Genomic DNA, 42694 nt, shown 5'->3' on the forward strand with positions numbered 1-42694 from the left:
CGCAGGGCGCGGGCACGCTGGGCCTGTTCAAGCGCGGCCATGTGGCGGGTGAGTGGAACTACAACCGCCAGCACTACCGCCGCAGCGGCAGCCGCGATGACTTCCAGCTGGACAGCGCGTATTACCGCCACGACCTCGGCCAGGAGCACTACCTGCAGATCGGCCTGATGGACCGGCGCAACCTGTCCAGCACCCAGGGCGGCACCTTTGCATTCGGCATGCTGCCGCTGGATCGCTTCCGTGGTGTGCGTGCCGGCACCACCTACGCTTACGTGGACGCCGACGGTGCGATGCAGGCCTCGCCGCTCACCGTGCTGCTGGCACGCGATGCGCGCGTGGATGCCTTCGAGGGCGAGCGGCTGCTGCAGACCTTCTATCTGCAGGCCGGCGTCAATCAGCTGGATACCCGCAGTTTCCCGATGGGCAGCTACAGCGTCACCCTGCGCATCTACGAAGACGGCGTGCTGGTACGCAGCGAGGATGCACCGTTCGACAAGGGCGGTGACTGGACCGATACGCGCCTGCAGTGGTTCGTGCAGGGCGGGCAGCGCGACGAGCGCCGCAGCCGCATCGGTGACGGCGAGCACGCGCTGCAGGCAGGTGTCCGCTTTCCTCTGGCGCGCGACCTGGCGCTGACCGCAGGCGTAGCCGACATCGCCGGTTTCAGCTACGGCGAACTGCGCCTGGACGTGCGCCGCCAGTTCGCGACCCAGGATCTGCGCGGCGCCTTCAGCGTGCTGCGTGGCAGTGATGGCAGCAGTGGCCAGCAGCATCAACTGTCGTATCGCCGGCGTGCCTCGTGGAATCTGTACCAGCAACGCATGCGCGGCAATGCCTGCCGTTTCCAGGATGACAGCCGGGACCGCCTGGGCTGCAGCGACTCGCTCAGTGGTTCGATGTCGCTGCCGTTGGCCGGCGGCAGTGCCTACGTGGGCTATACGCGCCGCCAGACCTGGCGCCCGGCGCAGGCGTTGCCTGGCTTTGACGAGGATCCCCTGGAGGGCCTGCTGCCGTGGCTGCCGCCGGACCCGCTGCGCCCGCGCCGCGAAGCCCAGCGCAGCCGCACCTGGCAGGCCAGCTACAGCCGTACCGACCGCTGGGGCGAGTTCAGTGTGTCCAGCCGCGCCGGCGTATGGCAGCAGCACAACGACGGCAACACCAACACGCCCTCCAGCCGCGACAGGGGCGTGTTCCTCAGCTTCGCCCTGAGCCGCCTGCAGAACGGCGAGCGCGGCAGCTCGCAGCGGCGCTACGCCGTGGATGCGCGCCAGCCCGAACACCAGCGCCCGGACGTGACCTACAGCGTGGCGCAGAGCCTGCGGCAGGAGGTGGATGCCACCTACCGCGAAGCCAATGCCGAACTGCGCGCCACCAACAACGAACGCTACAGCGCGACCGTGGGCGGCCAGCTGCAGAACCCCTGGGGCCAGACCGGCGTCACTGTCGGCGGCTATCGGCAGCCGGGCCGCAGCGAGTTCTCCTACAGCGCCAATCATGCCTCCAGCTTTGCGCTGAGCCGTCGCGGTCTCTACTGGGGCGGCGGGGCCACCGCCGATGCCGGCCTGGCCGTGCAGGTGGACGACACCGACGATTTCGACCTGCGTGGCGTGGCTGCCGAACTGCAGGTGGGGGGCTCGCGCCGCCAGCGCCTGAACCTGGGCGAGCGCCGGCTGATGCCGCTGCAGGCCTACCAGTCGCACCGTGCCGACCTGCAGGACGCGAGCACCGTGGATGGCATCGCCTCGGTGCGGGTGAGCGGCGTGTCCGGCATGCGCCCGTTGTTCCTGTCGCCGGGTCGGCTTGTTCGCATGCCGGTGCCGATCGAGGTGACCTACACCTTCGTCGGCAGTGCGCGGGATGTTGCCGGACTGCCACTGGGCGGCGCGCGCATCCTCAACGCACCGGTCGTCGGCACCAGCGCCAACGGCGGCTTCGTGGCCGACTTTCCGCGCAGGGAAAAGACCCTCTACCTGCTGCAGGACGATCGCCTGTTGCAGTGCCCGCTGCAGGTGCGCGAACGCCGCAGCGTGGTGCTGCTGGTGGGCGCAGTGCAGTGCGAGCCGCTTGCGGTGGCGCAGCTGCCGGCGGAGATCCGCCAGCAGGCACGGGTGACTCGGCTGCTGCAGGAACAGGCCTTGATCGCGGTTGTGCCGCAGACCGCTGCTACAGGAGAAACGCCATGAAGCGGCGTGTGGTGTTTGCTTGGATGGTGGTGAGTGCGTTGGCTGTGGTGGTGCCGAGAGTGTGGGGGCAACAGCCGCCGCAGACCGATCCGCCGCGTGGCGTGTTCACACAGGATGTGACGATGAGCTGGGATCGATCCTCGGTTCCGGCCGACATCGAGTTGTGGGCGCCACGCACGCTGCTGGCCTACGACACGGATCTGAGCAAGCGCTATGGCGAACTGTACATGGTGTGTGCGTCGGCGACGGATACATCGACGGGTCGGTGCCCGGTGGAGGACATGCTGGTTGAGTTGAATGCAGAGACCTCCGTAGCTACCAAGCTCATTGAAGAAAGAAGCGGTTTGGCAACCAATGTGGATGTCACAGCAGCCATCTACCGGGCTGACGCTTCTGTTACCTGCGAAATCGGCTACTGGCACGGCAAGCGCTACGGTATCTACTCATCGGTAGCGCAGCGGTGCAACAGGGTGGTCGCGGCTGGAACTGGCGTGGGGCTGAGGATCAAGGCTGATGACTTACTGAGTCTCACCGCGGGTCATTGGAAGGGAGTTGTCGAACTCCGCCTGCGTCGCCCGCCCGCAGAACATCTCGCCACCTACGTCTTCAACTTCGATTTCACGGTCACAGATTACGACGCGGTCTCGATCTACCTGCCGGCCTTTGAGTATGGCAACGCCCACGTCAATCTGGATCTGCGCTACGACCCGATCGCCAATATGATCGGTGGGCGCAAGGACGTCGATATGTGCCTGTACGACGGTGTCGGCTCCAGCAGCGAGTACCTGGGCGTCACCGTGCGCGACGCCAGCCCACGTCCGCCCGGCGGTAATGGCTTCTCGGTCTGGCATCCGGACACCACCGGTGACGAGAGCGAGCGCGTGGACTTCGACGTGCTGCTCGACTACGCCGGAAGCAAGCGGCGCATGCGCAATGGCGTGGAAGAGCAACTGCACGGCGTCGACAGTACCGCACTGCGCCTGGTCAAGCTGCCCAAGCTCGACCAGCCGGTGTACTGCGTGCCCACGCCGCTGACCCTGCTCACGCCGCAGTTCCCTTCCAGCAGCAAGCGCCAGGGCGTCTATACCGGCGAGCTGAAGGTCGAACTGCGCGTGCCCACGGCCCGCCCCTGATCTCCTCCACGGAACCTCCCATGAAAAAGATCGCTCTCTCCCTGCTGCCATTGGTCCTGCTGGTTGCACTGCCGGCCCAGGCCAACCTGACCATCCATCCCATGCGCACGTCGATTGAAGGCAAGCGCAGCGCGCAGATACGCGTGTATTCACAGTCCACCCAGCCGCAATACGTGCAGGCCGCGCTGCGGCGTATCGACAACCCGGCCAGTGAGAACGAGCGCGAAGTTGAGGTGGAGCCGCACGAGGCTGCCATCACCATCACCCCGGGCAAGTTCGCGCTGTCGGGCGGGGGCAATCGCCTGATCCGCCTGATCCCGCTGCAGAGCGTGGAAAAGGAAACCGCCTATCGCATCTATTTCGAAGGTGTACGCGGGCCGGAAGAGATCGAACGCGAAGGCGAGGGTGGATCACAGGCCAACGTGGGCGTCAGCCTGGTCTGGGGTGCCCTGGTGAACGTGTTGCCCGCCGATGGCGAGGTGGCGCTGCGCCTGCAGGGCAACACCTTGCACAACACCGGCACGCTGCGCGTGGGCATCACCAGTGTGGCCGAGTGCAGCAGTGCCGGTGCCTGCACCGCCCACGACGTCTCGCACAGCCTGTACCCGGATGCCGCGCTGGAACTCCCGTTCCAACCCAAGCCCGGCAACACCCTGCAGCTGCGCTATCGCCTCACCCGCGACGGCTACCGCGAGCACGTGCAGACAGTGGCCGCGTCGGCGGGCTGAGTCCATTCCCATCCTTTGACCTGCGCATCCGCGCGGACCGATTTTTCCCTGTGTTGTTAAGGAGCTTCAATGAACCGTATCTATCGACGTATCTGGAATGCCGCCCGGCAGTGTTGGGTGGTGGCCAGTGAGCTGAGCTCGCCGCGCGGCAAGCCCGCGCAGACGCGGGTGCTGATGTCTGCACTTCTGCTGACGACGGCGGATGGCGCCTTTGCGGCCAATGAAACGGATGACCTGGAGTTGGCTTCGGAATCCAGTACCGGAACATTGCGGGTTCAGAAGGAGTTAATCCCCCTGCTGTCCTTCACGGCGCCGAATTCTGTTGCGTCGGCTATTGCACCGCGTGGCAGGTACGATCAGCTGGCGATCGTGATGAGCGGAAACTACGCCGATGCGATCGTCAGTGGCGCCGACGTTTTGGCGCTCGGCTCGCGCGCAAGCATCAGTGGTACCGAGTCTACGGGGTTGGGCAACTATGCAAAGACCACTGGCGGATACGCTACGGCAGTCGGCCACAACGCCAGAGCGTACGGCGGCCATGGCACGGCGTTGGGAACCGCTTCGTACGCCAACGGCAAGGGTGCAACCGCGCTTGGTCATGATGCGCAGGCAACCTCAGGCAATGCGATTGCGATCGGTAGCGGTGCGCGTGCAGCGTATACGGATTCTGTTGCTATCGGCGCTAACTCCGTAGCCTACGAATCCAGAACGGTTTCGGTGGGCAATAGCGGGCAAAGACGTCGCATCACCAATGTTGATGCGGGACAATCTGGTAACGATGCGGTGAATCTCAACCAATTGAACAACACAAACCGCAATGTTGCGACAGCGGAAGGTGTGGCCAATACCGCGAGGAGTACTGCAAATGCCGCGCAGTCCACTGCAAACACAGCACGCGATACAGCAAATGCGGTGCGTGATACTGCCAACAGCGCCAAGAGCATCGCCGACGCTGTGAACAAGCGTCTCAGCGACACGACGGTAAAGATAGGCGCCTACTCGTCCGCAGACAAGGCGGATGGTGTGGCTGTTGGTGCTTACGCCGCTGCCGGGCTGGGCGGCGTTGCGGTGGGGCGCAGTGCCAATTCATTGGGGGATCGCTCGGTGGCCGTGGGTAACGGCGCGACGGCCAAGGAGGTTTACACGTCGGCGCTGGGCAACATGGCCAGTGCGACCGGAATCGGGGCTTCCGCACTGGGGTACAACACATCTGCCGAAGGAACGTTCTCCACATCGATTGGTTATGGTGCCAGAACCCGGGAGCGAGGGGCCGTGGCACTGGGGTATCGTGCTGAAGCCGTGCATGAGGGATCTGTTGCGCTGGGCAATGAGTCCCAGACGACTGGGAGCTACCAGGTATCTATCGGCAGCGCGACACAGAAGCGAAAGCTGGTGAACATGTCCGACGGACTGGTCGCGCAGGGAAGCTCGGAGGCTGTAACCGGCAATCAGCTTTACGCAACCAACGCAACTGCGACAGGCGCCAAGATAGCTGCGGATGCAGCAGTTGCACAGGTCAAGGCCTCGTCCTATCTGCTGGTCAACGGCACAACCGGCAGCGATACCAACAAGGCCAAGGCTACCGGCACCGGTGCATTGGCCAATGGCATCTATACCGAGGCCAGCGGGACGGCTGCAACCGCGATGGGCCGCACGGCCAAAGCATTGGCGGAAGGGGCCATCGCCATCGGTGATCGCGCCGGCGTCGAATCTGTTACCTCCAAGCACAGCATCGCCATCGGAACCATGGCAAAGACCGGACCGCAGGAAGATCTGCTGGCCATTGGTCGCAATGCCAATGCCTCCGGCGGGGTCGGGGCGATGGCCCTGGGTTATGGCAGCACCGCCAGCCATCTGCGCTCGGTTGCGCTTGGCTCGGGTTCCACGACCAGCGCCCAGGACCAGGTGTCGGTAGGCAACGCCAGCATCAAGCGGAAGATCGTCAATGTAGCCAATGGCAGCCTAACCGCGACCAGCAATGAAGCTGTGACAGGTGCGCAGCTCTTCGCAACAGATCAGGCTGCGCGTGGCGCGGAATCTACAGCGAAAGAGGCTAGTGACAAGGCGGTTCAGGCACTTGCGAAAGCCGCGACGTTGGAGGGCCTGGTCAGCGAATCTGCTCCGACGGGCAATGTTCGATTGGGGGGGGCGAATTCCGGCTCTATTGTGGACGTGCGCAACAGCACTGGTAGCAAGCGTCGGATCAGTGGCCTGGCAGATGGCGAATTGATCGCTGGCGGAGCGGACGCCGTAAACGGCGGCCAGCTATTTGCTACCGATGAGCGCGCGAAGGCCGCGCATGACGTTGCCAGTGATGCTGCTTCCAGGGTTGCGGAAGTGGAGGCGCAGGCCAAGTACACGCACGTGGGAGGCGGTGGTCCCGCTGTGAGCGCGCAAGCTGGCCTAGTGGGAGTCGCATTGGGCGATGGCGCTGAGGCGTCGCTCCTCAGTGAGGGCGGTGTGGCATTGGGTAGTTTTGCGAAGGCGTCGGGAAAGAATTCCGTTGCATTGGGGCGTGCGGCCGACGTAGACGTGGATGCAGAGAGGGGTTTCGCTCTGGGCGTCTTTTCCCTTGTCGAGGAGTATGAGGGTGTGGCGCTTGGAGCTGGCAGCGTTGTCAGGAAGGGTGCGATGGAGGCGGTTGCGGTAGGCGCAGGCTCTATCGCTGAAGAGTCAAACACCGTGTCCTTTGGCTCTACTGCGATCAATCGCCGACTTGTTAATGTCGCCCGCGGCGCTGCCGACCACAACGCCACCACCGTCGGCCAGTTGAACGACGTCCTCGCTACCCTCGGCGGCGACGCAAAGCTTGATGCCAATGGCGGCGTGATTGCGCCTACCTACGCAGTGCAGAACACCCGCCAGCGTACAGTGGGCGATGCCCTGACTGTTCTGGACAACGCGATAGTCCGCAGCACTTCCCGCATGGATGGCGTGGAAGGCGAGCTTCGCTCAATCTTCCAGGAGCGGCTTGGCGTTCAGTCCAATGGCATCAATACCATTGCGCTGGCCGGTCTCAATGGTGCCTTGCTCACCAATCTGGCGGATGGCCGGATCGCAGCGGGCAGTCGCGACGCTGTCACGGGTAATCAGCTGTTCGCTGCGGAGCAGAAGATCGAGCAAAATCGTAGTGAGCTGGATGCGCTGCAGCGAGATAGGGGCTCTGAACAGTTGCGTGCGTTCGCCGGATCGCATGTAGGGAACCCGATCGATTTCGGCGGCGCTCGCCTGACCGGCGTGGCCGATGCGCGGCTCTCGGTAGATAGCTCAGATGTGGTGCGTGGCAGCCAGCTCTACGATATGAATATACGGGTGAAATCCGTTGAGGATTTGCATCGCGATATTGCGTTCGGCTGGGTGCCCGAGGATTGGAGAGATCCCGCTGTTGCGGGTCCTGCAGGTGTGGCCATTGGCAGAGGCGCGACGGCATCAGTTCAGTCTGAAGGAGGTGTCGCCATTGGTTCTTGGGCCTCGGCCGACGGGAATAATTCGGTCGCGTTGGGGCGGGCTGCTCATGTCCATAGGATGCCTACGGTGGATTCTCTCTTGGAGTGTTCTCGTCTGTAATGGAAACAGGTGGCGTAGCCCTTGGCGTAAATAGTTCGGTAGAAAAGGGGGCGGAGTATGCTGTGGCCTTGGGCCAAGGCTCAATCGCAATTGAGCAGCGCACGGTATCAATTGGAAGCACTGGCCTGGCGAGAAGGATTACCAACGTTGCCCAAGGTACTGCCAACCACAACGCCACCACTATAGGCCAGCTCCGCAGCGCGTTGGTCGCGATCGGCAGCGAGGTAGATGCCAATGGCAACATCGTCGGCCCGCAGTTCAATGTGCAAGGCGGCACGCAGTCCACGGTCAACGATGCCCTGACCTCGCTCGACGGCGCAGTCATCAACACGACCTCCCGTGTGGCCAACGTCGAAGGCCAGCTCCGTTCCATCTTCCAGGACACAGCCACCGCCCGTGCCGACGGCTTCAACCAGCTCACCCTCGCCGGTGCGCAGGGCATGGTCATCTCCAACGTGGCCAACGGCCTGATCGCCGCAGGCAGCCGAGAGGCGGTCAACGGCGGCCAGCTGCACGCGGTGCAGCAGCAGCTCAACGGCCGCATCGACGGGCTGGAACAGCGCGCAGACGGCCAGGGCCCGGCGCCGCAGTCGCGTGCCATGGCGCTGGCATCCAGCGAGCAGGAGGCCGCGGCACCCACGCCGCCCGCCACGCAGGACGACAAGGTCGTCGCCGATACCGGCAGCGCACCAAAGTCCTCGCCCGCGCCGCAGCCCAAGGCTGAAGCGCCGGAATCGCCGAAACCGCAGGTCGACACCGCCGAGCTGGAGAAGATGCTGGCCCGCGCCAACGACTACAGCGATGGCATCGCCCGCGAAGTGGATGCGCGCCTGAACAAGATGGACAAGCGTTTCAACCGCATGGCGGCGATGAGCAGCGCGCAGACCGCGATGGCAATGAACACCGCCGGCCTGGCCACCTACAACCGCCTCGGTGCGGGCGTGGGCTATGCCGAAGGCGAATCGGCGATGGCGGTCGGTTACCAGCGCGTGTTGAACGACAAGGGTTCGGCCACCTTCAGCCTCAATGGTGCTTTCACCAACAGTGGTGAGCGCAGCGTGGGCGTGGGTGTGGGCATCGGCTGGTAAGCCATGGAGCCCCGGCGTGGTGCGCGTAGCGAGCCCTGCCGCGCCGGGGCGCTTGCCGAGGAGAAGGCGATGTACGGATGGGTACGCCAGTTCATCAACTATCGCAGTTTCTACCTGTGGCGCGCACGCTATCGGTACTACACGCGCAATGTGGACGGCTGGATGCTGTCCAGCGCGCTGTGCCTGGCGTGCATGGCGATGGTGCTGTGGTACTACTGGCGGGTGGCGAGCGTGCCGCCCCCACGCGTGCATCCCGAAGCGGCGGCGCTGCGCGTGGAAAACATCACCCATGAGGCCATCCGCCGCATCGTGAGTGTGCGGCACGGTGGCAGCGTGCCTGGCGAGATGTTCAACACGCCCGAAGAGGTCCGCGCCGGCACACTGCGCACACTGCAGGTGCGGCAGCTGCTGGACAGTGCGGAGGCGTGGCAACTGAAGGCCCACCTGCTGGCTGACATGGCCGACTACATCACCGCCACCGGAAGCTGCTTCCCCTACGAGTGCTGGCGGGTGACCCATCGCCTGGAGCTGCTGCGTGCGGCGCAGGCGGAAAATGCAACGATCAACGAGGCGCTGGCGTCGGTGCTGGCCGAGCCGTTGGACAGGATGCCGAACCTCGATGGCGGTGAGCGCACGCGCGTGCAGAGCGCTTGGTCCGATACGTTCGGCGATGCCTACAACCAGACCTGGTTGCTGGGGGATCTGCAGGCCATGCACGCACGGATGATGCTGGAGTACCCACAACGCGCGGGCGCGCCGTGGCTGGCGCGCCTGCTGACCGGAGATGCGGAAGAGCCGCACCTGTACCCCCTGTAGCACCGAGCCGTACCCAGCTGTCTTTCGGTCAGGTACCCGGATACCCGAAGCAACGTGCGGACCGACGGTCCGCACCTACCACACGCTGTCGGCCGCTACCGCTATCCTTGACCGCCGATGTAGGCGGTGATCTCGGCCTCGGCCAGCACCTGCCGCAGCTGTGCCACGGAGGCTCGCCGCATCGGCTTTTCGTCCACCGGTGACAGCGGTGCCTGGCGCAGGGCGTCATAGGGCAGCACCGCCAGGTCGAAGGTCAGCTCTTCGGCACTGAACACCCAGACCGGCACATCGAGGCTGCGCTCGCGGCCCATGCGCAGCCGGCGCGTGCGCGATTCGGCGGGAATGCCGTGCTCGTCCAGGAAGCGGTGCACGGCCTCCGGGTCGTCGCTGTGCAGGTGCAGCTGCACGGGGCTGTTGGCGTCGGCGGTGCCCTCCAGCACCGGGCCGGCCAGGCGCGGGGCGAAGCCGTGCAGGAACTCGAGGGCGCGCATCGCGGCTTCGCGGCGGCGCTGCAGTTCGTTGCCATGCTGCGGCCCTGAGAACAGCCGCTGGTACTCGCGCAGGGCGTCCTCGATCTCGGTGTTACGGGGCAGGGAGGCATCGTCGTGGATGCCGAGGCGGCTGGCAGCCTTCAATTTGGCCTGGTGGTAGTCGCGGATGCCGCCTTCGGCCATCAGGCGGGCGGCTTCGTGGGCGAGGCGGTGACGCCGCTCGCGGGTCTGGCTGGCAGCATGCTGGCGCGCGCGATGCATGCGATGACTCCTGTTGCGACCTGGCTACAGACTAGCGCACGGATGTGACATCTGCGTGGGTATTTCGCTGAGGTGCCAACCAAGGTTGGCACCCACCAACGCTCTGGTAGGTGCCGACCTTGGTCGGCATCCACCCGGACCTTTCCTCAGAAGATATCGAACGCGGCGGCGTCGGCCTGCGGCGTATTGAGGTTCAGGTCGTAGTCGGTCAGGCGGTCCATGTCTTCCACCTTCACCCACTCTGTGGCGCCGTTGAGGGTGGCCTGGACCATGCCGCTGGGCGGGTCGTTCTGCGCGATCGGGGTGTCCTTCAGCGCAGTGCGCATGTAGTCGATCCAGATCGGCAGGGCGGCCTTGCCCCCGTATTCGCGGTAGCCCAGCGAGCGGAAGTCGTCGCGGCCGACCCACACGGTGGTCACGTACGGGCCACCGAAGCCGGAGAACCAGGCGTCGCGGTGGTCGTTGGTGGAGCCGGTCTTGCCGCCCACGTCCTCACGGCCGAGCACCTTGGCCTGGACGCCGGTACCGCGCTGGACCACGTCGCGCATCATCGACACCAGCTGGTAGGCGGTGCGGGCGTCGATCGCGCGTGGGGCGGTGCGGGCATCGGGGTTGGCCGCTACGGCAGCGGTTTCGGTCTTGGCTTCGGCCTTGGCTGCCGCAGCGGGGTCCACCTTCGGCGCCGGGGCGCCAAAGTTGAAGCCATCCACCACCTGGTTGACCGGCTGGTCGCTGCTGCCGGCGCACTCGCGGCAGGCCAGCGCCGGGTTTTCCTTGAACACCAGGTTGCCATCGCGGTCGTTGACCTGGTCGATCAGCCAGGTGTCCACGCGCGAGCCGCCATTGGCGAACACGGCGTAGCCACGGGCCACCGACAGCGGAGTGAGCGAGGCGGTGCCCAGCGACATCGACAGGTTCGGCGGCAGTTCCGATTCGGCGAAACCAAATTCGCTGATGTACTTGCGCGCGTAGTCCACGCCCATGCCGTCAAGCAGGCGGACCGAGACCAGGTTGCGCGACTGCACCAGTGCTTCGCGCAGGCGCATCGGGCCACGGAAGCCGCCGCCGTCGTTCTGCGGGGCCCAGGTCTTGCCGCGGCGGTCGCGGAACACGACCGGGGCGTCGAGCACGATCGAGGCCGGGTTGTAGCCCTTGTCGAAGGCGGCCGCGTAGACGAACGGCTTGAAGCTCGAGCCTGGCTGGCGACGGGCCTGGGTGGCACGGTTGAACTTGTTGCCGGAGAAGCTGAAGCCACCGACCAGCGCCTTCAACGCGCCGTTGTGGGCATCCAGCGAGACCAGCGCGGACTGGCCGCGCGGCAGCTGGTCCAGCAGCCACTCACCATCCTTGGCGCCGACGCGCACGCGCACGATGTCGCCGCGCTGCACCAGCTTGCCCGGGGTCTTGTTGGTCCACTTGGCGGCGCCGGCCGGCAGCACGATCTCGCTGCGGTTGGCCAGTACCACGGTGGCGCTGCCGTCGGCGCCGGTGTTGGCAACGATGGCCGGCAGCAGGCCGGACTGGCCGAACATGCCGCGCAGGTGCTCGGCGAGGGCGGCGGCATCTTCGCCGGCCCCCACCTGGACCTGCTTCTCCACGCCGTGCCAGCCGTGGCGGTGGTCGTACAGCAGCAGGCCATCGCGGACGGCCAGGTTGGCGGCAGTCTGCAGGGTCGAGTCGATGGTGGTGGTGACGTGGTAACCCTTGTTGACCACATCGCCGCCAAAGCGGGCGATCATTTCCTGGCGCACCAGTTCGGCCACGTAGGGGGCATCGACCTGTACCGGCGGCTCATGCGCGCTGGCATGCATCGGCACCGCCTTGGCGGCGTCGGCCTCGGCCTGGGTGACGAACTTCAGGTCGGCCATGCGCTGCAGCACGTAGTTGTCGCGGCGCTGGCGGGCACGTTCAGGGTTGGAGATCGGGTTGCCGGAAGAGGGGAACTTGGGGATGCCGGCCAGCGAGGCCATCTCGTCCAGGTTCAGTTCGCCCAGCTTCTTGCCGTAATAGAACTCGGCGGCGGCGGCCACGCCGTAGGCGCGGTTGCCGAAGAAACTCTTGTTCAGGTACAGCTCGAAGATCTCGTCCTTGCTCAGCTCGGACTCGATCTTCCGCGCCAGCAGGATCTCGGCCAGCTTGCGGGTATAGCTGTACTCGGAGCTGAGGAAGAACTGGCGGGCCACCTGCTGGGTGATGGTCGAACCACCCGGCACGCGCTTGTCGTTGGTGGTGGCCAGCAGCCACACCGCGCGGCCGATGCCCATGTAGTCCACGCCGCCATGCTCGTAGAAGCGGGCATCCTCGGTGGCCAGGAACGCCTGCTTCAGGCGCTCGGGCACGTCCTTCATGGTGACCGGGGTCCGGCGGGTCTCGCCGAACACCGCCATCAGCTTGCCGTCGGCGGCATAGACGTACATGGGCTCCTGCATCTCCACGTCGCGCAGGGTCTGCACGTCGGGAAGCTTGGAGGATACGGCGTAGTACAGACCGCCCACGGCGGCCGCGCCGATCAGCGCCAGGACCAGGACAATCAGGAAGATCCAGCGCAGCCAGCGGCGGAGTCGAGTCATCGGGTTCAGATTCCGATTGCGAATTTCGTGGTCGCAGAGTATAGATTACGCAAGGTGGCGGCTGGGGTCGGCACTGGGGAGCGCAAGGGGAACTGCCAGGGGCTGCAATGTGAATCCGTGAGGGACTTCACAGCAGGGCCGTTGCCATTTGCTAAGAATACGTTATTAATGCTCGGACGCAGGTCTTGTGTCCAAGTGCCCGTCGGCAGGGGAGAAACCGTGGGGCTCATCCCAAAAAGTCAGTCGCCGCTTGTAGGCGTCGACATCAGTTCGACTGCGGTAAAGCTTTTGCAGCTGTCCCGCAGCGGCAATCGTTTCCGTGTGGAACACTATGCTGTGGAACCACTTCCGCCGAATGCGGTGGTGGAGAAGAACATCGTGGAGGTGGAAGCGGTCGGTGAGGCCATCCGCCGGGCGATGAACCGTTCAGGCAGCAAGGCCAAGCTGGCCGCTGCCGCCGTCGCCGGGTCGGCGGTGATCACCAAGGTGATCCCGATGCCGGCCGAGCTCGACGAAAACGACATGGAAGCCCAGATCGAGCTGGAAGCGGTCAACTACATTCCGTATCCGATCGAGGAAGTGAACCTGGACTTCGAGGTGATCGGGGCGATCCCGAACAACCCCGAGATGGTGCAGGTGCTGCTGGCCGCGTCGCGTTCGGAGAACGTGGAGCTGCGCCAGTCGGCGCTGGAGCTCGGTGGCCTGCAGGCCAAGGTGATGGACGTGGAGGCCTTCGCGGTCGAGAACGCCTACGCCCTGGTCGCCAGCGAGCTGCCGGTGTCCATCGACGGTGTTGTCGCACTGGTCGACATCGGCGCGACCATGACCACCCTCAATGTCCTGCGCGGCGGCCGTAGCCTCTACAGCCGCGAACAGGTGTTCGGTGGCAAGCAGCTGACCGACGAGATCATGCGCCGCTACGGCCTGAGCTACGAGGAAGCCGGCCTGGCCAAGCGCCAGGGCGGGTTGCCGGAAAGCTACGAGATGGAAGTGCTGGAGCCGTTCAAGGAAGCCACGGTGCAGCAGATCAGCCGCCTGCTGCAGTTCTTCTACGCAGGCAGTGAGTTCAACCGCGTCGATCACATCGTGCTGGCCGGCGGCTGTGCCGTGCTGGGTGGCCTGCCGGAGATGGTCGAAGAACAGCTGGGCGTGCCGACCGTGGTCGCCAACCCGCTGGCACAGATGACCCTGGGCCCGAAGGTGAACGCGCATGCGCTGGCCCAGGATGCCCCCGCGCTGATGATCGCCACCGGTCTGGCGCTGAGGAGCTTCGACTGATGGCACGCATCAATCTATTGCCCTGGCGCGCCGAGCGGCGCAAGCAACGCCAGCGTGAGTTCTACGCAATGCTGGGCATGGCCGCGATCGGTGGCCTGCTGCTGTCGCTGCTGATCTGGTTCTACTACGACCGCCAGGTGAGCGGCCAGATGGATCGCAATGCCTATCTGTCGGCCGAGATCGAGAAGGTCAAGGAACAGAACAAGGAGATCGACCGCCTCGATGCGCAGAAGGAACGCCTGCTGGCACGCAAGAAGGTGATCGAGGAACTGCAGGCCAAGCGCTCGCAGATGGTCCATCTGTTCGATGCGCTGGTGCGTACGATTCCCGACGGCGTGGTGCTGACCGCGCTGAAGCAGGAAGGCGACGTGCTGACCCTGGAAGGCCGTACCCAGTCCAACGCCCGTGTCTCGGCCTACATGCGCAACCTGGACACCTCCGGCTGGATGACCAATCCGGAGCTGTCGATCATCGAGGCGCGCGAGCCTGAGAAGGACAAGGACGGCAAGACCGGTCCGGTTACCGACATCAAGGCACTGCCGTACGTGTTCGTGGTCAAGGTGAAGCTGCCGGCACAGAGCGAAGAGGTTGCGGCGACGCCGGGCCTGAACGCGGATGGCACGGTTGCTTCGGCACCGTCGCCTACGGTGGCCCCGCTTGCCGCAGGTCCGGACGCCGCCACGCCTGCCGCCCCGGCTGCGGCTCCGGCCGCGAATGCGCCGGCACCGGCCCCGGCGGCACCTGCCGCAGCGCCGACGGCTGCACCGGCCGCTGCACCGGCCAAGCCGAACCAGCCGGCAGCGCCGGCTGCCAAGCCGGCGCCGAAGCCTGAGGGAAGCCGCCTGGCGCAGCCGCCGCAGGCCTTCATCGCGCCGCTGCAGGGGGACCGCGCATGAGCCAGAAGATCGATCTGAAGAACCTCGATTTCAACGACATCGGCAACTGGCCGCAGAAGGCCAAGATCGTCTTCTGCACGGTGCTGGCGCTGGTGATCATGTTCCTGGCGTGGATGCTGCTGATCAGCGGCAAGCGCGAGGAACTCGCTGGCCTGGAATCGAAGGAAGTCGAGCTGCGTTCCGAGTTCACCAAGCAGCAGGAACGCGCGGTGAACCTGGCCCCGCTGAAGCAGCAGCTGGCGCAGATGGAGCAGGTGCTGCAGCAGATGCTGCGGCAACTGCCGAGCAAGACGGAAATGCCCGACCTGATCATCGACATCTCGCAGACCGCGTTGTCCAGCGGCCTGGCCAACGAGCTGTTCGAGCCCGAGCAGGAGCAGGTCAAGGAGTTCTACGCCGAGAAGCCGATCAAGCTGCGGATGGTGGGCAGCTACCACCAGTTCGGCGCGTTCGTCAGCGGCGTGGCATCGTTGCCGCGGGTGGTGATCCTGACCATGCACGACATCAACCTCAAGCCCAAGGACAAGTCCAAGGGCAACGTCCGTAGCGGTGCGCTGGAGTTGTCCGGCACGGTCAAGACCTATCGCTACCTGGACGAGACCGAAGTGCAGGCGCAGCAGGCTGCTGCCGATGCCGAGGCGAAGAAGAAGGGCAAGGGGGGCAAGAAGTGATGCGCACGTACATCGCACGCGGTGCAATGGCGTTGGCGGTCCTGTTGCTGGCCGCCTGCGGCCGCGGCGTGACCAGCACGCCCGGCGACGCCCCCAACCTGGAAAAGTGGGTGGAAGGCGAGCGGGCACGGCCGGCGCAGCCGCTGGAGCCGCTGCCGGTGATGCAGCAGTTCGAGACCTTCGAGTATTCGGCGCAGGGCATGCGTGACCCGTTCACCGATGCCTGGACCAATCCGCAGCAGGGGAATGGCGGATTGCGTCCGGATCCGAACCGGCGCAAGGAGCCGCTGGAAGGCTTCCCGCTGGACGCACTGGACATGGTCGGCACCATCGGCACGGGTGCAGGCGTCGTCGCGCTGGTGATGGGGCCGGACAAGGTGACCTACCGGGTGCGCCCGGGCGGATACCTGGGACAGAGCGACGGGCGGATCACGGCGGTCTTCGAAGACCGCGTGGAGCTGATCGAACTGGTGCCGGATGGTGCGGGCGGCTGGCTGGAACGGCCGGCAACGCTCTCGCTTGAAGATCAATGATCGTTTACTGGGGATAGCACGATGACCTTTCACCAAGCCAAGGGGCTGCGTCCCATCCGGCGCTCTACCTTGAACCGTGTCAGCGCGTTGGGAGTCGCGCTGATGCTGGCCTGCGCTCCGGCGCTGGCTGCCACGCCGGCGGAAAAGCCGGCAGGCGCCACCGTGGCTGCGGCCGTCGCACCGACAGGCCTGTCGGTGGCGAAGATCGATTTCAAGCGCGGAGATGATGGCGCCGGTCGCCTGATCGTCCAGTTCGACGGGCAGGGTGCGGTGCCGGACCTGCGCACGCAGGGCAACAGCGTGGTGGTCGATGTCGGCAACGCCCGGCTGCCGGCCAACCTGCAGAGGCCGATGAACGTCACCGACTTCGCAACGCCGGTGCAGCGCATCGACGCCAAGCCCTCCGGCGCGGGTACCCAGCTGGTCCTGAGCACCGGTGGTGCGGTGGATTCGCTGGCCTACCAGAGCGGCAACGAATACGTGGTCGAGATCAGCCCGCGTCAGGCGCCGGCGGCAGTGGGTGCGGTCACTGCGGGCAGCGTTGCGCAGGCCGCCAAGGCCGTGGGCCAGCGCGGTTTCACCGGCAAGCCGGTGACCTTCAACTTCCAGGACGTGCCGGTGCGCACTGTGCTGCAGTTGATCGCCGAAGAATCCAACCTCAACGTGGTGGCGTCCGATTCGGTGCAGGGCAATGTGACCCTGCGCCTGGTCAACGTGCCGTGGGACCAGGCGCTGGACATCGTGCTGCGGGCCAAGGGCCTGGACAAGCGTCGCGACGGCAGCGTGATCTGGGTTGCGCCGCAGGCCGAGCTGGCCAAGTTCGAGCAGGAGAAGGAAGACGCGCGCATCGCCATCGAGAACCGCGAAGACCTGGTTACCGATTACGTGCAGATCAACTACCACAGCGCCACGCAGATCTTCAAGGCGCTGACCGAGGCCAAGGGTATCGGCGGTGGTGGCGGCAGCGGCAGCAGCGGTGGTTCGGCGTCGCAGGAAGACAGTGGCTTCCTGTCCTCGCGTGGCCGCATCGTGGCCGACGAGCGCACCAACACGCTGATGATCAGCGACATCCCGAAGAAGATCGCGCGCATGCGTGAACTGATCGGCGTGATCGACCGGCCGGTTGACCAGGTGCTGATCGAAAGCCGTATCGTCATCGCCACCGATACGTTCGCCCGCGAGCTGGGTGCCAAGTTTGGCATCAGCGGCAGCCGCGACAACGTGTACTTCAGTGGTGACCTGGAATCCAACCGCAAGACCCGCCAGTCGCAGGCGGATACTTCGGCCGCCAATGCCAAGGCCTATCGCGATTGGGAAGCGGGCGGCAGCGTTGGACCGGCACCGGTGCCGCTGCTTCCGGCCATCACCCGTGGCCTGAACTTCAACCTGCCGGCCGCTTCGACCGCCACCCCGGGCTCGTTGGCGCTGTCGATCCTCAATGCCGGCTACCTGCTGGACGTCGAGCTGTCGGCGATGCAGGAAGAGGCCCGTGGCGAAGTGATCTCCAACCCGCGCGTGGTGACCACCAACCAGCGCGAGGCACTGATCAAGCAGGGCAAGGAAATCGGCTACGTCACCATCAGTGGTGGCGGTACCGGCGGCGTTGCCACGCCCAACGTCCAGTTCAAGGAAGTGGTGCTGGAACTGAAGGTGACCCCGACCATCACCAACGACAACCGCGTGTTCCTCAACATGCAGCTGAAGAAGGATGAAGTGGAGCGCCTGATCCAGCTGCAGGGCTATGGCACCGTGCCGGAAATCAACCGCCGTGAAGTCAATACCGCGGTGCTGGTGGACGATGGCCAGACCGTCGTGATCGGTGGCGTGTACGAGTTCACCGACCGCAGCAGCGTGAGCAAGGTTCCGTTCCTGGGCGACGTGCCGTTCCTGGGCAACCTGTTCAAGAAGCGTGGCCGCAGCAAGGACAAGGCCGAACTGCTGGTGTTCGTCACGCCGAAGGTGCTGCGCGTGGCCAAGCAGAACTGAGCCGGTACCACCTGTTGCAGGAAGAAGGGCCGCCTTGTGCGGCCCTTCTTCGTTGAGGCCGGTCATGCGGTGCGCGAAGGGCTGTTCAGCCGTTCTTGATGTCAATCGCAGGGCACCCTGCGATGATGTCGGGAACCCGTGCCGTCCTGCGCCGGTCAAAGGCCCCCATGAACCTGCCTCCGCCGATGCCCGAAACCGTCCCGCCGCCGCCCGCGCCGGCCAGCTCCCGCCTGCACGCCGCCTTCAGCCAGCTGCGCGATGCGCTGTCCGCCGAAATCGTCGGCCAGTCTGCGCTGGTCGAGCGCCTGCTCATCGCGCTGCTGGCCGACGGCCACCTGCTGGTGGAGGGTGCGCCGGGACTGGCCAAGACCACGGCGATCCGCGCGCTGGCAGCACGTCTGGAAGCGGACTTCGCCCGCGTGCAGTTCACCCCGGACCTGCTGCCGGCCGACCTCACCGGCACCGAGATCTGGCGCCCGCAGGAAGGTCGATTCGAGTTCGTGCCCGGCCCGATCTTCCACCCGATCCTGCTGGCCGATGAAATCAACCGTGCGCCGGCCAAGGTGCAGTCGGCGCTGCTGGAGGCGATGGGCGAACGCCAGGTCACCGTCGGCCGTCATACGTACGCGCTGCCGTCGTTGTTCCTGGTGATGGCCACGCAGAACCCGATCGAGCAGGAAGGCACCTTCCCGCTGCCGGAAGCACAGCTGGATCGCTTCCTGATGCATGTGCGCATCGGCTACCCGGACCAGGCCGCCGAATCGGAAATCCTGCGGCTGGCCCGCGAGCGTGCCCGTGGCGCATTGGGCGAAGCTGCGCCGGCGCCGGAGAAGCTGCCGATGCAGGATGTGTTCGCGGCCCGTCGCGAAGTGCTGGACCTGCACATGGCGCCCGCGCTGGAACGCTACCTGATCGAACTGGTGCTGGCTTCGCGCGATCCGTCGCGCTACGACGCCGGCCTCGGCCGCCGCATCGCGTGGGGCGCAAGCCCGCGAGGTTCCATCGCGCTGGAACGCTGTGCACGTGCGCGCGCCTGGTTGGCCGGTCGCGATTTCGTCACGCCCGATGACGTGCGCGCGGTCGCCGCTGACGTGCTGCGCCATCGCGTGCTGCCCAGTTACGAAGCCACCGCCGAAGGCTGGGATGGCGAGCGGCTGGTGCAGGAGCTGCTGGCCCGGGTGCCGGCACCCTGAGCCTGCGCATGACCGATCCATCCCCGGAACCTGCATCCATGGCCAGCGAGGGCGACGGGCTGCGCCCGCAGTTGGCCGAACTGGTCGCACTGCGTCGCCTGGCACAGCGCCCGCCGCCGCCACGCCGCGGCCGTGCCGGCAATGCCGGGCAGGCGCCGTCCCCGCTGCGCGGGCGTGGCATGGAGTACGCCGAATCACGCGAGTACGTGGCCGGTGATGATGCAAGGCATATCGACTGGCGGGTGACCGCGCGTACCGGCCGTGCCCACACCAAGCTGTTCCAGGCTGAGCGCGAGCGGGTCAGCCTGATCGTGGCCGACACCTCGCCGGCGCTGTATTTCGGCACCCGGGTGCGCTTCAAGTCGGTACAGGCCGCACGCGCGGGCGCCGTTGCTGCCTGGTCGGCGCAGCGTCGAGGCGACCGCGTGGGCGCCCTGCGTGGCAGCGACCGCGAGCCACCGGTCGCACCGGCGGGCGGGCCGCGCGGTGTGCTGCGCGTACTCGATGCACTCACCCGCTGGTATGCGCAGCCGCCGGCCGATGATCTTGGTCTCGAGCGTGCGCTGGACCACGCCAGTCGCGTGCTGCGCCCCGGGGCGCGCATGCTGGTGCTGGCCGATCCGCAGCAGGCGGCGCGGATTGCGCCGGTACGCTGGAGCGCGCTGGCCCAGCACCATGACCTCAGCCTGATTCTGCTGGTCGATCCATTGGAACTGCAGCCGCCGTCGGCCGCGCTGCAGTTCCAGACCGCGCAGCAGCGCGTTGGACTCGACCTGCGCCGCAGCGACGTGCAGGCGCATTGGCAGGCACATTTCGTCGAACCGCTGCAGGAACTGCGGCGCCAGCTCGGCGCACGCCGCGTTGACGTGCAGGTGCTGTCCAGCGATGCGCCCAGCGATGCGTGGCTGGCCCCGTCGCCGACCGAGGTGCCGGCATGAGCGCCAACCTCCCGCTGCGCGACGTGCAGCTGCCGCCGGCCCCGTCGTGGTGGCCACCGGCACCAGGCTATCTGATGATCGGTGCGGCGTTGCTACTGCTGCTGTTGGTCGTCGTATTCGTGTGGTGGCAGCGTCGCCGCCGTCGGCAGCGCTGGTTGCAGCAGTTCGACAGAGAGCTGGCGGCCTGCACGGACGCCTCGACGGAACTGGCGGCGATCGCCGGCCTGCTGCGTCGTGCCGCGCGCCAGGCACGTCCGGGCAGTGAATCGTTGCGCGACGACGCATGGTGGCAGCGCGTGGACCCGCAGGGCACGTTGTCCGGTGCACGGCGCAGCCTGCTGGCCGAGGGCGCCTATCGGCCACGCGTGGATGCCAGCGAAGTGGCCGCGGTGCGCAGCTGGTCCCGCGCGCGCTATCTGGCGATGCTGCTGGAGCGTCGGCGATGAATCTGCTGGCGAGTTACTGGCCGTGGCCGGACCTGCAGCTGGCATGGCCGCTGGCGCTGCTGGCATTGCCGTTGCCGCTGCTGATGTACGCGTGGAAGCGTCGCGCTGATCCCGGCGCTGCGCTGCGCGTGCCGTATGCCGCCAGCGAACTGGAAGCACTGACCGGTGGTGGCCGCGTCGACGTGTCCTGGCTGCGTACGCTGCTGTTGTGGTTGGGCTGGTGCGCGCTGTGCGTTGCGCTTGCCCGTCCACAGCAACTCGGTGAGGCCATCACCCCACCGCAGCAGGGCCGGCAGATGATGCTGGCAATGGACGTGTCCGGCAGCATGGGTGAGGGCGACATGGTGCTGGGCGGGCAGGCCGTGGACCGCCTCACCGCAGCCAAGGCGGTGCTGGCCGACTTCCTCGACCGCCGCGCCGGTGATCGCATCGGCCTGCTGATCTTCGGCGACCGTGCTTATACGTTGACGCCCCTTACAGCCGACCTGGCCAGTGTGCGCGACCAGCTGCGCGACAGCGTGGTCGGCCTGGCCGGTCGCGAAACCGCCATCGGTGATGCCATCGGCCTGGCGGTGAAGCGCCTGCGCAGCCAGCCCGAAGGCCAGCGCGTGCTGATCCTGCTGACCGACGGTGTCAGCAATGCCGGCGTACTGGAGCCCCTGCGCGCGGCCGAAGTTGCCCGCGCCGAGGGTGTACGCATCCACACCGTCGCGTTTGGCGGCGACGGCAGCATGCGCGTGTTCGGCATCTCCATTTCCGCCGACCAGGATCCGGTCGACGAGGCCACATTGAAGAAGATCGCGGGCATGACCGGCGGCCAGTTCTTCCGCGCACGCGATACGGCACAGCTGGCCGGCATCTATGCCGAACTGGACCGGCTGGAGCCGATCGCCGCGAAGGGACCCAGCCTGCGCCCGCGTGAGGAACGCTATGCCTGGCCGTTGGGGCTGGCGTTGTTGCTGGGCGCGTTGGCATGGGTGTGGCCGGAGCGTCGCCGATGATCGCGTTCGCTTCGAATCTTCCCGACTGGAACGCGCTGCATTTCCTGCGCCCGGAATGGCTGTGGGCCCTGCTGGCGCTGCCGGTGATCCTCGCGCTGGCGCTGTACCGGCAGCGGCGCAGCGATGCGTGGCGGCAGGCGGTGGATCCACACCTGCTGCCGCACCTGCTGGCGGCAGGCACGCGTCGCCGTACGCGCCTGCCGTGGGCGCTGCTGCTGGGCTGGACGCTGGCATCGCTGGCGATGGCCGGACCAAGCTGGCGGCAGCAGGCGCAGCCGATGTTCCAGGCCAGCGCACCGCTGCTGGTCGTCCTGGATCTGTCCAGCCGGATCACCGCCACCGACCTGCCGCCGTCGCGGCTGCTGCAGGCGCGGGCCAAGCTGGGCGAGCTGCTGCGCGCGCGCAAGGGCGGCCAGGTCGGCCTGGTCGTGTATGCCGATGACGCCTACACGGTGGCGCCGTTGACCGATGACGGCAGCAATGTCGCGCTGTATCTGGATGCCTTGTCACCCGAGGTGATGCCGCGCGATGGACAGCGTGCCGATCGCGCTATCGACTGGGCGGCGCAACTGATGCGGCAGGTCGCGGCGCTGCAGGGACAGGTCCTGCTGGTCACCGACCAGGCCGACAGTGAGGCCGCGCTGGCCGCGGCCCAGGCACGCAGCCTTGGCCTGCAGGTTTCGGTGCTGGGGCTGGGTACGCCGGCGGGTGCGGCCTATCGCGATGGCAATGGGCAGATCCGCCAGGCAGCGCTGGATGAGGGCAGCCTGCGCGCCGTGGCCACCGCAGGTGGCGGGCGCTATGCACGCATCGCTGCCGACGACAGCGACCTGCGTGCGCTGGGGGTACTGGATGCGCGCCAGGGCACGGCGGCGCAGCGGCCGGGCGAAGGCAAGCAGTGGCGCGATGAAGGCTTCTGGCTGCTGCCGCCGCTGATGCTGCTGGCACTGTTGGCCTTCCGCCGCCGCGCGGTGCTGGCCGCGGTGCTGGCCGTTGGCCTGCTGCCCTGGATGGGTGACGTGCAGGCGCAGGCGCCCGCAGCGCCCGCACCGCCGCCCGCGCAGGGCACCCTGTGGAAGCGTGCTGACCAGCTGCAGCACCAGCGCCTGGCCGAAGGTGTGCAGGCCTACCGCAACGGCGACTTCGCCGGTGCACGCAAGCAGTTCGAAGGCATCGACAGCGATGCCGGCTGGTACAACCTGGCCAACGCACTGGCACGCCAGGGCAACTACGATGAGGCCATCGCCGCTTACGACCGCGCGCTGGCGCTGCATCCGGGCATGGCCGACGCAGTGGCCAACCGCGCTGTGGTCGATGCCGCGCGCAAGCGCACGCAGTCGGGAGGCCAGGGACAGGGCCAGGATCAGCAGAAGCCACGGCAGAGCGGCCCGCAGAAACAGCAGAACGATTCGCAGGGCAAGCAGAATCCGCCGGGCCAGCAACCGCAGCAGGGGCAGAAAGACCCCGGCCAGGGCCAGCCACAATCGGGGCAGCAGGGCCAGCCTCAGCCCGGCGAGCGCGGCCACGATGGCCAGCAGGCACCACCGCAGGTGGAAGATGCCAAGGCGCAGGCGCAGGCCGACGAGCAGCAGCGCCAGCGCATGCAGCAGGCGATGCAGCAGGCACGTGAAGGCAAGGGCGAACAGGATGGCAAGCCCGTGCCAGGCAGCGAAGGCACCACCCCGCGCCGACGCGAGGAGCAACAGGCCGTGGAGGCGTGGATGCGACGCGTACCTGATGATCCGGGCGCGCTGCTGCGAGCCAAGTTCCAGCTGGAAAACGAACGCAGGAAGAGGGAAGGGCGATGACGCGGGTGATCAACATGCACGGGTTCTGGCCCCGGCAGGTACTGGCAGCGCTGCTGCTGTGGCTGCCGCTGCTGGCCTGGGCGCAGCCGCGCGCCTGGCTGGACCGCGATCGCATTGCAATGGGCGACACGGTCACCCTCAATGTCGAGAGTGATCAGGGCGCGCCAGACTTCACGCCACTGCGTACCGACTTCGATCTGAGCGCGCAGACCAGCAGCCGCCAGGTGGAGTGGAGCAACGGCAGCATGCAGCAGCGCAACCTGTACGGCGTGGCGCTGACGCCGCGACGCAGTGGTGCACTGGTGGTTCCAGGCCTGCAGGTGGGCAGTGTGCGTACCGCGCCGCTGACCCTGCAGGTGGACGCGGCCGCTGTGGCGGGTCCGGACAGCACTGCGATGGCCTTCATCGAGACGGTTGTCGATGACGAAACGCCATACGTGCAGCAGAGCGTGGGCGTGGTGGTGCGGTTGTACTTTGCTTCGCAGCTGGCGTCGGGTGAACTGGTACTGGATACCCCGGCGGGCGCGTCATTGCAGCGCGTGGGCGATGACCGCACCGATGTGCGCCAGGTCAACGGGCGCCGCTACAACGTGGTCGAACGCCGCTTCCTGCTGATCCCCGAGCGCAGCGGCGCATTGCGGTTGGCCGGTGCGCGCTTCAGCGGGCGCAGTGCCGGTGGCTTCTTCGACGACTTCTTTGGCGGGGGCGACGGCCGCATGAATGCCACCGGTGCCGACCGCACGTTGCAGGTGCAGGCACAGCCGGCGCAGGCGCCGCAGCCGTGGCTGCCGCTGCAGAGCCTGCAGTTGCGCTATACCAGTGCGCCGACCAGCGCCCGCACCGGTGAGGCCGCCAACGTGGTGGTTGAAGCGGTTGCCGAAGGCGCGACGCGCGCGCAGTTCACTGATCTGCCGGTGCCGGATGTCGGCGCCAATGCGCAGGTGTTCGCCGAGCCGGCACAGTACGAAGAGACCTTCAACGGCAGCACCCCACGCCTGAAGATCACCCGCCGCTATTCAATCGTGCCGCGCCAGCCAGGTTCGCTGGTGGTGCCCGGCCCGCGCCTGCCCTGGTGGGATGTGCGCAGCGGCAAGGCCCAGGAGGCGAAGCTGCCGGACCTGACGCTGACGGTTGCGACGGGCAATGGTGGCGGCAATGCCTCACCGGCACCGTTGCCGCCGATCGACACCGACGCCACGCTGCCCGGCACCGATGGCCAGGACAGCCGCATCGCGGCCACCGACCCGCGCGCCAGCGGCATGGCCGAGCGCCCATGGCCCTGGATGGGCGCTGCGATCGGGCTGGCGCTGCTGTGGCTGCTGACCCTGCTGTGGGGCTGGCAGCGTGGCCGTCGCCCGCGTGCAGCGGCCCCTGCCGCCGGCGCGTCCGCTGTGCCGACTGTGGCGAGCGGCCGTGCCGGCTTGGCCGAACTGCGCCGCGTGCTCGATGGCGAGGGCTTCGACCAGGTGGAAGCACAGCTGTGTGCGATGGCCGGTGTCGAACGTATCGAGCAGGTCATCGCGCGTCTGGACGATCCGGAGCAGCGCCAGGTGTTGCAGGACCTGCAGCAGGCGCGCTGGGGCGGGCAGGGCGATCTGGCGGCGCTGCGTACGCGCCTGCGCACGGCCTTCCGTGACGGACCGCACTGGTCGGCGGCTGCGGGAGCCGCTGACACTGGCCTGGCGCCGCTGTATCCACCGCGGCGAACCTGAACCGGCGCCGCTTGCGCGCTTTGTTAGAGTGCATTCATTTTTCGAGGAAACCCGCGTATGACAGCAGCTGCTGCCGACAAGAAGAAGTTGCCCCTGCACTGGAAGATGGGCATCGGCTTTGCGATCGGCCTGGTCCTGGGACTGACCGTGCACGCCCTGGGTGGCAGCGTCGAGGGTCTGCAGGGCGGTGCCAAGTGGGTAATGGACTACGTCACCACCCCGGCTTCGGGCCTGTTCCTCAACCTGATCTTCATGCTGATCGTGCCGCTGATCTTCTCGGCTCTGATCATGGGCGTGTCGGAGATGGGCGACATCCGCGCCCTCGGCCGCATCGGCTGGAAGACGCTGGCCTATACCGTGCTGCTGTCCGGCATTGCGGTGGGCATCGGCCTGGTGCTGGTCAACGTGCTCAAGCCGGGCGCCGGCGTCGACCCGCAGGTCGCTGCGATGATGCTGTCGGAGAACGCCGAACGCAGCAAGGAGATCGTGGCCGGCATCCATGGCACGCCGAAGGGCATGGACATGCTGCTGTCGATCGTGCCGAGCAACGTGCTGCAGGCCGCGTCTGACAACGGCGCGATCCTGTCGCTGATGTTCTTCGCGCTGATGTTCGGCATCGGCATGGTGCTGACCGACAACGAGAAGGTTGCCCCGCTGCGCCGCGCGATCGAAGGCGTGTTCGAAATCTCGATGACCCTGATCAACCTGGTCATCCGCCTGGCTCCGTACGCGGTGGCCTGCTTCATGTTCAACCTGGCCGCGCTGTTCGGCTTCGAGCTGATCATCCGCCTCGGCGCCTACGTGGGCGTGGTGGTGCTGGCGTTGGGCCTGCACATGATCGTGACCTACGGCACCGCCGTGTGGCTGTCGGGCCGCTCGCCGCTGTCGTTCTTCCGCGATACCCAGGAAGCGACGGTGATGGCGTTCTCCACCGCCTCCAGCAACGCCACCCTGCCGACCGCGCTGCGCGTGGCCGACCAGATGGGCCTGCCGCAGCGCGTGTCGCGCTTCGTGCTGACCGTAGGCGCCACCGCAAACCAGAACGGCACCGCGTTGTTCGAGGGCGTGACGGTGATCTTCCTGGCCCAGTTCTTCGGCGTGGACCTGAGCATCGGCCAGCAGTTCATGGTGATGGCGGTGTGCATCCTCGGTGGCATCGGTACCGCCGGCGTGCCGTCGGGCTCGCTGCCGGTGGTGGCGATGATCTGCGCGATGGTCGGCGTGAACCCGCTGGGTATCGGTCTGATCCTGGGCGTGAACCACTTCCTGGACATGTGCCGTACCGCACTGAACGTGACCGGCGACCTGGCCCTGACCACCCTGGTGGCCAAGGGCGAGTCCCACGACGGCCCGGCGCTCGGTCCTCAGCAGGACTGAGTCCAGATTCCCGCCCCCGGACTCCGGGGGCGGTAGTGCCGGCCGCTGGCCGGCAACTTCATGATCTTCATTGAATTCTGCGCAACTGCCGGCCAGCGGCCGGCACGACCGGGCAAGCTGGAACTGACCCCTGCCCGGTGACTATGGGACAATAGGCCGCCCGCACGTCCGCGGCCGCCTCCCGATTCCGACAGAACCATGACGCAGCCTACCCGTCGCCAGTTGGCCAACGCCATCCGCTTCCTTGCCGCCGATGCGGTTGAAACCGCAAAGTCCGGCCACCCCGGCATGCCCATGGGCATGGCCGACATCGCCGAAGTCCTCTGGAACGACTACCTCCGCCATAACCCGAGCAACCCGCACTGGTTCAACCGCGACCGTTTCGTGCTCTCCAACGGCCATGGTTCGATGCTGCAGTACGCGCTGCTGCACCTGAGCGGTTACGACCTGCCGATCGAGCAGCTGAAGCTGTTCCGCCAGCTGGGCAGCCACACCGCCGGCCACCCGGAACGCCACGAGACCCCGGGCGTGGAAACCACCACCGGCCCGCTGGGCCAGGGTTTCGCCAACGCCGTGGGCTTCGCCCTGGCCGAGAAGCTGCTGGCACAGCGCTTCAACCGCCCGGAGCTGGAAGTGGTCGACCACCGCACCTGGGTGTTCATGGGCGATGGCTGCCTGATGGAAGGCGTGTCGCATGAAGCGGCGTCGCTGGCCGGCACCTGGGGCCTGCACAAGCTGGTCTGCTTCTGGGACAACAACCACATCTCCATCGACGGCAACGTCGAGGGCTGGTTCACCGACAACACCCCGGAGCGTTTCGAGGCCTATGGCTGGAACGTGGTCCGCGATGTTGATGGCCACGACCCGGACAGCATCAAGGCCGGCATCGAGGCCGCGTTGTCGCAGAGCGACAAGCCGACCCTGATCTGCTGCCGCACCACCATCGGCTTTGGTTCGCCGAACAAGGCGGGCAAGGAATCCAGCCACGGCGCACCGCTGGGCAAGGACGAGCTGGAAGCCACCCGCAAGCAGCTGGGTTGGGAATACGGTCCGTTCGAGATCCCGCAGGCGATCTACGACGGCTGGCGCGCCAATGGCGCCGGCACCCTGCGCCAGGCCGAGTGGGAGCAGCTGTTCGACAAGTACGCCAGCCAGTATCCGGCGGAAGCGTCCGAGCTGACCCGTCGTTCGCACGGCGAGCTGCCTGCCGACTTCGTTGCCAAGGCCGATGCCTACATCGCCCAGGTGGCCGCTGAAGGCCCGACGATCGCCTCGCGCAAGGCCTCGCAGCTGGCCATCGAAGCCTTCGCCCCGCTGCTGCCGGAAATCGTCGGCGGCTCGGCCGACCTGGCGCACTCGAACCTGACCCTGTGGAAGGGGAGCAAGTCGGTCGCCAGCGACGACGCCAACGCCAACTACGTGTACTACGGCGTGCGCGAGTTCGGCATGACCGCGATTGCCAATGGCTTGGCCCTGCACGGTGGCTTCATTCCGTTCGACGCCACTTTCCTGGTGTTCAGCGACTACGCCCGCAATGGCGTGCGCATGAGTGCGCTGATTCCGGCCCACGCCATCCACGTCTATACCCACGACTCGATCGGCCTGGGCGAAGACGGCCCGACCCACCAGCCGGTGGAGCACCTGGCCTCGCTGCGCTACATCCCGAACAACGATGTGTGGCGTCCGTGCGATGCGGTCGAGTCGGCAGTGAGCTGGAAGGCCGCGATCACCCGCCAGGACGGCCCGAGCTGCCTGGTGTTCAGCCGCCAGAACCTGCCGCACCAGCCGCGCAACGCCGAGCAGATCACCCAGATCGAGCGCGGTGGCTACGTGCTGGCCGATGCCGCCGGTACCCCGGACGTGATCCTGATTGCCACCGGTTCGGAAGTCTCGCTGGCGACCGAAGCCAAGGCCCAGCTGGATGCGGCCGGCCTCAAGACCCGCGTGGTCTCGATGCCGTCCACCGACGTGTTCCTGCGCCAGGATGCGGCCTACCGCGAATCGGTGCTGCCGAACGCCGTGCGCAAGCGCGTGGCCGTGGAAGCCGGCGTCACCGGCTTCTGGCGCCAGTTCGTCGGCCTGGACGGTGCGGTGATCGGTATCGACACCTTCGGTGCCTCGGCCCCGGCCGATCAGCTGTACAAGCACTTCGGCATCACCACCGCCCACGTGGTGGAAGCTGCGAAGTCGCTGTAAGCCGCCTCGCGGTGCAACAAGGGAAGGCCGGCACACGCCGGCCTTTCTCGTTCTCCAGAGTGGAGAAAAAGGGGACGGAGGGGATCAAGTCGTTTGTGCAAATGCGACTTATCCTCTCCGTCCCCTTCTCCTTTGCCCGAAATGTTCCACCCAGCGGCACCAGTGTCGCGTTGGCCTCTTCATCTGACCTGCATTTCTTGCGAAAAGGAGGGCCTGCCGAGGCACCCTCAGAAGTGGTCATGGACAAGAAGATCGGCGCAGAAAACCATGGTGGATTTGCGGTGTGTAAGGTGATGCCTTACATTGGTGCTGCGTGATCGTCAGCTTCAGGCACAGGGGTCTGAAGGCGCTCTATGAACGGGGCGACATTTCAGGCGTTCGTGCCGATCATGCGGGGCGGTTGCGGCGCTTGCTTCACCAGCTGGACCAAGCCCAGCGTCCTGGAGACATGGGGCTTGCCTGGAAATCGCCTGCATCCTCTGCGCGGAAGCTATAGCGGCTACTGGGCTGTAAGTGTCTCCGCGAGTTGGCGATTGGTATTCCGCTTTCGTGGGCTCGACGTCGAATTGGTCGATTACCTCGATTACCACTAGGAGTCTGCTCGATGCCGTTGCATGATCCGCCGCATCCCGGGGAATCGCTGCGCGAAGACATACTGCCGGCGATCAGCATGTCCATCAGTGCGCTGGCGCAGCATCTTGGTTATTCCCGCGGACAGCTGTCGACCATCATCAACGGGCACGCCGGTATCTCCGCGGAGCTTGCATTCCGCCTTGAGCTTGCAGGTCTGGGCAATGCGCGCATGTGGCTGGCAATGCAGGCGGCCTATGACCTGTGGCAGGTCGAGCATCGAGAGCATCCACCGATTGCCCGCCTGCATCTTGAGGATTCGGTGAGGATCGGACAGTAGATCCGCGCCATGCGTGGATGAAAAAGGGGACGGAGGGGATCAAGTCGTTTGTGCAGAAGCGACTTGATCCCCTCCGTCCCTTTTTTCAGGCGGTGCGTGCCAGCGCCAGGCGCAGCAGGCGTGCGTCCAGGCGCTCGGCGAAATCCTTCGGTGCCTGCAGGCCCATGCGCTGCAGGTACACCGTATCGCCATCACCGGCCGGTTGGCGCAGCGCCGCCCACACCGTGCGCAATTTGTCGCCACGGGTCTGCGTGTTGGCCTTCAGCCAGCCCAGCGCCTTCACCAGCACCTGTTCGATCTCGTTGAAGTCGCTGCCCAGCGGATAGTCCGGAAGGCTGCCATCGGCGCGGAACGGTGCCAGTGCCGCGGCCAGTGACTGCGGCGTATTGCGCTGCAGGCGTTCGGGATCGGGCGGCGTGGCCCTCAACAGCTTGCGCGCGCCGTGCGCCTGCTGCAGCAGGCCGGCCTGGAACGGCGCCTCGGTGATCGCGGCCATCGCCTGCACGCAGTCCTCGTCGGTCAGTCCGCGCAGATCGGCGATGCCGTACTCGTTGAGGTAGATATCGCGCAGGTGGCGCGGAATGGTGGTGTGGCCATAGTTCCAGCGCACGTTGGATTCGCGTTGGCCCTTGTCGTCGCGCGCGGCGCGGAACATCAGCACGCTGCGGGCTTCCGGCAGGGCATGTGCCATCGCCACGAAGTTGTACTGGCCGCCCACGCCGGATACCACGCGGCCGTCATCCAACGCGTCTGACACCGCCGCACCCAGTGCGGTGGCCATCATGCAGGAGTTGAAGAAGCGCGCATGACGGCGCTGCAGGCGCTCCAGCGTCTCGTTGCCACCGTACAGCTGGTTGATCTCGCTGATGCGACGCATGCCGATCGCGCGGCATTCGTCTTCCGGCAGGGTGCGCAGCCATTCGTAGAACTCTGGTGAGCCGAGGTAGAACGCGCCGTGCAGGTACTCGCCCTCGGCGTCCAGCGTGGCATGGTCGATCGACAGCGTGCTGCCGTTCTCGATGCGCTGCATCAGCGCGAGGTCGTCGTGCACCTTGCGCTTGATCACCCCGGTCTGTACCAGCCGGCGGAAGCCCTCGTTGAGCATTTCACTGCAGCCGTACAAGCCCACTTCAAAGGGGTCCAAGCCGCCGATTTCCTGCACCAGCGGATGGCTGGCCAGCTGTGGGTCGAGTGCATGCAGCACGCGGCGATAGCGCGCATTGTCGGTATGGCGCAGCACCAGTGCGTGGCTGAGCGCATCGGCCAGCGTGCCGATGCCGATCTGCAGCGTGCCGCCATCGCGTACCAGGGTGCTGGCATACAGGCCGATGGCGTAGTCGGCATCGCCAACCGGCTGCCGCGGCAGGCCGAACAGGGCCGGGTACGGCGGCGGCGGGGTGATCACCAGATCGAAGAACGACACATCGACCGTGGCCGAGCCGCCCAGGTAGGGCAGCTGCGGATCGATCTCGGCGACCAGCAGCGGGCGCGGCAGTCCGCGCGCGGCGATGGCATCCAGCGTGTCCTGGGTGATGTCGTTGTTGCACGACAGCGAGAGCCGGCGGTCATCCGGGCGCATCGCCACCTTCTGCACGATCACCTGCGGCGCGCGCTGGGCGACCGCATCGGCGGCGTGGGTGTAGTTCAGGCTGGTATAGCTGGACTGCGCCTGCCGTGATCCGAGCAGGGCGCCGGACTGCATGTAGAACTCTTCCACCTGCACGTGCGCCGGCAACGCGTCGCGCGCGATCGCATCGGCATAGGCCAGGCGCGGAAAATCATCGCCGAAGTGACGCTGCGCGAACGGCGCCATGAATCGCGCTTCCAGGCCGTTGCCGCGCGCCTTCGGCGGGTTCAGCGACAGCGCGGTATACAGCTGCAGCGGCCGCGACGGATCCTGCTCGACGCGTGCATACAGGGCATTGAGCAGCCGGTGCGGCTTGCCCAGTGCCAGCGGCGCCCCGATCCGCAGCGGCCCGTCCACGCGCGCAAACAACCAGTCAACGGCGGCGTCCAGGTCGGTGAGGTGTTCGGTCATTCGGGGCGGTCCTGCGTCTGGGGGGAGTGCCGGCATTACAGCATGTCGGGCTTGAACCGCCGTCGACGCGAGACTTCGGCGCCGGACACCATGAACTGCCCATCGCCGCGGTAATGCACGGTGCGCGGCAGTTTCGGCCGCGGCGCCACGTGCGCACGCACGATTTCCCAGATGAACAGGTTGCTCGATTCCACCTGGCTGTCGTCATGGAGGCGGCACTCGAAGCACGAATGGCATTGTCCGACCAGCGGCGCGCCGACCTCGCGTGCGGGCAGCGCGTCAAGCCCGAACCGGGCGAACTTGTCGACCTCGCGGCCGCTGCAGTTGCCGATGTCCACGACGGTGTCGAGCAGCTCCACCCCGGGAACATTGATCACGCACTCGCCGCTGTTACGCGCCAGTGCGTGGCTGTGGTTCTCGTGCCACAGGTAGGTGGCGACCAATGACGGCGAGAAGCCCATCACCATGTGCCAGCCCATCGTCATCAGGTTGCGCTGGCCGCGCCACGCGGTGCTGACCAGCACGATCGGGCCGGGTTCGAGGAAGCGACGGGCCTGCTCGACCGGGAAATCTTCCTTGGGCAGTGCTTTCATCCGGGGCCTGGGGCGGGAGGAACCGATGCTGGCGCAGCCGGGATGAACCCGGAGTCGAGGGGCTTGACATGAGGTTCGATTACGAGCGTAATCAAACCGTCGATTACGGATGTAAACCATGACCCCGATCAGCGAAGCCGAAGCCGTTGTGATGGAGGTGCTGTGGCAGCAGGCACCGCGTAGTGCCGACGAGGTAGTGGCCGCACTGGCCCACCGCGACTGGGCCGAGCCGACCATCAAGACCCTGCTCAACCGCCTGCTGACCAAGGGCGCGATCGCCGCCGAGCGTGATGGCCGGCGCTATCTTTACCGGCCGCTGCTGCAGCGCCAGGCGTGGGTGGAGGCACAGAGCCAGGACTTCATCGGCCGCGTCTTCGAAGGCCGCGTGGCACCGCTGGTGGCGCACTTCAGCGAGCGCGGCCGGCTGAGCGCGCAGGACATCGCCGAACTGAAGAAGTTGATCCAGGAGCTGGACCATGACTGAGCTGCTCGACGGACTGTGGCAGGCCAGCCTTTGGCTGGCAGTGGGCGTGGTCGTGCTGGCCGCGCTGCGGCCCTTGCTGGTGCGGCTGGGGGGCGCTGGGTTGGCCTATCGCAGCTGGGGGTTGCTGCCCTTGCTGATGGTGGCGCTGCTGTTGCCGCTGCCCCGGGTTGCATTGCTGCAGCAGGTGCCGACGCTGCCGCTGAAGGTGATGCCGGGCGCCCTCGAGGGCGCGAGCGGTCATGCGCTGCCATGGGCCGGTCTGCTGCTGGTGGTCTGGGCCCTGGGGATGGGCGTCCGCCTGCTGCGCGAGCTGCGTGCACAGCGGCGCTTCGAGCGGCGCATGGGCCCGTTGCGGCCGCGTGCCGATGGCAGCTGGCAGGCCAGCGGCGATCCCGGGTTGCCGGCGCTGGTCGGCCTGTGGCGGCCACGCATCGTGGTCGGCCCGGCGTTCGACCAGCAGTTCAGCGCACAGGAGCAGGACCTGATCCTGCAGCACGAGCGCAGCCACCGTCGCAATGGCGACCACTGGGCCAACGGTGCGCTGCTGCTGATGCGTGCGGTGTTCTGGTTCCACCCGCTGTTGCCCTGGGCCGCACGCCGTTTCCTGCGCGAGCAGGAACTGGCCTGCGATGCCCGCACCATGGCCCCGCAGCCCGCGCTGCGCGGCCTCTACGCCAGCACGCTGCTGAAGGCGCAGCTGGTCCATCCGGTTGCGCCCGCGGTGTGCCATTGGCGCAGCCAGCCCGTGTTGAAGGAGCGTATCGCCATGTTGAAGCAGTCCAAGCGGAAGGCATTGCCGTGGGTGTCGGGCCAGGTGCTGGTGGTCGGGGTGTGCCTGGGAATGGGAGCGGTGGCGTGGGCCAGCCAGGGCAGTACGGCGGCAGCGCCGAGGATCGGGGTCGAGCCGTTTGAACACGCTCAGGAAGACGCAGCCAGGGCCGGGTTGGACAGGCCCATCCAGGTCGACAAGATGCCGCCGCCGTCCTATCCGAAGTCTGCAATCGAACAGCGCCAGGTGGGCGTGGTGAACCTGCGCGTGGAGGTGGATGCGCAGGGGCAGCCCACCGAGGTGCGCGTGCTCAGCGCCACCAATCCGGGCGTGTTCGATGCGGTGTCGGTCGCCGCTGCGCGCAGCTGGGCGTACCGGCCGGCAATGAAGAACGGCAAGCCGGTGGCCGCTGCCGTGCGTATTCCGATCTCCTTTGCCATGGACGACACCGAGGACACCCTGTGAAGTCTGCATCGCTGCTGCTGGCGGCATTGCTGGTGGGATGCGCGAGTCAGCAACGCCTGACCACGGTCGATACCCGCAATGAGAGTGTCGGCCACCAGCGGCTGCGACCGGAGGCGGCGGGCGACGGCGGACAGGTGCAGGCGTATTCGCTGGGCGCCAGCGAGGGTTACCGGATGCCGCAACTTTACGCGGCACCGGACCCGGAGGTCGGCGATCGTGATCCGCGCGCGGAGCTGGCACCCACTACCATCTGCCTGCAGGTGGTGGTGGATGCCAATGGCGGTGTGGAACGCAGCCTGCCATTGACCGATCGCCATGAGTGCGCAGCCGGTGCTGCACCTGAGAACGCGCCTCTGTTGCAGGCGGCACAGGACGCGGTGGCAATGTGGAAGTACTCGTCCGCAGCGGTTTGCCATTTCGCGGCTGGCAAGGTGCCTGCCGACCGCGGGGATTGCCGCGGCGCCGAGCGCATCGAGCCGGTGGCGGTCACGCTGCAGTACGCCTTCACCTTTGAGATCGTGAAGGGCCAGCATGTGGTGCGCACGCAGGGCAAATGAGGTGCGCGGCGCCTGACGGAAACCGGTAGCGCCGGGCGAGCACCGCAGCGTCGATCAGGCTCCGCCCTGGATGTTGGCCTTCACTGCCGACTGCATCAGCGCCGGTTCGGCCAGCGTGGCATCCCGGGCTTGGCGCACGCTGACGAACTCCGCCTCGGCCACGCCATCGTGCACATGGATGTTGTGCGCGCGCTGTTCGCCGATGGTGGTTTCGTTGGCGAAATCACGGCCGCCTGGGCCGTAGTCGTGGCAGACGAAAACCCGTGTGGCATCGGGCAGCGCCAGCAGGCGCTGGATCGAGCGGTACAGCTGCGCGGCATCACCGCCCGGGAAGTCGCAGCGGGCGGTGCCGCCGTCGGGCATGAACAGCGAGTCGCCGGTGAACAGCGCATCGTCGATCAGATAGGCAATGCTGTCGCTGGTGTGGCCGGGCACGGCGATCACCTGGCCGCGCAGTTCGCCAAGCGCAAAGGTTTCGCCATCGCTGAACAGGTGGTCGAAGACTTCATCGGCCGCCGGCAGCTGCAGGCCATAGCGCGGTGCGAAGGTGGCCTGCACCGCGCGGATGCCTTCGCCGATGGCCAGCGTGGCCTGCGGAAAGTGCTGCTTCAGCCTGCGCCCGGCCGACACATGGTCCGCGTGGGCATGGGTTTCCAGCAGCCAGCGCAGCTGCAGGCCCTGTTGCTCGATGGCCTGCAACGCCGCATGCAGCGGCGATTCGCTGCTGGCATCGGTATCCGGGTCGTAGTCCAGCACCGGGTCGATCAGCGCTGCCTCGCCGCTGGCCGGGTCGCTGACCAGATAGCTGAAGGTGTTGCTGTCACGGTGGAAGAACGACTGCACCTGGACTGCCATTTGCATGCTCCTCAGCGCGTGCCGAGCACGCGGTTCAGCAACTGCGCCAGGTTTTCACCGGCCAGTCGCAGCTGTGCTTCGGCCAGCGGCCGATAGCGCTCGGTGTATTCGTCACCGATCTTACGCGTGGCCGGATAAACGCCAGCTTGCATGGAGATGCGGCAGCTCGCTTCGGCCCACGCCTGCGGGTCGCGCTGCGGGTTGGACTGGCGCGCCAGCTTCGGGGCGCGCTGGCTCTGCAGCAGTGGCAGATAGCCGGCGTCGTCCAGCTTGCGGGTGTTGAGCATGCCACTGTCCCACAGCGAGTGCAGGTTGGTACCGCGGTTGCCGAACTGCAGCTGGAAATCGTTGCCGCCCTTGTCGTGGGCGTAGCCGGCGTGCATCGGCTGGTGGATGTCGCCCACCAGGTGGACGACGAACTTCAGCGCTTGCAGGCGCTCGCCATCGGTCAGGCTGCGGTCGCCGAGGATGGCGCTCTGTGCCTTCAGCGCCTCGACGATGCAGTTGCCATTTTTGCAGTGCTTCGGTGCTTCGTAGTGGCAGTTGTCTTCGGCGATGTTGACGTAGTGCCAGCCGGCCGAGCGACGGCCCAGGCCGGGGTCCTTGGCACGCAGCTGATCGGCCCAGGGCGCGATGCTGGCGAGGGTGGCGTCCGGTTCAGTGGCCAGCAGGCGATCCACTTCGGCGCGGGCGGCAGGGGTGAGTCGGGCGTCTGCGACTTCGGCGACAAGGCGGTGGCCTTGCGCGCCCCAGGCATGGGCGGGGGCGGAGACGGACAGCAGGGCCGGCGCCAGGGCGGCGGCGAGGAAGAGGGAGTGCAGGGCTTTCATGCGCACATTCTAGCGGGGGGAGATGGATTGAAGAGCGGCGCGTTCCTGTTCCGAAGTGGGAGCACAGCGGGAGGGGCGGCGTGTCCTGGCCCCGCTCCCCGCCTTGCCCCAGCTTCAGAACTGCTCTTGCTCTTCAAGAACAAAAAAAAGCCCCGGCAATCACCGGGGCAACATGCTGCGAGGGTTTTGCGTGTAGCGGGGGAGCGGGGGCGAAGCCCCCGCGCTCAACACACCGCTTAGAACTTGAAGACGTAGGACGCGCCGTAGACCAGGGGATCGATGTTGACCGTGCCGATCTTCTCGCCGTTCAACTTCACCTTGCTGTCGATGTCGATCCAGCGCATGTCCACGCGCAGGGCGCCCTTCTCGCCGATCGCGAAGTCCACGCCCGCATGCGCGGCCAGGCCCCACGAATCCTGCAGCTTCAGGCGGCTGTCCTTCAGCGCACCGGTGGTGTCTTCGCTGAAGAAGGTGGTGTAGTTCACGCCCGCACCGATGAACGGCGACACCTTGCCCTTGCTGTTGAAGTGGTACTGCAGGGTCACCACCGGCGGCAGCTGCTTGGTGCTGCCCACGCGGCCGAGGCCGTTGATGTTGATGTCGTGCTTGAACGGCAGCGCGGCCAGCACTTCGATGCCCAGGTTGTCTGCGATGAAGTACTCACCGGTGATGGTCGGCTTGACGTCGTTGTCGACGTCGACCTTCAGCGTGCCGCCGGCCAGCCAGCCGTTGTTCGACTTCGGCGCCACCTGGTGCACGCCGGCCGAAACGGTCCAGTCGCCCTTGGACTGGGCCATGGCCGGGGCGGCGGCGAGGGACAGGGCGGCGGCCAGGCCGGCCAGGATCAGGGGGGAGGTCTTGCGCATGGGGGTGATCTCGTTGCTGGGTGGATGGGGCCAGTGTCGGCCTCACGCCGCGCTAACGCTTTGATCCGGATCAAATCCTGTCCGCCGGCTCTCCGCCGGAGGCGCTGGCCCACGGTGGCCAGCCCCGGTTTGCTAGACTTGTGGGCCCTATCCATCCCGCCGCACCTGTCGCGGCCGCAGGAGCTTGAGAACATGGCAATCAAGGTTGGTATCAACGGTTTCGGTCGCATCGGGCGCAACGTCCTGCGCTCGGCGGTGCTGAACTTCGGCGACGACATCGAAATCGTGGCCATCAACGATCTGCTGGAGCCGGACTACCTGGCGTACATGCTCAAGTACGACTCCGTGCACGGCCGCTTCAAGGCCGACGTGGCGGTGCAGGGCAACGACCTGCTGGTCAACGGCAAGAAGATCCGCCTGACCCAGGAACGTGACCCGGCCAACCTGAAGTGGGACGAAGTCGGCGCCGACGTGGTGCTGGAAGCCACCGGCCTGTTCCTGACCAAGGAAACCGCGCAGAAGCACATCGATGCCGGCGCCAAGAAGGTGATCATGTCGGCCCCGTCGAAGGACGACACGCCGATGTTCGTGTACGGCGTGAACGACAAGACCTACGCCGGCCAGGCGATCATTTCCAACGCCTCGTGCACCACCAACTGCCTGGCCCCGCTGGCCAAGGTCATCAACGACAAGTGGGGCATCAAGCGCGGCCTGATGACCACCGTGCATGCGGCCACCGCCACCCAGAAGACCGTCGATGGCCCGTCCAACAAGGACTGGCGCGGCGGCCGTGGCATCCTGGAGAACATCATTCCGTCGTCCACCGGTGCGGCCAAGGCCGTCGGCGTGGTCATTCCGGAGCTGAACAAGAAGCTGACCGGCATGAGCTTCCGCGTGCCGACCTCGGACGTGTCGGTGGTCGACCTGACCGTCGAGCTGGAAAAGGAAGCCACCTACGCCGAGATATGCGCTGAAGTGAAGGCGCAGAGCGAAGGCCCGCTGAAGGGCATCCTGGGCTACACCGAAGACAAGGTGGTGGCCACCGATTTCCGCGGCGAAACCTGCACCTCGGTGTTCGACGCCGATGCCGGCATCGCCCTGGACGGCACCTTCGTCAAGCTGGTGACCTGGTACGACAACGAGTGGGGCTACTCGAACAAGTGCCTGGAAATGGCCAAGGTCATCGCCGCCAAGTAAGGCGGGTGTAGATCGAAGACGGACCCCGGCCTGGCCGGGGTTCGTCGTTTATGGGGCCAGCCCTGTCGTAGCATGGGGCGGTCGACCGCTGCCGCTGGGGCGCGGGATCGCAATGGAAGCACGCAATGGAAGCACTGATAGCCCTGGTCGTACTGGTCCTGCTGGCCATCCCGCTGCTGCTGGTAGTGGCGTTGGTGATGATTGCCGGCCTGCGCCGTCGTGTCGCCGCGCTGGAAAGCGCGATGGCCGCTGCGCCCGCCGCTGCCAAGCCGGCCGTCACCACGCCCGCGCCTGAACGGCCGGTGGTCACGCCCGCGGCCAGTGCCGATCCACCGTTCCTGCGGCCGGTCGCCGCTGCTGCGACGCCTCCCCCGCAGCCACCGGTACGCGAAGCAGCGCCCACCGAGGCGCCTGCCCCCCGTCCTGCTGCGCCGCCGCCGGTACCGCCGGTGCCGGTGCAGCCGCCGTTGCCGCCAGAACCGGCGTTGCCGAATTTCATCGAGCGCGGCATCGGTGCGGTCAAACGCTGGTTCACCGAAGGCAACGTACCGGTCAAGATCGGCATGCTGGTGCTGCTGGCCGGTGTCGCCGCACTGCTGAAATACGTCAGCGACCAGGGCTGGCTGGTGCTGCCGATCGAGCTGCGCCTGGCCGGCGTCACCGTGGGCGCGTTGGGGCTGCTCGCGTTCGGCTGGCACCAACGCGAGCGCCGGCGGATGTTCGCGCTGGCCCTGCAGGGCGGCGCCATCGGCGTGCTGCTGCTGACCATCTTCGCGGCGTTCAAGCGATTCGAGCTGATTCCGCCCGGCTTCGCCTTCGCCAGCTCGATCGCGCTGGTGGCCGGGCTGTGCGTGCTGGCGGTGGTGCAGAACTCGCGCACGCTGGCGGTGCTGGGCATCCTCGCCGGCTTCATGGCGCCGCTGTGGCTGTCCACCGGCAGTGGCAACCACGTGGGCCTGTTCAGCTACTACGCGGTACTCAACGCGGGCATCTTCGCCATTGCCTGGTTCCGTCCGTGGCGCGCGCTGAACCTGCTGGGCTTCGCCTTCACGTTCGGCATCGGTACGTTCTGGGGCGTGCTGCAGTATGCGCCGGACAAGTTCAGCAGCACCGAACCGTTCCTGCTGCTGTTCTTCGCGTTCTACCTGCTGATCCCGCTGCTGTACGCGCGTCGCCAGCCGGCCGGGCGGCGTGACCTGGTCGATGGCAGCCTGGTGTTCGGCACGCCGCTGGTCGCATTCTCGCTGCAGGCGGGCATGTTGCACGATCAGCCGATGACGCTGGCGCTGTGCGCGCTGGGTCTCGCCGCGATCTATGCGGTGCTGGCGTGGGCGTTGATCAGGCGGGCGTCGTACACCGTGCTGGCGCAATCGCATGCAGTGCTGGCAGTGGGCTTTGCCACGCTGGCGGTGCCGCTGGCGCTGTCGGCGCGCGCCACCGGCGCGGTGTTCGCGCTGGAAGGTGCGGGGCTGGCATGGCTGGGGCTGCGCCAGAAACGATGGTTGCCACAGGTGTCCGGTGCGTTGTTGCAGATTGGCGCCGCATTCGCCTTCGTGGCCGGCGGCGATCATTGGCACGAGGACCTGCGCTTCCTGATCAACCCCACCGCCATCGGCGCGTTGCTGCTGGCCGTGGCTGGCTTTGCATCGGCCTGGAGCTACCAGCGCCGATCGCGCCACGAGATCGCGCTGGTCTACTACCTGTGGGGCCTGCTGTGGTGGCTGGGTGGCCTGGTACATGAGATCACCCGCTTCTTCCCGTACCGCACTGAAGTGGATGCGCTGCTGGTGCTGGCGGCGGTCACGGCATGGCTGGCCGCCGAAGCACAGCGCCGCCAGCCGGCCCGTGCGCTGGGCGTGACGGCACTGGCCATGCTGGCGCTGGGCTTCCCGCTGGCCCTGTTGCAGAGCGATGCCCACCACCAGCCGTTCGCCGGCTATGGCGCGCTGGCCTGGGCGCTGTTCGCGGTGCTGGGCGTGCGCACGTTGCTGTGCCTGCGCCAGGGCGGCAACACCGTGGCCCGCATCGCGCAGTTCCTGTGGTGGCTGCTGTGGCCGTCGCTGCTCTCGCTGCTGGCCCTGTGGGGCGGTGGCCAAGCAGGGCTGGCACAGGGCTGGACGCTGCTGTTGTTCACGCTGCCGTGGCTGCTGATGGCAGCGCTGTCGCTGTGGCGCTGGAATGTGCTGCGCTGGCCGTTGGGCGAAGCGTTCGACCGCGTACGCACGCCGCTGCAATGCGTTCTGTTCGGCCTGCTCTCGATCGGCTGGCTGCTGGGCCAGCTGTTGCCGGGTGACGCTGCCCCGCTGCTGTGGCTGCCGGTGTTGAATCCGGCCGAGCTTGCGCAGTGGCTGAGCCTGTTGCTGCTGGCGCGCTGGCTGTACAGCGATCAGGCGCCGCAGGCCGTGCTGAACATCCGTATGCCGTTGCTGTCACTGGCCATCTTCGTTGCGCTGACCAGCGTGGTGCTGCATGGCGTGCATCAGTGGGGCGGCCTGTCGTGGAACGCGTCGATGATGCGCTTCAGCCTGGCGCAGACCAGCCTGACCGTGTTGTGGAGCGTGCTCGGCGTGATTGCCTGGGTCTGGGGCTCGCGCCGCGGCCAGCGCGTGTTGTGGATGGTGGGCGCGGTGCTGATGGGCGTGGTGCTGGCCAAGCTGGTCATCATCGATCGCCAGCACCTGGGCAACCTGCTGGGCATCGCATCGTTCATCGCTTACGGCCTGCTGTGCACGGTCGTGGGTTATCTGGCACCGGCACCGCCCAGCGCGGCGCCGTCCCTGGAGGAAAAACAATGAGGAAGTGGAGCAGGGCGCTGCTGCCGGTGATGTTCGGCATGCTGGCCGCCGTCGTGGCGCAGGCTGCCGATTACCGCAGCCAGTACGCCGAACAGTGGCCACTGACGCTGTCCAGCGCGCAGTCCGGTGCGTACAGGGTGGTCCTGGAACCGGCGATCTATCGCCGGGCCGGCGCTGCCGACCTGGGCGATCTGCAGGTGTTCAATGCGGCGGGGCAATCCTTGCCCTCGGCATTGCTGGCGCCGGACCAACCACTGGCACAGCCGCCGGTGCAGCGGGAGCTGCCGTGGTTCGCGCTGCCGCCGTTGGCCGAAGCACAACGCAACGATCTGCAGCTGCTGACCGAACGCGATACCGATGGCCGCGTACGCCGGGTCGAGGCGCGCGTGGGGGGCGGTGCGGTGGCGAACGGGCAGGGCGGTTGGCTGATCGACGCCAGCGTGCTCGGCCAGCAGCCGGTGGCGGCGCTGGTGCTGGACTGGGCCGATAGTGGCCAACCCTTGCAGGCGCAGGTGCAGCTGGATGCCAGCGATGATCTGCAGCACTGGCGTGCGGTCGGGCGCGACATTCCGCTGGTGGACCTGCAGCGCGCCGGCAAGCGCCTGCTGCAGCGCCGCCTGCAGGTGGACGGCGAGGCACGCTACCTGCGCGTGCTCGCACAGGGCGATGCACGCCTGCCGACCCTGCGCAGCGTGCTGGCCGAACTGCCGCCTGCCCCGGCCACGCTGCCGTGGGAATGGCTGTCGCTGGAGCCGGTTTCGAAGGGCAAGGGCGAATACACCTTCGAACTGGACGGCCGTTTCCCGGTCGCGCGTGCGGACGTGGCCAGCGCCGACAACAGCCTGGTGCAGTGGACGTTGTTCAGCCGCGATGATGAGAGCGCGGAGTGGCAGCGCCGCAGTGCTCCGTGGATCGCCTACCAGCTGCAGCAGGGCGCGCAGGGCCAACGCCAGCAGTCGGCAGCCCAGTCGCTGGGGGGCGTGCATCGCGACCGCTACTGGAAGCTGGTCGCGAATCCTGCCGAAACGGCCACCGCGCCTACGCTGCGCCTGGGTTACCAGCCGGAGGTGCTGGTGTTCCTGAGCCAGGGCGCGGCGCCGTATGCCCTGGCCGTTGGCAGTTCGACCGCGCGCCGGATGGAGGCGCCGATCGGTGTGCTGATCGAGGAACTGCGCCAGCGCAATGATCCGTCATGGCAGCCGACGCTGGCGCGGCTGGAAGGCAGCCCGGAGCCGCTGGCCGGCGAGGCGGCACTGAAGCCGCAGCACGATTGGAAGTCGTGGTTGCTGTGGGCGTTGCTGGGGCTGGGGGTGTTGGTTGTTGGCGGCCTGGCGGTCAGCCTGCTTCGGCAGAAGCCTGCGCCTTCGGCGTAGTTTTCGGCGAACGGCGCAGCCCCTCGTGGGTGGCCGTAGCGTCGGTAGAGTCGAGCTTGCTCGACTGCAAAGCTGCGCTTGGCCGTGCGG

The 42694-nt window shown here is 66.8% G+C and carries 34 protein-coding genes (1 of these 34 cut by a window edge); 27 read left to right on the plus strand and 7 right to left on the minus strand.

The features are described 5' to 3' along the window. The 6 genes from SSKA14_RS06305 to SSKA14_RS06325 all read left to right on the plus strand — a co-directional run. Window positions 1-2183, plus strand: the 3' portion of a protein-coding gene (locus SSKA14_RS06305) for a TcfC E-set like domain-containing protein (RefSeq protein ID WP_040007177.1). 550 nt of this gene lie to the left of the window's left edge; 2183 of the gene's 2733 nt are visible here — the last part of the coding sequence; its start codon lies beyond the left edge, outside the window; it ends in the stop codon at window positions 2181-2183. Next, window positions 2180-3316 carry a CfaE/CblD family pilus tip adhesin gene (locus tag SSKA14_RS06310; RefSeq protein ID WP_040007179.1) on the plus strand — a complete coding sequence of 379 codons (1137 nt, stop codon included), beginning with the start codon at window positions 2180-2182 and terminating at the stop codon, window positions 3314-3316. Before SSKA14_RS06305 ends, SSKA14_RS06310 begins: the two co-directional genes overlap by 4 nt. Before the next feature lie 20 nt (window positions 3317-3336). Further along, window positions 3337-4044, plus strand: coding sequence for a fimbrial protein (locus SSKA14_RS06315; RefSeq protein ID WP_008267231.1), 708 nt, complete (start codon window positions 3337-3339; stop codon window positions 4042-4044). Between the two features lie 69 nt (window positions 4045-4113). Further along, window positions 4114-7611 (plus strand): ESPR-type extended signal peptide-containing protein, encoded by a 3498-nt coding sequence (locus SSKA14_RS22970; protein WP_008266277.1) that lies wholly within the window; start codon window positions 4114-4116, stop codon window positions 7609-7611. Window positions 7612-7814: 203 nt separating this feature from the next. Next, window positions 7815-8699 carry a YadA-like family protein gene (locus tag SSKA14_RS22975; protein WP_008267480.1) on the plus strand — a complete coding sequence of 295 codons (885 nt, stop codon included), beginning with the start codon at window positions 7815-7817 and terminating at the stop codon, window positions 8697-8699. Between the two features lie 69 nt (window positions 8700-8768). Continuing rightward, window positions 8769-9515 (plus strand): hypothetical protein, encoded by a 747-nt coding sequence (locus tag SSKA14_RS06325; protein WP_008267247.1) that lies wholly within the window; start codon window positions 8769-8771, stop codon window positions 9513-9515. Between the two features lie 101 nt (window positions 9516-9616). On the opposite strand, the gene SSKA14_RS06330 is transcribed toward SSKA14_RS06325, so the two are convergent. Together SSKA14_RS06330 and SSKA14_RS06335 are read right to left on the minus strand one after the other, a co-directional pair. Next, complete coding sequence (locus SSKA14_RS06330) at window positions 9617-10267, minus strand: hypothetical protein (protein WP_008265244.1); 651 nt, start codon at window positions 10265-10267, stop codon at window positions 9617-9619. A gap of 146 nt (window positions 10268-10413) precedes the next feature. Continuing rightward, on the minus strand, window positions 10414-12837 hold the full coding sequence (locus tag SSKA14_RS06335; RefSeq protein WP_008265311.1) for a penicillin-binding protein 1A: 2424 nt from the start codon (window positions 12835-12837) through the stop codon (window positions 10414-10416). A gap of 219 nt (window positions 12838-13056) precedes the next feature. On the opposite strand from SSKA14_RS06335, the gene SSKA14_RS06340 reads away from it, so the two are divergent. The 15 genes from SSKA14_RS06340 to SSKA14_RS06405 all read left to right on the plus strand — a co-directional run bounded on the left by SSKA14_RS06340 (window position 13057) and on the right by SSKA14_RS06405 (window position 29782). Beyond that, complete coding sequence (locus tag SSKA14_RS06340; protein ID WP_005410860.1) at window positions 13057-14115, plus strand: pilus assembly protein PilM; 1059 nt, start codon at window positions 13057-13059, stop codon at window positions 14113-14115. Beyond that, window positions 14115-15011: a PilN domain-containing protein gene (locus SSKA14_RS06345; protein WP_008268309.1), complete on the plus strand. Its 897-nt coding sequence runs from the start codon at window positions 14115-14117 to the stop codon at window positions 15009-15011. The genes SSKA14_RS06340 and SSKA14_RS06345 overlap by 1 nt, the downstream gene beginning before the upstream one ends. Further along, window positions 15008-15682 (plus strand): type 4a pilus biogenesis protein PilO, encoded by a 675-nt coding sequence (gene pilO / locus SSKA14_RS06350; RefSeq protein WP_008268772.1) that lies wholly within the window; start codon window positions 15008-15010, stop codon window positions 15680-15682. The genes SSKA14_RS06345 and pilO overlap by 4 nt, the downstream gene beginning before the upstream one ends. Continuing rightward, entirely contained in the window at window positions 15682-16215 is a 534-nt protein-coding gene (locus tag SSKA14_RS06355; protein WP_006465989.1) for a pilus assembly protein PilP, read from the plus strand. The genes pilO and SSKA14_RS06355 overlap by 1 nt, the downstream gene beginning before the upstream one ends. Window positions 16216-16236: 21 nt before the next feature. Continuing rightward, a complete protein-coding gene (locus tag SSKA14_RS06360; RefSeq protein ID WP_040007182.1) occupies window positions 16237-18201 on the plus strand; it encodes a type IV pilus secretin PilQ family protein in 1965 nt (654 codons plus the stop codon). Window positions 18202-18368: 167 nt separating this feature from the next. Beyond that, complete coding sequence (locus SSKA14_RS06365; RefSeq protein ID WP_008268638.1) at window positions 18369-19394, plus strand: MoxR family ATPase; 1026 nt, start codon at window positions 18369-18371, stop codon at window positions 19392-19394. Window positions 19395-19402: 8 nt separating this feature from the next. After that, on the plus strand, window positions 19403-20332 hold the full coding sequence (locus SSKA14_RS06370) for a DUF58 domain-containing protein (protein ID WP_040007184.1): 930 nt from the start codon (window positions 19403-19405) through the stop codon (window positions 20330-20332). Next, the gene (locus SSKA14_RS06375; RefSeq protein ID WP_008266151.1) at window positions 20329-20778 is read left to right on the plus strand and encodes a DUF4381 family protein; all 450 of its coding nucleotides are present in this window, start codon (window positions 20329-20331) and stop codon (window positions 20776-20778) included. Before SSKA14_RS06370 ends, SSKA14_RS06375 begins: the two co-directional genes overlap by 4 nt. Further along, window positions 20775-21779 (plus strand): VWA domain-containing protein, encoded by a 1005-nt coding sequence (locus tag SSKA14_RS06380; RefSeq protein ID WP_008268639.1) that lies wholly within the window; start codon window positions 20775-20777, stop codon window positions 21777-21779. The genes SSKA14_RS06375 and SSKA14_RS06380 overlap by 4 nt, the downstream gene beginning before the upstream one ends. Then, window positions 21776-23587 (plus strand): tetratricopeptide repeat protein, encoded by a 1812-nt coding sequence (locus SSKA14_RS06385; protein WP_040007185.1) that lies wholly within the window; start codon window positions 21776-21778, stop codon window positions 23585-23587. The genes SSKA14_RS06380 and SSKA14_RS06385 overlap by 4 nt, the downstream gene beginning before the upstream one ends. Then, entirely contained in the window at window positions 23584-25299 is a 1716-nt protein-coding gene (locus tag SSKA14_RS06390; protein WP_040007186.1) for a BatD family protein, read from the plus strand. The genes SSKA14_RS06385 and SSKA14_RS06390 overlap by 4 nt, the downstream gene beginning before the upstream one ends. A 57-nt stretch (window positions 25300-25356) precedes the next feature. After that, the gene (locus SSKA14_RS06395) at window positions 25357-26676 is read left to right on the plus strand and encodes a dicarboxylate/amino acid:cation symporter (RefSeq protein WP_006465816.1); all 1320 of its coding nucleotides are present in this window, start codon (window positions 25357-25359) and stop codon (window positions 26674-26676) included. A gap of 198 nt (window positions 26677-26874) precedes the next feature. Continuing rightward, window positions 26875-28872: a transketolase gene (gene tkt, locus SSKA14_RS06400; RefSeq protein WP_008265623.1), complete on the plus strand. Its 1998-nt coding sequence runs from the start codon at window positions 26875-26877 to the stop codon at window positions 28870-28872. A 389-nt stretch (window positions 28873-29261) separates the two neighbouring features. Further along, entirely contained in the window at window positions 29262-29465 is a 204-nt protein-coding gene (locus SSKA14_RS23295) for a type II toxin-antitoxin system RelE/ParE family toxin (protein WP_232281428.1), read from the plus strand. Window positions 29466-29476: 11 nt separating this feature from the next. Beyond that, window positions 29477-29782: a HigA family addiction module antitoxin gene (locus tag SSKA14_RS06405; protein WP_006465761.1), complete on the plus strand. Its 306-nt coding sequence runs from the start codon at window positions 29477-29479 to the stop codon at window positions 29780-29782. 85 nt (window positions 29783-29867) lie between these two features. Here the strand turns inward: SSKA14_RS06405 and SSKA14_RS06410 are convergent, their stop codons facing one another. After that, entirely contained in the window at window positions 29868-31820 is a 1953-nt protein-coding gene (locus SSKA14_RS06410; RefSeq protein ID WP_008268401.1) for an acetyl-CoA hydrolase/transferase C-terminal domain-containing protein, read from the minus strand. Between the two features lie 35 nt (window positions 31821-31855). Next, entirely contained in the window at window positions 31856-32413 is a 558-nt protein-coding gene (locus SSKA14_RS06415) for a flavin reductase family protein (protein WP_008267700.1), read from the minus strand. A gap of 118 nt (window positions 32414-32531) precedes the next feature. On the opposite strand from SSKA14_RS06415, the gene SSKA14_RS06420 reads away from it, so the two are divergent. Genes SSKA14_RS06420 through SSKA14_RS06430 form a run of 3 tightly spaced genes read left to right on the plus strand, consistent with a single transcriptional unit; the run spans window position 32532 to window position 34688 of the window. Continuing rightward, the gene (locus SSKA14_RS06420) at window positions 32532-32897 is read left to right on the plus strand and encodes a BlaI/MecI/CopY family transcriptional regulator (RefSeq protein ID WP_008265988.1); all 366 of its coding nucleotides are present in this window, start codon (window positions 32532-32534) and stop codon (window positions 32895-32897) included. After that, window positions 32890-34131, plus strand: a complete 1242-nt coding sequence (locus SSKA14_RS06425) for a TonB family protein (RefSeq protein ID WP_008268621.1) — start codon at window positions 32890-32892, stop codon at window positions 34129-34131. Before SSKA14_RS06420 ends, SSKA14_RS06425 begins: the two co-directional genes overlap by 8 nt. Next, window positions 34128-34688, plus strand: a complete 561-nt coding sequence (locus SSKA14_RS06430) for a hypothetical protein (RefSeq protein WP_008267339.1) — start codon at window positions 34128-34130, stop codon at window positions 34686-34688. The genes SSKA14_RS06425 and SSKA14_RS06430 overlap by 4 nt, the downstream gene beginning before the upstream one ends. A 54-nt stretch (window positions 34689-34742) precedes the next feature. On the opposite strand, the gene SSKA14_RS06435 is transcribed toward SSKA14_RS06430, so the two are convergent. The 3 genes from SSKA14_RS06435 to SSKA14_RS06445 form a co-directional block, all read right to left on the minus strand. Continuing rightward, window positions 34743-35543 (minus strand): MBL fold metallo-hydrolase, encoded by an 801-nt coding sequence (locus tag SSKA14_RS06435; protein ID WP_008264769.1) that lies wholly within the window; start codon window positions 35541-35543, stop codon window positions 34743-34745. A gap of 11 nt (window positions 35544-35554) precedes the next feature. Then, entirely contained in the window at window positions 35555-36373 is an 819-nt protein-coding gene (locus SSKA14_RS06440) for a S1/P1 nuclease (protein WP_040007187.1), read from the minus strand. A 236-nt stretch (window positions 36374-36609) separates the two neighbouring features. Then, a complete protein-coding gene (locus SSKA14_RS06445; protein WP_006465709.1) occupies window positions 36610-37239 on the minus strand; it encodes an OmpW family outer membrane protein in 630 nt (209 codons plus the stop codon). Between the two features lie 192 nt (window positions 37240-37431). On the opposite strand from SSKA14_RS06445, the gene gap reads away from it, so the two are divergent. The 3 genes from gap to SSKA14_RS06460 all read left to right on the plus strand — a co-directional run bounded on the left by gap (window position 37432) and on the right by SSKA14_RS06460 (window position 42604). Further along, window positions 37432-38436, plus strand: coding sequence for a type I glyceraldehyde-3-phosphate dehydrogenase (gene gap, locus SSKA14_RS06450; protein WP_005414333.1), 1005 nt, complete (start codon window positions 37432-37434; stop codon window positions 38434-38436). A 125-nt stretch (window positions 38437-38561) separates the two neighbouring features. Continuing rightward, window positions 38562-41231 (plus strand): DUF2339 domain-containing protein, encoded by a 2670-nt coding sequence (locus SSKA14_RS06455; RefSeq protein WP_008267623.1) that lies wholly within the window; start codon window positions 38562-38564, stop codon window positions 41229-41231. Then, the gene (locus SSKA14_RS06460) at window positions 41228-42604 is read left to right on the plus strand and encodes a DUF3999 domain-containing protein (RefSeq protein WP_008265607.1); all 1377 of its coding nucleotides are present in this window, start codon (window positions 41228-41230) and stop codon (window positions 42602-42604) included. Before SSKA14_RS06455 ends, SSKA14_RS06460 begins: the two co-directional genes overlap by 4 nt. Window positions 42605-42694 lie beyond the last annotated feature (90 nt).

The organism is Stenotrophomonas sp. SKA14 (genome assembly GCF_000158575.1).
Classification (GTDB): domain Bacteria; phylum Pseudomonadota; class Gammaproteobacteria; order Xanthomonadales; family Xanthomonadaceae; genus Stenotrophomonas; species Stenotrophomonas forensis.

Bases quoted from the DNA above. Each gene is read 5' to 3' on its own strand.
- SSKA14_RS06355 (WP_006465989.1), top strand. From the start codon at position 15,682: ATGCGCACGTACATCGCACGCGGTGCAATGGCGTTGGCGGTCCTGTTG.
- SSKA14_RS06310 (WP_040007179.1), top strand. From the start codon at position 2,180: ATGAAGCGGCGTGTGGTGTTTGCTTGGATGGTGGTGAGTGCGTTGGCT.
- SSKA14_RS06425 (WP_008268621.1), top strand. From the start codon at position 32,890: ATGACTGAGCTGCTCGACGGACTGTGGCAGGCCAGCCTTTGGCTGGCA.
- SSKA14_RS06415 (WP_008267700.1), bottom strand. From the start codon at position 32,413: ATGAAAGCACTGCCCAAGGAAGATTTCCCGGTCGAGCAGGCCCGTCGC.
- SSKA14_RS06325 (WP_008267247.1), top strand. From the start codon at position 8,769: ATGTACGGATGGGTACGCCAGTTCATCAACTATCGCAGTTTCTACCTG.
- SSKA14_RS06375 (WP_008266151.1), top strand. From the start codon at position 20,329: ATGAGCGCCAACCTCCCGCTGCGCGACGTGCAGCTGCCGCCGGCCCCG.
- SSKA14_RS06435 (WP_008264769.1), bottom strand. From the start codon at position 35,543: ATGGCAGTCCAGGTGCAGTCGTTCTTCCACCGTGACAGCAACACCTTC.
- SSKA14_RS06365 (WP_008268638.1), top strand. From the start codon at position 18,369: ATGAACCTGCCTCCGCCGATGCCCGAAACCGTCCCGCCGCCGCCCGCG.
- SSKA14_RS06410 (WP_008268401.1), bottom strand. From the start codon at position 31,820: ATGACCGAACACCTCACCGACCTGGACGCCGCCGTTGACTGGTTGTTT.
- SSKA14_RS06330 (WP_008265244.1), bottom strand. From the start codon at position 10,267: ATGCATCGCGCGCGCCAGCATGCTGCCAGCCAGACCCGCGAGCGGCGT.
- SSKA14_RS06315 (WP_008267231.1), top strand. From the start codon at position 3,337: ATGAAAAAGATCGCTCTCTCCCTGCTGCCATTGGTCCTGCTGGTTGCA.
- SSKA14_RS06395 (WP_006465816.1), top strand. From the start codon at position 25,357: ATGACAGCAGCTGCTGCCGACAAGAAGAAGTTGCCCCTGCACTGGAAG.
- SSKA14_RS06385 (WP_040007185.1), top strand. From the start codon at position 21,776: ATGATCGCGTTCGCTTCGAATCTTCCCGACTGGAACGCGCTGCATTTC.
- SSKA14_RS23295 (WP_232281428.1), top strand. From the start codon at position 29,262: ATGCGGGGCGGTTGCGGCGCTTGCTTCACCAGCTGGACCAAGCCCAGC.
- SSKA14_RS06440 (WP_040007187.1), bottom strand. From the start codon at position 36,373: ATGAAAGCCCTGCACTCCCTCTTCCTCGCCGCCGCCCTGGCGCCGGCC.
- SSKA14_RS06460 (WP_008265607.1), top strand. From the start codon at position 41,228: ATGAGGAAGTGGAGCAGGGCGCTGCTGCCGGTGATGTTCGGCATGCTG.
- gap (WP_005414333.1), top strand. From the start codon at position 37,432: ATGGCAATCAAGGTTGGTATCAACGGTTTCGGTCGCATCGGGCGCAAC.
- SSKA14_RS06445 (WP_006465709.1), bottom strand. From the start codon at position 37,239: ATGCGCAAGACCTCCCCCCTGATCCTGGCCGGCCTGGCCGCCGCCCTG.
- SSKA14_RS22970 (WP_008266277.1), top strand. From the start codon at position 4,114: ATGAACCGTATCTATCGACGTATCTGGAATGCCGCCCGGCAGTGTTGG.
- SSKA14_RS06380 (WP_008268639.1), top strand. From the start codon at position 20,775: ATGAATCTGCTGGCGAGTTACTGGCCGTGGCCGGACCTGCAGCTGGCA.
- SSKA14_RS06455 (WP_008267623.1), top strand. From the start codon at position 38,562: ATGGAAGCACTGATAGCCCTGGTCGTACTGGTCCTGCTGGCCATCCCG.
- SSKA14_RS06345 (WP_008268309.1), top strand. From the start codon at position 14,115: ATGGCACGCATCAATCTATTGCCCTGGCGCGCCGAGCGGCGCAAGCAA.
- SSKA14_RS06370 (WP_040007184.1), top strand. From the start codon at position 19,403: ATGACCGATCCATCCCCGGAACCTGCATCCATGGCCAGCGAGGGCGAC.
- SSKA14_RS06360 (WP_040007182.1), top strand. From the start codon at position 16,237: ATGACCTTTCACCAAGCCAAGGGGCTGCGTCCCATCCGGCGCTCTACC.
- SSKA14_RS06335 (WP_008265311.1), bottom strand. From the start codon at position 12,837: ATGACTCGACTCCGCCGCTGGCTGCGCTGGATCTTCCTGATTGTCCTG.
- SSKA14_RS06405 (WP_006465761.1), top strand. From the start codon at position 29,477: ATGCCGTTGCATGATCCGCCGCATCCCGGGGAATCGCTGCGCGAAGAC.
- tkt (WP_008265623.1), top strand. From the start codon at position 26,875: ATGACGCAGCCTACCCGTCGCCAGTTGGCCAACGCCATCCGCTTCCTT.
- pilO (WP_008268772.1), top strand. From the start codon at position 15,008: ATGAGCCAGAAGATCGATCTGAAGAACCTCGATTTCAACGACATCGGC.
- SSKA14_RS06390 (WP_040007186.1), top strand. From the start codon at position 23,584: ATGACGCGGGTGATCAACATGCACGGGTTCTGGCCCCGGCAGGTACTG.
- SSKA14_RS06420 (WP_008265988.1), top strand. From the start codon at position 32,532: ATGACCCCGATCAGCGAAGCCGAAGCCGTTGTGATGGAGGTGCTGTGG.